Here is a 57,671-nt window from a genome sequence, read left to right on the forward strand (position 1 = left end):
TTACGATCTGCGATCTCAAGAGTTTGGTTAGCATCATTCCACGTAAATGAGATGGTAGAATAGGCTCCGTTCTCGTAGTTATAGTTATCAAATTCATCTTCATACAGGCTAAAACTTCCGTCTGCCCCTTCATAAACACGAATTTCCAGATTGTCCCAGGGCTTTTCTTCGGCATACTGCACTTCAGGACCTATGGGCAAAATGCTTCCGGCTTTTACATACAGCGGAATTGTATTTATAGTTGTTTCTTTTGCGATTTCCTGACCGCCTTCAAACTTTTCGTTCGTCCAGTAATCATACCATGCGCTTCCCTCGGGTAAATACACCGTTGCCGATTTGGTCTCCGTAAAATCAACTATTGGGTATCCTTCGGCTCCTCGTTCTTTGCCTTTATTCCAGCCGGTTTCTTCATCTACTTTTATAATTTTCTCAGGCGTGTATTGTGCTTCGAGTACCGGCGCTACAAGAATCGCATCACCAAACATATACTCCTCTTTAAGATCCCAGGTTTTTTTATCCTGCGGGAAATCCATCACTAGAGCGCGCATAAAACTATCCTGATTGTGGGTGACCTCCCATGAAGTCGTGTAGATATAGGGAAGTAAACTGTAGCGTAATTCGATTGCATTCTGAATGGCATCGTAAATAGCATCGCCTTTTTCGCCAAAATGATAAATCTCGCGCTTCATCTCAGTACCGTGCGAACGCATCATTGGGGTAAACGCCCCGTATTGCATCCAACGCACATATAATTCCTGAAACAATGGATTTACAGAAGCTGTGCCGTCATTCCAAGACTTGTTGTAAGCCCCCGCGAAAAACCCACCAATGTCTGTATTGAAATTGGGATTACCGGTAAGTGTAAAATTCAGACCGGCAGGAATCTGGTTGCGCAAAGACTCCCAGGATGAACCTAAATCGCCCGACCATACATTGGCCCCATAACGTTGTTGTCCGGCAAAACCCGAGCGTGTAAGGATAAACACCCGCTTATCTGACGACTGCTCACGCTGATGATCATAAACACCTCCTACCGTCTCCAGCGGAAAAGCGTTACGCACCTTGCGGAAAGAGCCCAGATAGGTCTCATTGTTGTAATCTTCATCCTTGATATCTAAATGATCAGGCTCGGTAGAATCCATCCACCAACCGTCTATACCTAAAGAAAATAAATTCTTGCTTAAATATTCCCAATAAATATCACGCGCCTCCGGATTGTACGGATCGTAAACCTGTACGCCGGAAGGATAATTCATATCAGGTGGCCAACCTTCTTTACCCGACTGTGGCCAGGTCTGGAAATCCATTAACATATTTTTTTCTTTCAGTTCTTTAAACTGAGGCGTTTCGGGACCAAAAGAGGACCAAATTGAAATGATAAGATGCGCATTAAGCCCGTGAACATCGTCAACAAATTTTTGAGGGTCCGGAAATGCGGGGTTTCCAAAATCCATCGCGTTCCAATGGTAATTATCACCCCAATATTGCCAGTCCTGAATAATTCCATCTAGCGGAACTCCCAATTCCCGATGCTTTTGCACCACCCCTACGGTTTCTTCCTGACTTTTATAGCGCTCCCGGCTTTGCCAAAAACCATAAGTCCAAAGCGGAACCATAGGAACTTCACCGGTAAGATCACGCATTTCTGCAATAACGGCATCAGCATTGTCGCCCGCCATCACATAATAATCAATACCATCACCTACCTGAGAAGAAAAAGAAGTTTCTGCAGTATCATCTTTAAACGTGGTTGGTGAATAATTATCCCAAAAAACGCCATAGCCTTTTGGCGATTGAAAAAAGGTCGAAAAATCCCAGGTATTATTTTGAACCATTTCTACTTCTTGATTGCGTTGAGACATTTTACCATTTTGCAAAATCCCCAGACCGTAAATGGGTTCGTCGGCTTCTAAAGTCCAGCCTTGTTTAACGGTAAATGTTTCGTTCCCATTATCTACAAAAGGTTTAAAAGAACTTGTGCTTTCACTTAGCAAAAGACTTCCGTCCGGTTTAAAAAAACGTATCGAATGGGTTAGCGTATCTAGCTCCACACGCAATTCTGCCGTGGTCAAAGCAAAGCCGTTTTCCATGTCTTGGACTCCAAAAGAAACCTCTTCTGGTTTTTTGATTACGGAAAGACTCTTTTTTTCAAAAGGATGTCCTTCAAGATGTTTCTGAATACGAACTATAGAAGGAGAAACAAATTCAATACGCACATTTGTAGAATCGATTTGCGTTTTTACGCCAGAATTAAATGTTTCATAGGATTGGCGAGCACAGCTCGTAAAGATTAAAAAAGCGCTTAGTGCACCTAAAAAAATAGATTTCATGGGTTACCTGTCTCAAGTTAATTTTAGAAAGCCGTAAAACCGACTGATTTTAAATGTAATTTACACATTTAAAAATTAACTGCAAGAGTTTATGTTGAAATCTAATTATTTACGAAAGTTTAGGCTTTGATTTTGAAGATGGTTAGGGGCCTGTTATTATTGGCTATCAATAAATAGCTTTCGTTGCCTATATTCATCTGCTTCATATGCTTTGCATTGAGGTCATTATAAAAACTGATGTCTTTATACGGCTTCAACCCACCTTTTGAATCTCCCAGCAATACGTAGCCCACGTTTGAATCGTATTTAACCGTTTCTACTTCAGCTTCGTGAATAGCGCCTATTCCAACAACATCCAGGTGACCATCTTTATTTATATCACTAAATGCAAACGACATCGTTGGCCCCAGCTGCGCGACAACCGGCAGGTGTTTAATTCTAAAATCACCATTCCCTAAATTTTCCAAATAAACCGACTCAAATTCGGTAGCTTGTTTGTGATACGAATTAGCAATCTGCTCGCTGCCGTAAATATCAGTTAGTGTAGAATTGGCAAACTCCTTATAGGTTTTGATTTTTTCGCTTACAAAAGAATTCTGCATCGTAGAACATTCTTTACCGCGAACGGGCACCAGACTGCCTTTGTACACCTTACTCAAAATCATATCGTAATTGGCATCTCCGTCAAAATTGTTACCGTAGATATGCAGCGGCTTTTCTGAGGAGGGATGAAACTTATTATTTGCACCCAGGTTTCCTACGAAATAATCCAGATCCCCATCCTGGTCAAAATCAATTTCAGCAATGCTATTCCACCAGCCGAATGTCTCTTTTAACGCTTCTATTTCTGAAGGCTGAAAGCTTCCGTTTTGATTCTCAAAGACCGTAATGGGCATCCACTCCCCTGCTACCAACAAATCGGGATCGCCGTCCCCGTCGTAATCAGACAAAAGCAGGTCATTGATCAATCCCGCTTCAGCAAAATCTGGTGCAACCGTTTTGGTAACATCTACAAATTTTCCACTTTGGTTTTCTAAAATATAAGAGCGTGGAGACAACGGGTATTTACCGGGAACAATTCTTCCTCCTACAATTAAATCCAAATCACCGTCCTGATCGTAATCTAAAGAAACAACCGCTTTAGATCCTGTTAGCATTTTTGGCAAAGCCGAAGAAGCGCTAAAACTTCCCGTACCATCATTCAGATAGAGCCGGTCTTGTAGTTTGCTATCATTTTCCGCAAGCTCATAACCGCTGCTGGCGACATATAAATCCAAATCCCCATCCCCGTCTGCATCAAAAAAATGCGCTCCATTATCTTCATAGGCTTTATCTGACTCAAAAGCGGCTTGTGGAATTTGTTCAAATTTTCCATCCTTTTGCTGAATGAACAACTGAGCTGCCTGGCCGGAACCACCACCCAGAAATACGTCTTCAAGTCCGTCATTATTTACATCTGCCACTTCAAAAGCCGGACCTTGCTGCGATTGTTTTTGCGGTAATAATACCTGCCGTGAAAAATCATTAAAATCATTTTCTTCATGCGCATAGGCCAAACCAAGCTCTCGCGGATCTATACGTTCGAAATGTTCTGGACGTTCATTAGGCGTTTCAACTGAATTTGTGGCTTCAGCCTCAGATAAGCTGAGGATTTGATTGGCCTGAATATTTTCTAAAACCGAAACTTTCCCGGTATTCCAAACCACTTCTATTTTTGAGATTTGCTCTTCTTCTCCTACGCCAAAATTCAAAACCGGGGAAACGGAAGATTGATATCCCCGCGATAAGTAGAGTTCCTGATACTGCTGTGTGCTATCTGTAAACACTTTTACCTTAGAACCTATTGCCAGTGGATTTTTGGCATCGCCCTTGAGCTTAAGACTTATGTAATTTGCGGTGGAATTGTTGCGGTAAATACCAGCCTCATCCTCCAGATTGTTTACTACCAGATCCAGATCACCATCGTTATCTAAATCCCCGTAAGCAACCCCATTTGAATTCACCGCCTGAGTAAAACCCCAGTCCTCGATCACTTTTTTAAAGGAAAGGTCTTTGTTGTTTTTAAAAGCATAATTCTGAAGCTTGTCTGAAGGCATTTCCTTGAGAATGCTGTCAATAGGCATTTGCTCCAGCGAACCCTCGTTGGCATCGAGAAACCTGCCAAAATCCTGATTGGCAATCTCGCGTTTAATTCCGTTTGTGATGAAAATATCTTTAAAGCCATCGCCGTCAAAATCGGCAATGAGTGGCGCCCAGCTCCAGTCGGTTTTTGACACTCCGGAAACCTGAGCGATATCGGTAAAATACCCATTCCCGTTGTTCAAATTAAGAACGTTGGACATATACGGGTAATGGAAGCCGGCCTCAACAATCCACCAGAATCCTTCGGTGTTCATACTGGCCATATTTTGCTTTCCACGCTGATGATCTTCCGCAGACATATCTAAAACCAGTAAATCGGGTAAAAAGTCGTTGTTGATATCGGCAAAATCTGAGCCCATACTGCTGTACGAGATGTGCTTCATTTTGGTATTGAGGTCATTAGCAAACGTCCCGTTTTTATTGTTGATGTACAGCTTATCGGGCGTGATGAAGTCGTTAGCCACAAAAATATCGGGCCAGCCGTCATTATTAAAATCTCCGATAGAAGCACTCAAACTGAATTCTTTGTTGATTAAACCGCTACCCGGAGTTACATCGGTAAAACTTTTGCCGTCATTGCGGTACAGGTGATCTGAAGTTTGCGGGTAAAATTGCTCGTCGTTGACAATGGCATTGAGGTCAACCGAATTTAAAAAGTCATCGCGATGGTTGATCAAATACATATCAAGATCGCCATCCTGATCATAATCCAGAAAATACACCTGAATTGAAAAACCATCGTCAGCCAGGCCCCATTTGGCAGCTTCTTCGGTAAAGGTGCCGTCTTTTTGATTGATATACAGCTTGTTTCGGCGTTCTAAACTGTTATCCAGAGAAGCCGATTTACAGACGTAAATATCCAGCCAGCCATCAGCATTAATATCGATCATCGTGACCCCTGTCGTCCAGCCTTCGGCATCTGCCACACCGGCTGCTTCAGTAATATCGTCAAATTTAAAATCTCCTTTATTCAGGTAAAGCTTATTCGAATTTTGGTTTGAAGTGAAATACACATCTTCCAAACCATCATTATTTACGTCACCTATAGCTACACCGCCTCCATTATACATATCGTAATAATTAAGAATGTTGAAAGCCGCCGTTTCGGTCACGGTATTTTTAAAATGAATCCCGGAGTCTTCATTTGAGATTTCGGTAAAAAGCGTTTCAGCCGTGCTCGTCTTTTTCTGAAAACCCGAGTCATTACAGGAGTACATTGTCCCTGCAAACGCAACCACAACAAAAAAATAAGTCAAGCGCATCATAAAATATTCAATTAATGGGTTTTGTGCGAGTTATAACTCAATTCTAAAAGGTGAAGCCGGTAGACCTTCCTTATTGTATAAATTGGGATTATCAGGGTTGTCGGCCCAGGCATAGCGTAAATATTTTGGTTCGGGGATTTCATCGCTCCAAACGATAACGCGGTCGCCTTCAATTTTTGCATGCGCCCGCACAAATTTACCGTCTTCCCCTGCCAGCGCAAATTCGCTCAGAGGTTCGCCATCATTACTTACCAGACCACTTCCTGTATGTTCAAAATTCAAAATCACTTTACCATCTTCAACGGTAGCGTTTTCATAAATAGGCCCTGAATACACTAAATCTTCATCATAGGCCAACTTCAATCCGGCAAGGGCCATACGCTCCCCCACGTCTTTTTTATTGTCCGGGTGAATGTCATTCCATTCGCCCAAATCAATATTTACCGTCATCGCCGTATTGGAATTCTGTAAAGCTTTAAGTTGCGACTCCCTCAATTCGGCCCAACTGCTTTCTTCCGGTAAATAGGAAACATCCATAAAATTAGGCAACTGTGCATATATAAAAGGTGCTTCGGGCTGCTGCAAAACACTGCGCAAGCCTGAAATTAAAGCCATCATATATTCATCGTAAGCTTGAGGATTACCCGTGTTGCTTTCGCCCTGATACCACAAAATACCTTTGACCGGTAATTGCACATAAGGCGCTATCATCCCGTTGTATAAGGCAGCAGGCTCATTTTGTGGATTAATGCGACGCACCGGTTCTCCCATTAAGTTATTTCGCGAACGAACAAAAGGTTTAAACACCTCACCTACTTTATACTGCCAGTAGCCTTTAAGGTCAACAGTATCCTGCCCGGTAAAAATATAATAGGGTTTATCAGGAACAAAACCTCCCTTGCCATTATAATTGGTGACTTTGATCGTAAACGTATTCTTTCCGGGCTTTAATAAAGTATCCGGCACATCATAGCGGCGTTGCGGGTATTGATAGGTTTTATTCCCCACCAATACGCTATTGATATACACTTCGTCAGCATCTACAATACGCCCCATAAACAGTCGGGCTTTTTTGCCGACCATAGACTTTGGGATTTCTACTTCTCTGCGATACCAGACGACGCCGTTTAGATCCTTAATTCCCTGATCTTCCCAGTAACCCGGAATATTAATTCGTCTCCAGTTTTTAGGTTCAAAATTTACATCATACCAGGGAAGCGCTCCTGTCAAACCCTTATCCCTGATTTCTTTAGGGCCGGAATTAACGGGTTGAAATTGCTTCTGGCGGTTTATAAACGCAGTATCTTTATTTTCTTCAATGATCTCAAGTTTTTCAGGAAAATTGGTATAGCCTTCTTCGGGAATCCAGGCTTCAATGGGAGTACCCCCCACACTGGCATTGATTAACCCAATTGGAATCTGGTATTTCTCATAGATTTTTTTAGCAAAGAAATAAGCTACCGCTGAAAAAGGGCGGACTTCCTCCCCCACAGCTTTTTGCCATTCACCTCCGGTAAGATCTTCCTCAGGACCGGACAAAACAGGAGTGGTAGGAACTTTGAAATGTCTGATGTTGGGATTATTTGCAGTAGCAATTTCTTCCGCGTAGCGCACATCGTGAATATCAAGCTGATGCACCATATTAGACTGGCCGGTACACAACCACACGTCTCCAATTAAAATATCATCAATTTCGAGCTGGTTATTACCCGAAATACGCATTTGAAAAGGTCCGCCTGCTTTCATTTCAGGGAGTTCTATGCTCCATTTTCCATCTTTAGCAGTGGTGGTTTTATACTGCTTTCCTTTAAACGAAAGTGTGATTTTTTCGCCGGGATCTGCCCAGCCCCAAACCGGCACTCTAGCATCCCGCTGCAACACCATCCCGTCACTTATTAAAACAGGTAATTTTACTTCAGCCTGTACCGAAAGACTCAAGCATAAAATAAAAAAGGTGATGCCGGTTATTCTTTTAAACTTCATGTGTTTTTTAGTTTACTGCAAATTCTACTTCAGCCATTTTAGAAGCCCCTAATGTCTCACTGCGTTTCATAGGGCTTGATCCCCCTACATATAGTCTGAATTTACCGGGTTCAATAATTTTAGACCCGTCTTCCTGAACAACCTGAAAACTTTCAGGCTTAATCTCAAATGTAACTTTTTCAGAAGCACCGGGTTCTAGTGTAACACGGCGGGTATTTATAAATTGAGAATTCGGCACGCGTACCGAAGCTTCCAAATCAGAAATATAAACCTGCACCACTTCGTCTGACTTTATTTTTCCGTTATTCTTAACGGTTACCTCGAGACTTACAGACTCTTCTGCAGAAAGTTCTGTCTTATCAAGAGTAGCGTCGCTGTATTCAAATTGGGTATAGCTAAGTCCAAATCCAAACGGATACATCGGCTCTTCATTCATATATTTATACGTGCGGCCTTCCATAGAATAATCATCATAAGCAGGCAACTGATCTAAAGATTTTGGAAACGTAATAGGTAATCTACCGGATGGTGAAACATCGCCAAAAAGTACATCTGCAATTGCAGTACCTCCTTCTTCACCGGGATACCATACATAAAGCACGGCATCTGCCAGTTCCTGAACTTTGGAAAGATCTACCGGACTTCCACCGGTTACAATGGCAATAAGTGGTTTGCGATCTTCGGGGTTTCTATCTGCCATCGCTCTTAGATCTTCCAGATATTGAATTTGATTAGGTGGTAAACCATAGTCTAAACGATCACCCGCAGTATCTGAATCTATAGAGTCACCCTCTTCGCCCTGAAGCGTACTTGAAAGACCCAAAACCACCAGCGTCACATCGCTGTTCGCGGCATTACCGGTCGCATAATTAATGGGATTTCTCGAGTCTTTATTCAACATCGCGCCCTGGCGGTATTGCAACTGACTCGTGGGACTGATTGCTGCGCTGATACCTTCTAAAATGGTAACCATATTAGAGTTTACGCCGTAATAATTGCCTAAAAGCACTTCGGTACTTGTAGCATTAGGTCCGGTAAGAAAATATTTGGGAAGGTCTTTCTTTAGCGGAAGAATTCCGTCATTTTTTAAAAGCACGATGCTTTTTTGAGCAGATTCGCGTGCCAAAGCACGGTGTTCGTCATTATTTACTACATCAAGCGAAAGCGAATCGTATTTGTTGCTTCCTCTTGGGTCTAATAGTCCCAGCTTGAAACGTGTCTTGAGCAAGAGCGCTAACTGCTCATCTATTTCCGCTTCGGTGATCAGGCCCTGCTGAACAGCTTCAGGCAATGCACTATACGTGTCACCACAGTTTAAACTTACTCCGCTTTTTACTGCCATAGCCGCAGCACCGGCTTTAGAAGGCGCGGTACCGTGCCCACCCTGACCTTTTGCTAAATATAAATCTACTAAAGCCGCACAATCGCTCAGAATGTGTCCATCAAAATTCCAATTTTTTCGCAATACCTCATCCAGTAAATACTTATTCGTACAGCAGGGTTCACCATTAGTACTGTTGTAAGCGCACATTACAGCTTCAACATTTTCATTTACCAGCGCTTCAAAAGCCGGTAAATAGGTTTCGTATATATCTTTTAAGCTTGCCGTAGCATTAAATTCATGACGCAATTGTTCAGGGCCGCTGTGTACAGCGAAGTGTTTGGCGCAGGCAGCAGTTTTCAAATGGTCAGGATCATCGCCTTGCAGGCCTTTGACAAAAGCAACTCCTATTAAAGACATTAAATACGGATCTTCACCGTAGGTCTCCTGTCCTCTCCCCCAACGCGGATCTCTAAATATGTTGATATTGGGTGTCCAGAAACTCAGACCATTATATCGATTGTATAATCCTTTTTCACTGGTTGCATTATATAAGGCCCGTGCCTCGTCTGATATTGCATTGGAGATACGATAAGCCAGATCTGCATCAAAGGTGGCTCCTATTCCTATCGCCTGAGGAAAAACCGTAGCTGCAGAAGCCCTTCCAACCCCGTGAAGCGCCTCATTCCAATAATCGTAAGGCGGAATATTTAAACGCTCTATAGCCGGAGTACTATTCATCATCTGAGCTGCTTTTTCTTCAAGAGATAATCTCGAAATCAAATCGGCTACGCGCTCATCTACAGATAAAGAAGTATCATAAAAAGGAAAGTCAGGGTTTGATATTTCCTCCTTTTCAATCGTTTGCGATGACCTGTTTTGATCAGTATTACAAGACAGGATAATCAGACACATAATTAGAAGAGCCGCACGATAGGAAGAAAAATAACTCATAGATATTAAAATTTAAAGTGAAAGAAGGAAATGATGTTTAAAGCATTTACGCAATCGGTTGCAAACTAAAAATAATTTAGCATTTTACCACCATTTTTGAGAACATAATATTATCTAAAGAGAAAATTATCATCTTATCAATTTTAACTAGCACTATTAAATCGTTTAAAAATTTAGCTTCTATAGTGTAGATCAAACACTTTAAATCGTAAAAATTTACCAATCTGAGAACTAGTTCTAATAAATAAAAAGTGGTTAACACCTAATTCTTTATTGAATTTAAGAATAAACAAACTTTATAAAATACTGAAAATCAAAATTTTATTAATTTTATATAAATCCTAAAAAATATTAACACAAAATTTACGCAATCGGTTGTGTGGTACGTGAGATTTATATACATTTGAAAATAATGCATATAGTACTAAAGACAATAACTGTCCTTATTACATTTTATTTTTCTTAATTATTCCAAATTATACTAATAGCGAAATCGATTGAGTTTAAATTAAATGTTAATATTTTCTGAAGTATTGTATACAGAAACATCAATTCAAATTAACTCAAATGACTAATTAATTCAATCAAACTAAGTTTTATGGAAAGCATTTTACTTTTTCAGAAGAAAACGCTCAGGTATCTTGGGCTGTTCTTCTTAAGTGTATTTTTCTGCTCGGGAATTTACGCTCAATCAACAATCACGGGAACTGTGAGTGATGGCAATGGCCCTATACCAGGTGTTAACGTTATCGTAAAAGGTACCAGCAATGGTGCAGTAACCGACTTTGACGGAAATTACAGCTTAAATAATGTGCCAGGAGACGGTATATTAGTTTTTAGCTTTGTAGGCTATGAGGCAAAAGAGGTACCTGTTAACAACAGAACTCAGGTAAATACTGTACTTGAAAATGATCTTCAATCTTTAAGTGAAGTAGTTGTAATCGGTTACGGTACACAGAATAAAGAGTCAGTTACCGGTTCTGTAGTATCACTAGATGGCGATGAGCTTGAAGAAGTACAGGTTGCCAACTTTCAACAGGCCTTACAAGGTCGTGCTCCTGGTGTACAAATTACAACAACCAGCACCAGACCTGGTGCTAATAATGCTTCCATACGTATTCGTGGTGTGCGTTCACTTTCAGGAAGTAATGATCCTTTAATCGTTTTAAACGGTATTCCTTTTTCAGGGGGGCTTAATGACATTAGTATTAATGACATAGCAAGTATTGATATTCTTAAAGATGCTTCTGCTACTGCAATTTACGGTTCAAGAGGAGCAAACGGGGTTGTCTTGATTACGACAAAATCGGGTCAAAAAGGCCAAAAGGCAACGTTTAGCTACAATACATATTATGCCACTAAAGAGGTATTTGCAAAATATCCTATGATGAATGGGCCACAGTTTGTAGCTCTTCGTCAAGCTACCGCATTACAACAAGAAAGCGGGGTCCCGATATATGAAAATTATGGTGCAGATGAAGATCCCAATGTAAATACTGACTGGCAGGGTTTGATTTACGGCACAGGGTTGCAAACCAATCATGACTTTAGTGTTACAGGAGGAACAGAAAATGGAAGCTACAGTTTTGGTGGAGGTTATTTTAAAGAAACTTCAGTATTGCCGGTAGAAAATTTTCAGCGCTATTCGCTAAGAGCACAGATCGATCAGCAGGTAGGTGCTTTCCGCTTTGGTATAAATTCAATTATGAATTGGAATGTTACCAATGCCGCCGGAACCGGAATTTATGGAAACCTTAGTGCTACACCTATTCTTAATCCTTATAATGAAGACGGAAGTCTAAAGCGTGTGGTAAGTATGCCTGCTGATGACTTTTGGGTAACTACACGCAGTACGCTAAAAGGCCTGGGAGAAGGCCGAGTGAATCTTCAGAAAGATTTTGGTACGTACAATAATTTATACGGTGAAGTAAGTATACCAGGAGTTGAAGGATTAAAGTACAGACTCAACATTGGTTTAAACTTACGTACCAGCCGTGACGGTTTCTTTAATGGTCAGGGAGTTGCAAATATTGATCCTTTTGCACCCAATAGTGCAGGAAACAGCAGCAACTTATTTCAAGATTATGTAATTGAAAATTTAGTGACTTACGACCGCACATTTGCAGACAAGCATAAAGTTAATATTGTAGGTCTTTATTCGGTGCAAAATTCAAAATCAGAAAGTTCATTTTTAAATGCCCGAAACATTCCTAATGAGCAATTTTTATTTTACAATCTGGATTCGGCATTGCTTGAAGACATCACAGGTTATGGAAGCGATTATGGCGAAAATGGATTAGAATCAATAATGGGTAGAGCTATTTACCAATATGATAATCGTTATCTACTAACCGCTACGGTACGTGCTGACGGTTCTTCAAGATTAGCCCCCGGAAATAAGTGGGTTACCTATCCTGCGATCTCTTTAGGTTGGAATGTTGCCAACGAAAAATTTATGCAAGATGTAGATTGGGTAAGCCTACTTAAACTTCGTGCAGGTTATGGTGAAACCTCTAATCAGGCAGTTGCAAATTACGCAACGCTCGGTAATCTTGGTGTTCGTAATTATAACTTCGGTGATACTTTTGCTACAGGTTATTTTGTTCAGGATTTGCCAAACGCAAATTTGGGTTGGGAATTTTCTGAAACCTATAACTATGGTATCGACTTCGGCTTATTTAATAACCGCCTCTCGGGTACTGTAGAGTATTACACAACCAAAACTAATGATATTCTGTATCGAGTAGGATTACCCTCAACTTCTGGTGTAGGATCATTCGTAGGGAATATAGGTGCTACCGAAAATAAGGGTCTTGAAGTCGCATTAAATGCTACTATCTTAGATAATCCTGACGGCTTTACATGGGATTTTGGTGTCAACTTGTATACTAATAGAAACGAAATTGTTTCTCTGGCAAGTGGTCAGGACCGAAATGAAGGACAGCTTTGGTTTGTAGGATCCCCCATCAATGTAATTTATGACCATAAAAATATAGGACTTTGGAATGAAGATGATCCTGATTTCCAGTATTTACAGACTTACGAACCAGGTGGTAATGTGGGTATGATTAAAGTAGAATATACCGGAGAATTCAATGAAGATGGCTCACCGGTGCGTCAAATTGATTCTGATGATAGACAAATCATAGATCCAACTCCTGACTTTCAAGGTGGTTTTAATACGCGCTTAGCATATAAAAACTTTGATTTTAATGTGGTAGGGGTTTTTCAAAGTGGTGGTACTTTAATTAGTACACTATATTCTTCTGCTGGATACTTGAATTTACTTACCGGAAGAAGAAATAATATTGATGTGGATTACTGGACCCCAACAAATACTGATGCTAAATATCCTGCACCGGGAGGAATTCAGGATGGTGATGGACCACGATATGGTAGAACTATGGGGTATTTTGATGGCTCATATTTAAAAATACGTGCGATGACACTTGGCTATAATTTTGAGTCTACTCTTGCAGAAAAAGCCGGACTAAGTAGTTTACGACTGTATGCAACCGTTCAAAATCCATTTGTTTTATTTTCTCCCTATCATAAAGAATCTGGAATGGATCCTGAAACAAACTCAGGATCAGATGGTGCTGGTAACGCGCAAAACTCTGCTACAGGTACGGCAGGTTTCATTTCGAGAGGAATTGCGACCATAGGAACCAACGTACCTACTACACGTAACTTCCTTCTAGGGTTGAATGTAAAATTTTAAAAAATTAATTATGAAACGAATACAATTTAAAATTGCCTTCCTGGTTTTTCTTGCTGTTGGGGTAGGTTTTACTTCTTGTTCAGAAGATATTCTTGAGGAAAACCCCAGAAATGTTTTTACACCAGAATTCTTTCAGACAGAAAATGGTGTTGAGGGCGGTATTACCGCTTTATATACGCATTTGCGCTTTTTATATGGTGCGTGGAACTACTATAACTCAACTGAGACAGGAACTGATGAATATACCTATGCGCAAAGTGCAGATGGTAACTTTAAAGATATGGACTTGTCTGGTGTGGGTTCTATAATCTCAAGTTCGGCACCACCGGCAGGCCCATGGTTTAGTTGTTTTGGAGCAATCAATACAGCTAATGGCATTATTGAAAATGCAGAAGCTGTAGGTATTGCAGAGTCTTTAGTGGCCGAGGCCAGATTCTTTCGTGGCTTTGATTATTTTCTATTAGTTCAAACCTATGGTGGTGTTCCTTTAGATTTAGGATCAGGAGAACTGGTATTTAATACTTCTACCTTCCGTGGATCTACTCGTAATACAGTACCAGAAATATATACTAAAGCTATATTTCCTGATTTGGAACTGGCTGTACAAAACCTTCCAGAACAGCCTCGTTTGACTGGTACAGCCACTAAGAATACTGCTCGTTTGTATTTAGCCAAAGCCTATTTAACTTACGCCTGGTGGTTGCAAAATCCTAATAATATTCCAACCTATCCTGATACTCCACGTACAGATCCAGATGGAAAGGATGCTGCCTATTATTTTCAACAAGCGTATAACATAGCGACAACTGCAATTGATAATCCGGGACCATACACTTTACTAGAGTATTTTTACGATGTACATTGGGCTCCTAATGATCGTCATGCAGAAATGATGCTTTACGCCGATCATACACAAGAAAGTGAAATTTATAATGGGGCCAGTTTAGGTTTTGGTATTTCGGGTGATCAGGATAATGCTTCTGTTTGGATGGCAACTTGGAACTATACTGCTATAAGAAGCAGTGATAACGTATCAACCGTTCAGCGTGAAGCTGCGCAGAGCTACGGTCGTCCATGGACACGTATGGCTCCACCGGTAGAAGTATTCAAAAATACGTTTGCAGACAAAGACAACGACTCCAGATACGATGCTACGTTTACAACAAGTTACCGCAACAACAGAGATAAACTATCACCAGCAGATTTTACTGAATATCCTAATGCTAACGATATTCCTGTAGGACCGGGTGAGGCCGTACTTACCTTCCTAGATGAGGATGATCCTGCTGTTGATTATTCCGGAAATAAGGCATCTATTGGTGCCGGTTCCCTTCCCGGAAGATCTGATTTTGTGATCAATCCAGATGGTATAAGTCGTGTTGTATATCCAGGTCTATGGAAATTAGGAACGTATAGAACAGATAATAACGGTGGGTTAGGTTCGCCTAATGCTGGTCTAACCAGACCTTTCCCAATTGCCAAGTACTCTGAATTCTATTTTATCGCTGCTGAAGCGGCTGTAAAAGGTGCAGCACCACAAAGTGGCAAAACTGCTCGTGAATTAATAAATGTTATTCGTGAACGTGCCGGTAAGTGGCGCTTTGATAATGGAGAACAAGAAGAGCGTATTGAAGACAATAGTGCTACACTTGTTAATGAGACACCGGCAGTGATTACCATCGACTATATTCTGGAAGAACGTTCTCGAGAGTATTTTGGTGAAGGCTACCGCTGGTATGATTTAGTTCGTACTCAAACTTGGGATGAAGTGGCAGCTAGCTATAGTATTTCAGGTAATGCATATGGAGACCACACTCCACAGACTTTTAACCGTACAATTGAGCCGTATCATTATCTGAGACCAATTCCTCAAGGTCAGCTTGATGCAATGGACGTTTCTCAGGCAGAAAAAGATGCCTATCAAAACCCAGGCTACTAATTTCAAATTAAGCATTAGAAGTAGTAACTGCCCAAAAGTTTTAAAACTTTTGGGCAGTTTTCTTTATATCGAAAATCAAAACTTTACTAACGAGATATCCATAATTAAACTGGTGATAACCGGGGTCTGTTCCTTTTTCCCTTTAATTTGAGCACAGTTTAATAATACCTGCCACTTCTCTTCTGTTTATAACTGAGCAATTGATGTGGCTTACTCTATTTATTTCATAAACTACTTAAAGTTAAAAAATAAGTAGGATTAAACCATCTGCTTTTTATGCGGAATATCTTCTAGAACCTATATACAATAGTATATAAAGCCAGCTTTTCCTCAAACTGAAAAGGGTTAGGTTCTCTATTTAGATTTTATGCATAAAAAAAGAGGCCATCCAGCCTCTTTTTTATTTAGATCGATACGTTTTATTCCACAGGCTCGATACTGCTACCTGAAGTCGCATATAACCCAACCATAGCTCCGGTAAAACCTCCGGCTACATTGGTTGAGAGAATATCACCACTCACGGTTCCGCCCAGATTTTTATAGGTGTCTCCGTCGATAGCAAAGCTGAATTTATAATCAGCGTTGTCCCCTTCCACTTTTAATGAGATATCGTCATCCAGATCAATTTTTTCACTGGCTACAATGCTTGACTTTCCGCTTTCGGTACGTTGTAAAACGATATAATAGTCTTTGCCTTTTTTGGTTACCCCAAAGGCATAATTAAAACGCTCATTTTGCAAGGCCGTAATTCCTGCAAAATCTTCATCTGATTTTGGTTTGTACGTCAAATCGGTTTTAAAACTGAAGGTCTTATGCATTTGACGTTGAAACAGTGTTGAAGTAGGCTTCAACTCGGTGATTTCAGCTTCAAAAGGATCGATTTCCAGCCCTTTCTTGGTTTGCTTGATAAATGCTTCACGCGGACCTCTCAAACCGATCCAGCGGTAATCCAGTTTATCTCCACTAAAATCTTCCTCGAACGTGAAGTTTCCGTTAGGGAAATAACCCTCCTCACCGGTTTTATTTTCCACACCTTCCGGAAGTTCTAAAGTTGGTTCAATAGGCACCAAACCGTTTTCAAAAACCGGATAGGTTCCAGACCAGTCAACCGGCAAAATAAAGGTTTCCCTTCCGGTATTTACCTGGCCCGCTGAATTGGGACGTACAGCAAGAAAAACACCGTACCATTGACCATTTGGTCCTTCAATAATATCTGCATGACCTGCCCAGTCTACGTTGTTTTCCCGATCTTTTGGGAAATAGCGTTGGGTCAAAATAGGATTGCTTGGTGCAGGAACAAAAGGACCTTTAGGGCTATCGCTCATAAAAATCACCTCACTGTGCCAACCGCCGGTTCCACCTTCGGCACACATCAAATAATACTTACCATCCTTTTTATACAGATGAGGCGCTTCAATCCAAATGGGTTTATCGGCTAAATCAACGCCGCCATTTACTATGATTTTATCGGTTCCTTTTATGATCTGGTCTTTTTCGACATCGTATTCCCAAATTTTAATTACCCGATGTCCCTGATACAATTCTTCTCCTTTATTGGGAGCATCGTTATGCACCACATAGGCTTTGCCATCGTCATCAAAAAAGATCGAAGGATCAATCCCATCAAAATCCATTTTTATGGGCTCGCCCCAATCCTGCATCGGGTCTTTGGTTTTTACAATGATATTCCCTGCTCCACCCGCAAATGCAGTCGTGATCATATAAAAGGTGTCGTTGTTTTTATTGTAGGTAATTCCCGGTGCATACACCCCCTGACTAATCCCGGTATCGTGAACATCAAGTTGTGATACGCGATCTAAAACGTGACCAATTTGTTTCCAGTTCACCAAATCTTTAGAATGGAAAATTGGCACTCCGGGAAACATCGCAAATGACGATGCTACCAAATAGTAATCATCTCCTTTACGAGTTATGGCAGGATCGGGATAGCAACCCTGCAAAATTGGATTGTAAAATTCATTAGACTCCAAGGGATTTTCATTGTAAACGGCATCATTTCCTTCATAAACAACGTTGGAAAATACCGGTACTCCTTTTTTTGGAGGATCCAGCCGCTCTGTCATAAAATCGAAGCTCGAAAAGCTCAGTATTAACGCCAGTGCCGGCGCAAGTAGTAAATTTTGTTTTTTCATTTTAGTTGTTTCTTATTTAATTTAAATGTTTTTTTGAGAATTATCAGCTATTCTATTAACTAGTTCTGAAAGAGCAAAGGCGCAAAGTTGTACAGGTTGTTTCGCCATACCGGCCAGGTATGTCCGCCGGGATATTCAGAATAGGTGTAATCAATACCCATATCGTCAAATTTCTGAAGCATAACTTTACAGTTCTTATACGCGATATCTTCCTCACCTCCCATCGCGATCCAGAATTCCTTCAGGTTTTCATTGATTTGGTCTGCATTTTCGCTCATAAATGCATATTGCTTCCCGGAAATGGAATCATCATTGGCAAACCAACCAGAGCTGAAAACGCCCAAATAATCAAACATATCCGTATTCTGTACACCGGTAAATAGCGTTTGAATTCCGCCCATACTCAGACCGGCCAAAGCACGATTCTCAGCTCCACCTTTTACACGATAGCTTTTTTCTACAAAAGGAATCAAGCCGTCTTTAAGTTCATTGGTAAATAATTGCAGTCCCATCTCGGTAAAGGCCGAAGTCGGCATATTGCCATCGGGCATAACCACAATCATCGGTTTTGCCTTGCCTTCAGCTATCAGATTATCGAGGATCAGATTTGTTTTACCCTGCATCGCCCAGCCGCTTTCGTCTTCACCGCCACCGTGCATAATGTATAAAACGGGATAGTCGGCATTACTGCTATCATATCCGGGTGGCGTGTACATATAAAACTGACGCCAGCTGTTGAGTACCGGCGAATAGTATTGCTTGATGCGTACATCACCGTGTGGCACGTCTTTCAACGCATAATACTCATCGCCTTTAAACGGAACTTCAATTCCGCTGGCCATACGGCCCATTCCATAAAAAGTTTTACTCGCGGGGTCTGCTACAGCAGCACCATCGATTATTACTGAATAGTAATGCAAGCCTTCGGTAAGTGAGTCGGTACGGACTTCCCAAACACCTTCGGTATTTTTATCCATATCGTATTTTTTGGCTAAATCGAGCTGTACGCGTTTTGCATCGGGAACTTTTGACCTAAAAATGGCGCTTCCATCCGGCATCAATTGCGGGTATTTTGCATTCCGCATATTTGTCGAAGCGGGAGTACCCAGCAGGCTATAGGTATTGAAAAGTGATTCGTCTACCGGCTTAAAAATGAGTTTGGCAAACATATAGAGTCCGTTTTTCCAGACTTTAAAATTATGATCACCGGGCTCAATGTAATACACGTGCGGCACATCATTCTCAACCAAATACTCGTGAGTGCGCTCACTAAAACGCAACAAACGGTCTGCATCGCCGCAGGAAATCCACAATAGATTCAGTTTTTCACGGGCTGCTTCAGGGGCCGGAACCAAAACTTCCGGAGCTTTAGTATTGGGAGCTGAAGAGAATCCGCCTACATACGAGAAGGTGTCGAGATTGCCCAGTCCAAAATTAAGCGACTGACCGCCACCCATAGATAAACCGGCAATGGCTCGATGCTCCCGGTCTTTTTTCACTGGATAATTTTTTTCGATATACGGAATCAAATCCTTCAGCAAGTCCTGCTCAAATGTGGCAAAAGCTTCCACCTTATCCGGTGCCATAATATTGCCTACCGCACGGTCGTCTTTCATCGCACGTCCGTTTGGCATCACAACGATCATCGGTTCGGCCTGCCCTTTGGCATATAAATTATCTAAAATCACTTCCGGATGCCCGCCTTTTAACCACTCTAAATGATCGCCACCAATACCGTGCAGTAAATACAGCACCGGGTATTTCTTACCTTTTGTATAACCGGGAGGCGTGTAAACCAGGGCTTTTCGGTTAGTTCCTACCGTTTTTGAAGTGTATTGAATGGTATCCAACTTTCCGTGTTTGATGTCTGTTTGAGGCACATCAAAACCCTTTGGTGCTTCGTTCACCTGTTTGGGATACCCCAAAAGTTCGAGCATTTGCTCACCGTAACGTCTCCCCAGTTTTCTATAGCCTGCAGCCGAAAAATGCAAATGGTCACCAATGGCTTCACAATCTTCGGAAGAAACCACATACGAATTGGGAATCACTTCCGGCAAAGTTCGGATGATGGGGTTCATGCTGGCGCAAGCACCACCTTGTTCCTCACTCACGAGTTCGCCTGCAATAAGCGGAACCTTTTTCGGGTCTAGTTTTAAATCTTTGATCAGGTTGTCATAAACACCCTTCACTTTTTGTGGCCAAAGACTATCGCCGGTATTCGATTCGCCCTGATGTAATAAAATCCCTTTGATCACACCGTCTTTCTGCGCCAGCTTAGCCATCTCAACCAGACGCGCATAGGGATTGCCGTCGTATTCTTTCACCATATTCTTAAGCCAATCTGGTGACGTTTCTACGTATGATTCAAAATTGTCTTTATCAAAAAGTTTAATCTTACAACCGCCCACCGAAACGTTGATCACCCCAACTTTTACTTCCTGCGGAAGATTTTCAATCAGTTCGCGACCAAAATAATCGGTAGGTGTTAAACCGGTTTTACAACGGCATAAAGGCGGTTTTGCGGTGTACCAGTTGCCCTTTTTTCGATCTAAATCCGGGCAATCTACCGCCTGTATTACTTTAAAGCGATCGTTGACCACGGTATCCCGGGCTTCAAAACGGGCGTGCCCTTCCATATTAGACTGGCCAAAAGCCAGGTATACGTGTAAGTTTTCATCCTGGGCTACGCCTGAAGTCATTCCCAGAATGAATAAACCAAATAGTAAGATGTATTTTTTCATAAGTAAATGGTTATCGGTTAGTCTTTAAATAATTGTTGAGCGTACTCATACAAGCACCGTCTCCAGGTATGCCACTCGTGGGCTGTACCGGGGGATTCGTAAAAGCCGTAGTTGATACCCTGCTGGTCTAACATATCCTTAAACGCTCCTACCGATTTTGGAAACGGAGCAGGCTCTTTGGTCCCCAGCCCCAGCCAAAACAGGTTTAATTGATCGTCTACAGCCTTTCCGTCTGCGAAAGCACCGTTTAGAAAGATTTTCACATCTATAGGGTCTGAACTCGGATAGTTTGAAGTCCCGCTAAAGCCCCCGTAGTAAGAAAAGGTACCCAGATTATTCATAAGGATGCGCATAGTTTGATTAGCGCCCATCGAAAGTCCGGCGATGGCACGGTGTTCGCGGTCTGCCAGGGTACGAAATTGCTTATCGGTCATTGGGATGATTTCGTCGAGCATCACCTCTTCAAAAACCGACTCCGGTCTGCCTTCCATTCGGGCATCGGGTTTATAGGCATACCCGTTATCCATCACGATGATCATAGGCTCAGCCTCACCATCAGCGATCAGGTTGTCTAAAATAAGATTAGCGTGGCCCTGAGAAGACCAGCCGGTCTCATCTTCAAAGCTTCCGTGTTGCAGATACAGCACCGGATAGCGTTCATCTGAAGTCATATAGCCCGGTGGCAGGTAGATAAAATTGCGTCTCCATTCCCGTGTGATTTCAGAGAAATACAGGTTCTCAACCACTTTGCCATGGGATACTTTTCGCAAAGCGAAAATAGCATCGTCAGCAGCCGGAATTTCAATCCCACTTCCCCAACGGCCCGCACCATAAAAGTATTGGGTTCCGGGATCTGGGACTGAAGCGCCATCAATATTCAGTTGGTAATAATGAAAACCAACATCCTGAGGTGCGGACTCTCCCGTCCATACGCCTTCTGCATCTTTAGTCATTTCATATTTGACACCGCCGATATCGAGTTTTACCGAAGTGGCTTCGGGAGCTAAAATCTGAGCACGCACCTGCCCTTCTTCATTTACCTGCGGAAAAGCTTTCCCCTGCTGGTTAACAGACGAGGGTTTGTAGCCTTCCTGAGCCTGACATAAACTAAGCCCGGCCAGCAAAACAAACCACCTAATGTGTTGTAGCGTTTTCATAGATATTAATTAAATAAAAGCGGAGCCATCTGATACAGGCTTCTTCTCCAGGTTAAAAATTCGTGAGCAGTACCTTCCGAAACATAAGAAATCGCTTTGATACCGGCATCGTTTAAAGCCTTAGTCGCTTGTTTTACCCGCTCTGGATTTTCTTTACTTCCGGCACTTAGAAATACAAGCTTAAGATCGTCGTGCGCTTTCAAATCTTCGGGGCTGTACGTTCCACCGCTGAGCAAGCCGTAATACTGAAAAAGGTCAGGTTTGTTCATCGTGATCATTCGGGTTTCCATACCGCCCATCGAAAGGCCCGCCATTGCCCGGTTTTCAGGATTGTCAAGCGTTCTGAAATGCGAGTCCACATACGGAATTAATTCTTCGGTAAGTACAGTCTGAAAATGTTTAATATCAAAATCGCGTATGCCGCCCCATTTGATTTCATTGGTCATTCCATAAGTGTTTACGATGATAAATGGCTCAATTTTACCTTCAGCAATCAGGTTGTCCATGATTAAATTGGCCTTTCCCTGATTCATCCAGGCAGTTTCATCCTCGCCCCAGCCGTGTTGCAGATAGAGTACGGGATACTCTTTATCGGTGTCGGTATGATAACCCGGTGGGGTGTATACAAAAGCACGACGCGAAGTATCGGTGCTGGGTGACGGAAACAAAATCTGTTGCACCGTACCATGTGGTACGTTTTTCAAGGCGTAAAATTCTTCATCGTGCGCAGGAATCTCGATTCCGCTTTCCCAGCGTACCGAACCGTAGTAATTTTTAGCTCCGGGATCGTTAAAAGTTCCGCCGTCAACAGTGAGGTGGTAATAGTGAAAACCTTCATCCATTGGACCTTCGGTGGTACCCGTCCAGAAGCCTTCTTCATTTTTAGTGAGTTTGGTGCCGCCACGGCCTCCCAAACCTAAACTTACTGAAACGCTATCGGCAGCCGGAGCTTTAATTTTAAAGCGCACATAACCCTGCGAATTGACCATCGGGTATTCCTGACCGGGTTGATTCAGTGTAGAAGGTTTAAAATCCTGCTTTATATCTTCTTGTCCAAAAGACCATAAGAAATTTAAGCACAAAAAAAGTACTGCTAGTTTTTTCATAATTGTGGTTGTTTAAGGTTGATGGTAACTATTTTTAAGTCGGCCTCATGAGAGCTGTTGCCGTAAAATATATTGTACGCGCCGGGCTCAGCGGCCATTTCAAGTTTGTCTTCACTGTAAAACTGAAAGGATTCCGGGGCGATTTCGATACTCACTTGCTGCTGCTCGCCGGGCTTTAATTCTACACGTTTAAATTGCTTCAGTGTTTTTACAGGTCCGTCTGCATCATCTACTTTTCTCAGGTATACCTGAAGGATTTCAGTCCCGCTTCGATCTCCCGTATTGCTTATCGGAACGGTAAATTGTAAAGGCTGACCCTGTGCGATTTCCTGTTTAGGAACAATTGCATCACCAATTTTAAAAGTGGTATAACTTAAGCCAAACCCAAACTTGAACAATGGCTCTTCTTTCATATATCTGTAGGTACGACCATTCATCCCGTAATCTTCAAAATCGGCAAGTTGGGTGGTATCGCGGTAAAACGTAATGGGCAATTTCCCCGAAGGATTGTAATCGCCAAAAAGCACATCGGCCACGGCCTGCCCGCCAGATTCCCCACCGTACCAGGATTGCAGGATGGCATCGCAGGTTTTAGTCTCAGGAACCAGCCCAATTGCAGAACCCGAATTGTTTACAAAAAGGACGGTTTTCCCGGCATCTTTAAGGGCTTTCAGGCAATTGCGTTGCACTGCGGGAAGTTCAATATCGGTACGATCTCCACCTTTAAATCCAGGATAATTTACCGGCATCTCCTCCCCTTCCAGTAAAGTTGAGAGTCCGCCTACAAAAATCACGGTATCGATTCCTGCTAATTTTTTAATCAGGTTGGTAAAATCTACCGGAATTTCTTTCCCGAAATTAAACTCCAGATTGGCTTCCCAGTTGTTCAATTGGGCGTATTTGATTTCAATAGTGTAGATTTTTCCTTTTTCAAATTTATAGGGAAGCGTTGAGGGCAGCGTTCTCCAATTGTTGGTTTGTCTGAGCGATTTGCCGTTTACAAACAATTCAAAATGACCGGTAGCACCAAATTTAAAAGCCAGTTCTTCATCTTTATCAGCGGTATATTCCGTTACGTAACTCGCGGAAAAACCTTCCAGCTTTACCCCGGAAGCAAACTCGTGTTGCCCTGCTGTGGTCAACTTAAACGGATTGTTTATATAGGTTTCGGCAATGACCGGCCCGCTATAGTCTGGTGTATTCCAGTAATTCGCTTTGAAGCCTTTTTTACCATCAATCCCAATTTTTGAAAAGTAACTTTCGGTTACTTTATCTTCCACCAAATCACAAGCCTGATCGTACACGATACGCTCCTCGCCTACCTTCGATTTAATACCGTCAAGAATGGTAATGGTGCGCACGGGCGTTCCGTTATAATTTCCCCAAAGCATAGGCTCATCATCAGCGTTAGGGCCCAGCACCGCGATTTTTTCAATAGATTTTTTAAGCGGAAGCACCTTGTTCTTATTTTGAAGCAGGGTCATCGACTTTCTCGCCATCTCCAGCGCGAGTTGCCGGTGTTCTTCATTGTTGATTACTGAAGCCGGAATCTGCGCCCACGGCACAATCGCATCCGGGTCCATTTCACCCAATTCAAAACGACCTTTCAAGACCCGCTTTACGCGAATATCAATTTCTTCTTCCTGCACTAAACCGCGTTTTACGGCTTCGGGCAGGAGCTTGTAATTGTGGTTATTCCACTGGCATTCGACGTCAGTACCGGCCAATACGCCTTTCGCTGCTGCGTGAACCGCATCAGACGACACTCCATGCGAGGTAAAAAAGTCCTGAATGGCCCCACAATCGGAAACCACCAAATGTTCAAAACCCCATTGATCTCGCAAAATTTGCTGCAACAGGCGGTCGCTACCGCAGCAAGGTTCGTCATCCAAACGCTGATAGGCACACATCACCTGACGTACATCGGCATCCTGTACCAAAGCCTTAAAAGCCGGCAGGTAGGTTTCCCACAAATCCCGCTGTGAAATGTTATTCAGGTTGAGTTCGTGACGGCTCCACTCGGGACCCGAATGAACGGCGTAGTGCTTGGCGCAGGCCAGTAATTTTCTGAATTTGGCATCTTCGGGGCCTTGAAGTCCTCTAACCACCTGCACGCCCATTCGAGATGTCAGGTACGGATCTTCACCGTAGGTTTCCTGGCCACGTCCCCAGCGTGGATCGCGGAAGATATTCACATTGGGCGTCCACACCGAAAGACTCATAAAGCGTTTGTTTTCTTCGCCATTGCGCATCGCCTGATGGTATTTGGCACGAACCTCATCTGAAGTCGCATCAAAAATTTTAAAGACCAGTTCGTCATCAAAAGACGCTGCCATCCCCACGGGTTCAGGGAAAACGGTCACATCGTTAGTATTGGCAAAACCGTGCAGGGCTTCGCTCCACCAGTTAAATTTCTTGATGCCTAAACGCGGAATAGCTTCGGAAACATCGCACATCAAAGTTGCTTTTTCTTCCAAAGTAAGCCTGCTTACTAAATCGGCTGCGCGTTCTTCAGGCGAAAGTGCAGGATTTTGATACGGATAGTCCTGGGCATAGATGCCCAAACTAAACAACAAACTGACTACAAGTATTTTATACCTATTCATTTTAATCACTATTTATCATTTTTCAGAACGCAGGAGTCGTATGCTGTACACCGCTCCGGCTGTGTTGTATGGTAACGCCTGAAACTTCACGCGTATCTGTTTTTTACCTTTAACCAGTTCATTGGGAATTTCATAAACCATGTCCTTAAACAGAGATTGTTCCCAGCGTTTGGTGTTGTCTTCAGTAACCAATTTTTGATCATCGATATAAATGTCAAACTTGCGGCCGCCCCATTCTGCTCCCCAATACCGAACCAGCAGGCTAAGATCGGTTTGAGAATTTGTTGCAAATTCATAACTGAAATAACCATCAGCAGGAGCTTCCCTAAAGAAATCTTCATTGGCATTACCCCTTCTGGATTTTTCTTCCTGCATATTATGATCGGTTTCGGGCTGTTGTTCTCCGGTAGCCACATAGTCAAGGGTACGGTTTTCGATTTCGATTTTTCGCTTTTCTAGAGCAGCTAAAGAATCAGTATAACTAGTGTAACCTTCAGGCGTGAGCGAAAGCCAATACGTCATATACCGCGCATCGTGAATGTTGGCAAAAGGCTCTAATTCCAAATTTTTGTCGCTGTTCAAAACTTTGGTATCTAAAGTAAAATGCAAGGGTTTGTTAGCAATCGGCTCTAATTGATTTACCAGGGCCGAAAGCTTTTCGGTTATGAGAATAGGAGCCTGATCTACGGGAAGAAATTTCCCCGAAGGATACTGTCCCCAGCGGCCATCTCCGGCAATAAGTCCGTTTAAATCCTGAGTTCCCGTTTTAGCACCCAGCAAGATTGGACCGTGCATAAAAGCCTGATATTCGGGTACGTTGGGCATTGCCACGGTAGTATTTTCCATTGGAAATTGTACAACAACCACGTCCCCTTTTTTCCAATTCCGGCTGAGTGTCACGTAAGAACCTTTGTCTACATTCACCTCAACCGATTTTCCATTTACGGTAATGCTAAAACCATCTGCTTTAGCCCAGGAAGGGTAACGCAGGTTCAGGTCAAAAGCGGCATTACCTTTTGTAATTTTAAGGCGGGTTTGTTCTTCTTCCGGAAAATTAGTGGTTTGCTTTAGGCTTACGCTTTTTTCGCTCCAGTTTACTTCGGAAGCCACAAAAAGATTTACATACAGGGCATTTTCGCTATGCGTATAAATAAACTGATTGTATTTGCCGTGGTTTTCCATCCCGGTGCCCACGCAGCACCACATCGCCTCATTAGGAGCCGAGTACACGCGATAGTGCCTGGGTCGTGTTGACGTAAAATACACGTAACCGCCGTGCTCAGGGTGTTGGGAAGATCTGATGTGATTAAAAAGCGTGCGCTCGTAAAACTCAGCATACCTGGCCTGCGGATTTATACGGAATAAATCTTCGGTCAACTTGAGCATATTGTAGGAGTTGCAGGTTTCTGGCCCGTCAATCACATTTACATAATCTATGCTCGAAGCTTTACTGGGAAAATGCTCCCTACGGCTGTTTCCGCCAAATGCAAGGCTTCTGTTTTCAACTACCGTTTTCCAAAAAAATTGACTGGCATCCTCATATTTTTCGGCGTTTGCTAATTCCGCGATGCGTGAAAAACCTACAAATTTGGGAATCTGGGTATTGGCGTGCATATTGTTTAAAATATCGTTACCCTCAGCAAGTGGGTTGAGCAATCTTTTATGCGAAAAACGCTTCGCTGCTTCCAGATATTTGGGATCACCGCTTATTTGGTAGGCATCTGCAAAAATTTCATTCATTCCACCATGTTCTACATCCAGCATTTCTTCCATCTTCGCTGCATCAAGATCTGCCGTGATCGCCATTCCCCAATCGCAATACTTCAGAAAAAGCCTTTTAGCACGCTCATCATCTGCATACAACCAGGCATCACGCAAACCCGCATACATTTTATGAATATTATACCAGGGCGCCCAGGACTGTTTGTACGCTGATAAATCCCCTTTTTTGAGAGTTGACCAAACCTTTTCGCTATTGGGCATTCCGCCTAAATAGCCAACACCCCAGGACGGATTGTTGACAGCGTTTGCCTGTTGAATGGTGTCAAGCTGGGCTATCATATAATCCATTCGCTTTTTACACGCTTCATTGCCGGTTGCGGCGTAATTCATGGCCATTGCAGAGAGGTAATGCCCTCCCACGTGAGCGTCAAGTCCTGCCCAGTTTGCATATGGATCTGATATAGGTTCCAGACCGGCCTCAATGCGGTAAGGCGCCAGCAATCGGTCAACATCGTATTGCAACAACACCTCAATATTCAAATCCCGACCTTTCTGTAACGGACCTTCCAATAAGGTCACCTCATCCAGATCAAATGTATTCTTATAGAGTTTGCTTTGCGCAAAACTTGATGCACCGGTGCAAAACAGTACCAAACAAAGCACTGTTTTAAAAAGATTTAATGTATTTCCCTGAATAGGATTCATCGCTGTTTTAGTTCTTTGGCGTTAACGTATAGGTTTGTCCGGGTTCTGTTTGAAATTCATATTCAAAAACCGGTTTGAGATCGGGCGTTGTTGATTCTTCCATATTAGCAATCAAAGGTGCTTTGGGATTCGGAGTTTGGAAAAACCCGGTTTGGGCTGCATTTTTAGATTCTATCAAACCTTCACCTTGAAGCGGCTGGTAGGAGCGAACGCGGCAAACACCTCCTAATGCTGATGTGATTTCTATTGTTTTGGCTTTATTCGCCTCCAACTCCAGGTTTACCTCAAAACCACCACGGGCTTTCAGACCGGTAATGGAACCTGTTTCCCAGGCATCGGGTAAGGCCGGCAAGATGTGAATGGCACCATCGTGACTTTGCATGAGCATTTCTGCAATCCCAGCGGTACAACCAAAATTCCCGTCAATTTGAAACGGCGGGTGTGCATCAAACAGATTGGGATAGGTACCTCCTTTTTGTTTTCCATCGGGCTGAATAGACGGCGTAAGTTGATCCTGAATGAGTTTATACGCGTGATTACCGTCTAATAAACGTGCCCAAAGATTTACCTTCCAACCCATAGACCAACCGGTTGATTCATCGCCCCGAGCCACCAGAGATGTTTTTGCGGCCTCAAAAAGCTGCGGCGTGCGATACGGCGAAATCTGATTGGATGGGTACAACCCATATAAATGCGAAACATGGCGGTGGTTGTCTTTTGGGTTATCCCAATCGTATATCCACTCCTGCAACTGCCCCCATTTCCCTATTTGCATCGGAGGTAAACGCTGAAGACTGGCTTCAATCTGACTTAAAAGCACGCTTTCTTTATTCAAAATTTTTGCAGCCCGAAGGGTTTTAGTAAACACATCAAAAACCAACTGGTTGTCCATCGTGGCTCCAGCCGTGACCGATTCCGGATGATCGCTATAGGGTGCGTTTTCGGGAGAAATGGAGGGCGCAATTACCAACCAACCGTGCTCAGGTTCCTCAACTAAAAAATCCTGTAAAAAGCGTGCAGAACCTTCAAGTATGGAATACACCGAATCTAAAAACCGGGTATCGCCGGTATATTCGTATTTATCAAACAAATGCTGCGAAAGCCAGGCACCGCCCATAGGCCACATTCCCCAGAAAGCGCCATCAACCGGCCCGGTAATACGCCAAATGTCGGTATTGTGATGGGCAACCCAGCCTGAAGTTCCATACATTTCTTTTGCTGTTTCCTGTCCGGTTTCTGAAAGTTCGCGGATCATTTGAATCAAGGGCTCGTGCAGTTCAGAAAGATTGGTACTTTCTGAAGGCCAGTAATTCATCTCGGTATTGATATTTATGGTGTATTTACTGTCCCAAACCGGTTTTAGATCATTGGCCCAAATCCCCTGTAAATTGGCGGGCTGCCCGCCAGGACGTGAAGATGAAATCAACAAATACCGCCCAAACTGAAAATATAAAGGCACCAGCGCCAGATCATTTCCATCTTTAAAATTGGCTACGCGTTCATCGGTAGTAGGCCTATTTGGCTTTGCCTCACCCAGCTTAAACTGAACCCGATTGAAATAGTTTTGGTAGTCTTTAATGTGTGCGGCTTTCAAATCGCTATAGCTTTTTTGAGCTGCCGATTCTAAAAAAGCCACCGCTTTAGCATTGGCATCGCCCCCGATATCGTTATAGCTTTTAAAATTGGTAGCCATAGAGATGTACAGGGTGACGGATTCTGCATCAGAAATCTCCAATTTGTTTTCGCTTTGCGAAAGGCTTCCACCGCTGGTTTTTGCTTTTACCTGAGCTTCAAACTTTACGGCACCTTCAATGCCCTCGTGGTCGCTGCCCGAACCCTCTAAATGCAAAATGTTTTCGGCATCCACTAAAGAAGTTGCACCTTCCTCACTGCTCAACGAAGCGGTGAAATTGAGGGCTCCGGCTTTGCTTGCTGAAAGTTGAATCACAACTATCTGATCGGGAAACGAGGAAAATACTTCCATTTTATAATCCGCACCGTCGCGGGACCAGCTAGTGGTCGCTACCGCAGTTTCCAGATCAAGCGTTCTGGAATATTCTGTAACCGCACCGGTATTTTTGAAATCAAGATGCAGTTTGCCCAAGGTCTGATAAGGCATTCCGCTTTTACCGCTAAAGAATTTTTGGTTGACCAAATCCTGAGCTTCGGCGTATTTACCGTCAAAAATCAGCTGACGTACCTCAGGCAATACTTCTTTAGCATGTGGATTGTCATTGCGATAAGGCTGGCCCGCCCAAAGGGTATTTTCATTTAACTCAATGGTCTCGTGATCGGGATCGCCATAGACCATAGCTCCCAAACGACCATTACCCACCGGAAGCGCCTCAACCCAAAGTTTTGCAGGCTCATCGTAGCGCAAACTCATATCGGGTTGTTGGGCATACGCCGAAATACCCAGAAGAATCAGTATGAATGTACTTTTTATGCTCATCGTTTTTAACATCATTTAGTTTTCTGAAAACATCCAGTAATCAAAAAACAGAATTTTAGTTGCCGCTTTTCCTTTGAATACGAAATAGAGATCGTGCACGCCAGTCACCTTTTCAATCTCCTGAGAAACCAAAGCCCAGCGGTCGTCTCCTCCTGTCATTGGTACTTTAAAAGAGGTTACAAGTGGCCCGTCTTTGCTATCCAGGTGAACCTCCATACTCACATCGCTGTTGTGAGTAGTTCCCACTCGAGCTGTAAAACGAGTGGCACCCTCTTTTCTAAAATCAACATCGCGTACTTTGCTGTATGCATCATTTTTCATAGCCGTCACAAAAACACCTACAGTTTCATTTTCGTGTGCCTTAAGTCCTTCAGACCAGGCGATGGTCTCTGCTTCGTTTTTTAAAAACGGATTCAAGACCTGTAGACTTTTGGTAATTCCTTCGGTCATTTGAAGCTCCGGAATATTTCCGTTTTTATCAAATTTCAGCTCTTCAACAGCTACCGAACGTGTAAAGCCACTTCCGCCGGGAAGTGCAGCGTTGTGATAAAACAGGTAGGTTTTCCCTTTGTAATCAATCACTCCCGGATGATTTGTAAATGCACCTCCCTGTCTGGGCATCACTTTGCCCTGATAGGTGTACGGTCCGGTAATATTTTTGCTGGTGGAATAGCCCAAGTGTTCGGGTAGTGGGCCTGCGGCGAAAATAAGGTAGTACAATCCATCACGTTTATACACCCAGGGACCTTCTTCGTAAGTCGTAGGACGGCGCTCGTTAGGTTCGCCTTCCCGTTTGCCAAAGGCTTCGATTGTGTTGGGTATTTGCTGAATCTCACCCTCAACCGTAATCATATCTTCATTCAACTTCACGTAATAGCACACGGGATTTCCCCAAAACAAATACGCCTGCCCGTCATCGTCTATAAAAACGGTGGGGTCAATATCAGCCTGCCGTTCCTGAATAAGAGGTTTCCCTAAAGGGTCTACAAACGGGCCATACGGACTATCGGCTACGGCAACTCCGATCCCGTTTTTACCATTTCGGTCTGTGATGGGCACATACATGTAGAATTTACCGTCACGCTCTGTAGTGAATGGAGCCCAGGCGTTGCGCTGTGCCCAGTCAAAATCTTTATGACTCAACACCGTACCATGATCGGTCCAGTTGACCATATCATCAGTAGTATACAGGCGCCAGTCATCCATCGTAAACCAGGTGGATTCGTCCTCATCGTGCGAGGTATAGAGGTAGACTTTCCCGTTATACACCATCGGCGCAGGATCTGCAGTATAATTGGTTTGTATGATGGGGTTTTGGGCGAATGTAATACCAATCGCCATCAGATTAAAGACTATGTAAAATGTACTTTTCTTCATGTTCTATTCATTTACAAGTGTAAATCCGCCCCCGGGCTGTACGGTTAATGCCAACTTTCCATTTTTTGGAACCTTTATCGTTTTGGTGAAGGTTTCCGAATTTTTGTCATCATTGATGAGCGTGACGATTTTGCCTGCTAAAAAAGGAAGATTCAAATCCAGCTTTTTAGGTTGAGCTTCGGCATTGATGCCCGCTACATACCAGGTATCTGCATGACGTCTTGCCAGTACCGAAAACTTGCCGGGATAACCATCAATAAACTGGGTTTCATCCCAGCTGGTTGGTAGTTTTTTTAGAAAATTCAGTTCAAACTGCGGCGCGTCATCCAGATTATTTGGGGTAAGCGCGAGGAACTGCAACGGATTTTGGAACAAAACTCCTGTAGCCAATTGAAACGCGTCAGTTGTCAGGCGTTTTTGTCCGGATTCATTTCCTCTATTCAAATAATCATTGAGTACTACTCCACCAAACTCCATACTCGCCACGGCATTTCTGATAAACGGGTGCATTGAAGCGTTATAGGCCTCTTTTTTACGCACATCCTCCACAAAAACCAACATTTCTGAAGCTACCACAGCCTCACTCCCCACAAAATTGGGATACATACGTTCCCAACCGCGCGGTAGGGTGGTTCCGTGAAATACGATCATCAATCCGTAATCATTCGCGTCTGAAAGAATATCTTCATACAAACGCATGGTTTCCTGCTTATCTCCGCCAAAAAAGTCAACTTTAAGTCCTTTAACTCCGGCTTCTTTAAGCCACTTCATTTCTTGTTTACGCTCAATCGAGGTATTCATTTTATTAAGCGGAGTCTGAAAAGCATCGTTGACAATTCCGTTTGAGTTGTACCAAAGAAACACACCAACATCTTTAGAAGCCGCGTAATCAATGAGTTCTTTCATCTTCTCATAACCTATACGCTCGTCCCACCAGGCATCAATAAGGATGTATTTAAAATCCATCGCTGCTGCCAGGTCGATGTATGCTTTCTGGTCATCATAATTCATACTGGCATCCTGCCAGATGATCCAGCTCCAGCTGCCTTTACCATATTCATAATCCTGTGAAGGCTCGTAAAGCGGTTCAACCACATCCCAGGGAATGGTCGTTTCTACAATAGGTTTTAGGCTTTTGCCAACCGTGATGGTACGCCAGGGAGTAACTCCTGGCAAACCCATTTGCGCGCCACTACTGCCAAAGCCATTATTTTCCTTTTCGTTAGGGTACTCTACGTAAAAAGTCCCGTCTTTATAGGAACTAAGATGCGAAGCCGGATACAGGCTACGTACACCGGTTTCAGAAAGCAGTACCCAGAATTCATTGTTCACTTTAAACAATCCCGGAAACACATAACCTCCGGGAGCTGTTTGTTCGGTTATGGGTTGATCTGCCTGGTAGGCCGACTCATAACTGGGTGCGGTACGTGCAAAACCAGTCATCGGCCGCATCACATTTGATAAAAAAGCGGTGGTTTCCTCGGGAAAACTAAAACCGGTATGCTCCTGCTCTACCACAATAGCGCGGGTATCTCCCCATTTTGAAATTTCGTACCGGAATGCGATATCGTTATCGCTTACCTGAAATAAAACAGAAAACTTGCGATCTTTAGAATCCTTTACCGTGTAGCGAAGTGTGTTGGCTTTATAAGTAACTTGAGACTGTTTTATTTTGTCTTGAGTGTAGGTTTTAGAAACTCTATCTTTTTTAGCTTCCACAAAAACCAAATTTTCTACAAAGTCGCCTTCATTGGTAACAAAGCCTAAAGGCGCTTTCTCAATCACAATAATTTCTTCATAACTCACCGAATAAACCGGCTTACCATCAATCAATTCTACATTAAGTTGAAGTTTAGTATCAGGCCCGTTGATTTGCTCTTTTTGAGAAAAAAGGCTCATACTAATGCATATAAAAAAGATGGAGAGTGTGTTTTTCATGAATTTTAAACTTGGTTTATGAAACTTAGACCGTAAATTTAGCAAATGGTTTAAAAGACTATAAGTCTATAATGCGTAAATTACGAAAAGTGTCGGGATTACATTTATGAAGTTGTTTTAAAATTTTATTTATAATAATTTTTATCAAATATTGATACTTAGGCAATGATTACCATAATTATTCAAAAATAATTGGATGAAAAATAAGATTTAGTGAAAATAATTTTGCAGTTGTAGCACTCTTAAAGTACTAAGAATAGTGACTTAACTTGATAGAAAATATTTAAGTCTGACTACTTTAAGTCAGTTAGTCTAACTTATAGTATTAAAAAACATTTCAAAAATATTTTAATATAGATAAGCTTACCATAATTATGATATTTAATCGCTTCATTATTATATTCTTCTTGTTTTGGACAGCGGCTTTTACAGCCTTGTTAGCACAGGAATTAGAGGAGAAACTCAAATTTACCGAGGTAAAAAACCTACCGGTTCAGCGTGCAGTGACTGCATTTGCTCAGGACACCAACGGCTTTCTATGGTTTTCTACTTATGGTGCTGGTTTGTATAAGTTTGACGGAAGCACTTTTACTGCATATAAAGAGAGTTGGAAAGACGAGCAATCACTAAGTAGCTCATTGGTTCATGCAATTTTCACAGATTCTACTGGAAACATCTGGTTGGGTACTGAAAAAGGATTAAACCGATATCGACCTGAAACTAATGATTTTGAAAACATAACTCTTAAAAGTTCAGATACAGAAAAGCCGTTTGCCATTCATTGTATTGAGAGTCTCGATGAAAATACACTCATCGTAGGCTCTCATAATAACGGAGTTTATCAGGTAGACATACTTACAGGAAAGATTACATCAATCCCTTTTAAAACTCCTATTAATAATGACTGGCTACGTATTAATAGCATTGAGATTGCCCAATCTAATATCTATCTCGGAACCTCTCTCGGACTTTTTCATTACAATGAGCAGACTGGGCAAATTGATCGCAGTGAATTCATTTTAAACAAAAAAAAATCCCGTATATCCTATCACATTAGCAAGTTATGTAAAGATTCTGATGATAATCTTTGGATCGGTACCTATAGCCACGGAATATTTAGGCTTGATTTAAATGAAAAAGTTTACAATTACCGGGAGTTGCCAATCACAAACAAACGTATTCTTTCCATAGTTGAAATGGATCGGGGTAAAATTCTAGTAGGTACTGAAAACGACGGACTTTTTATTCTCAACCAAGAAGGCGAACTAATAGACAATTATACGCAAAGTAAATTTGGAGATAATCTCATACAATCTAACTCGATCTGGAGCCTTTTTGTAGATAAAGATCAGCGTGTTTGGATAGGCTATTACAGTGATGGCATCAGTTTTTATGACCCTGATTTTGATCGATTTAAAGATATTGAAAGCATTCCTTATAAAAAGGAGTCTTTACAAGATGGCTCAGTTACCGGTATTCTTGAAGATGAGGATTCTAGGTTATGGATTAGTATGGATGGTGGCGGAATTGATGTTTTAGACAAGAAATCACAACACTTCACCCATTTAATTGATCCTAATAATCCTATTGCTAAAGGGTTGTCTACAGGCGACATACAGACCCTGTTTTTTGACAGTAATAAAAATCTATGGGCGGGCTCTTGGAATGCAGGGATCTTTTTCCTTAAAAGGGGAAGCTCCACATTTAAAAATTACACAAATGAAGATGGTTTGGCTTCCAGAAGTACTATCTGCTTTGCCGAAGACTCTCAGGGAACGATCTACATAGGTACCTTTAATGCCGGGCTGCAAACTTTTGACCCAAAAACCTCTAAATTCACTAGGCTTAACAGTGAAGTGTTTAGCAATGCTGGTATTGCAAATTGCGATGTGCGTAAAATATTAATAGATAAGAATGACCTGCTCTGGGTAGGTACCACAAAGGGGTTATTTACTGTAAAAAAAGAGGCTAACGGTTACAAAGTAGAATCAAAAAATAATGCAATGTATGCTGCCAAACAGAGTAATGATTTACAGTATTATATTTTATCGTTATACATGGACGCTCATGAAAATGTATGGATCGGAACAGATGGCGGAGGGTTATTTAAGTATGACGTCAAGTCAAACTCTTATAAATGGTTTCAGGATCAAATAGAAAAACAAACAATCGCATCTATAATAAGTGATTCACAAGGTATGATCTGGTTAGCAGGAAATAACGGGATTTCAAAATTTAACCCGGAAAATAATGAAATCATAAATTACACCGCAAATGATGGACTTCTTGCAAATGATTTTCACAACAATTCGGTATTAAAAAGCAGCAAGGATATACTGTATTTTGGAAGTTATAACGGAATTAATTTTTTTAACCCTACTGTTTTAAACATAAATCTTCAGCAGCCCGCTCTCTATTTTTCTGAGTTGCGCCTTTTTAATGAAAAAGTAGGTCCAAAAACCGAAGACTCTCCTTTAAACGAGGTCTTATTTTCTACAGATAAACTTACTCTTAAACCTGATCAATCTGTATTTACCATTGATTATGCTTCTATAGATTTTACAAGACCCTCAGATAATAGCTATGCCTATATTCTAGAAGGCTTTGATAACTCTTGGAATTATGTAGGTAATACTAAAAGTGCTACGTATACAAATATCCCTGCTGGTAGTTACACCTTTAAAGTTAAAGCAGCAAATAACGATGGCTTATGGACTCAAGACCCTATCGCCTTAGCGATTACTATACTTCACCCCTGGTATAAACAGACTTGGGCAATAACGCTTTATATTGTAATCATTATTATTTTGGCCTATTTCGCCTATACATTTACTCAAAATAGAATCGCCGAAAAACGCTTGATTCAATATGAACGTGACAAACGCCAGCAGGAAGAGGAATTAAATAACAGAAAGCTTCAGTTTTTTACGAATATCTCTCACGAGTTTCGCACTCCTTTAACGCTTATTAAAAATCCCATAGAAGATATAATCACCAGTAAAACTTATACATTTCCGAAGGAAATAGCTGCAAAGCACAAGAGTATTTTTCGCAATACAGAACGCTTAATTCGTTTGATTAATGAGCTGATGGATTTTAGAAAACTTCAGTTTAAAAAAACCGTTATAAAGGTTGAAAAAATTACCATTACTTCCTTCTGCGAAAACATTGTTGCTCATTTTAAAGAAGAAGCCTATCAACGTAATATTGCCCTCGAGGTAACTTCTGAAGAAGACAACGATCTGGGCGTTTATGCTGACCCGGGCATGTTAGAAAAAATAATTTTTAATTTACTTTCAAACGCATTTAAAGCAACACCCGATAATGGTTTGGTCTCTGTATCTCTCAAACGCACCGAAGAGCCTATAATTTTACCTGAAATTTCTCTTGAAAGTCCCGTTGAAGCTCTTGAGATTCAAGTTGAAGACACTGGTTTTGGAATTCCCAAAAAAGAAATTGAGAAAGTTTTTGATCCTTTTTATCAGGTTGAAGGAATGAATAAACAGTATTACGGGGGTACCGGTATAGGTCTTGAAGTAGTACGTAGTTTTCTAATCATGAATAAAGGTAAGATTGAGGTGAGTAGTAAAGTAAATCAAGGAACAACCTTTAAAATCTATCTGGCACTTGGCAAAGAACATTTTGATAGTTCTGAACTATTAAGTACATCTGAACTTATCCCTGAACAGGAAATAGAAGATTCTATGATCGAATTACCACAGGATAGTGTGACAAAAGACCCTGTTGAAAATGAGCACGAAAAGACTAATACCCTCCTGATCATTGAAGATAACTTTGAACTACGCACGTATTTAAAAGAGCAATTGAAAGATTATTATAAAGTTGTTGAGGCCATAAATGGAGAAGAAGGTCTCGAACAGGCACTAAAAATTATTCCAGATGTTATTCTTACCGATGTTCTGATGCCCCAAATGGATGGTGTTGAATTTTGCAGAAGACTTAAAAGAGATATTAAGACCAGTCACATTCCTGTGCTTATGCTTACCGCAAAAGCACAAACAGACGATTGGATTGCCGGACTTGATGCAGGTGCTGATGCGTATATCAACAAGCCTTTTAATATTAAAATTGTACGCTCTCAACTCAAACAACTTATTGAAAATAGACAAAAACTGTTTACAAAATATTTTAGTGAATTGAGTACTGCCGATTTAAAGGCAAACAGTACATCTATAGACAAAAAATTTATTGCTAAAGTGATCAATTATATCTACAAAAACATTGATGATCCTAAGCTAAATGTAGAGAACCTCGCTAATGAACTGTATTTAAGCCGAAGCCAGTTATATCGTAAAATCAAGGCACTAACCGGCCAGACTGCAAACGAGTTTATTCGTAAAATTCGGTTAGAAAAAGCCAAAGAATTATTGGAAAACGGCGAAGAATCGGTCAGCGAGATTGGCTACAGAGTAGGCTTCTCGACTCCGTCCTATTTCACAAGATGCTTCAAATCTGAATTTGGAAAACTGCCGACAGAGGTAAAATAGTTTTAATCTGACAAACCTTTTCTAAAATCATAATACGCTGGTTTTGGCTCTAATTTAGAATTGTAAATCGTGGGCCAGTCCTTTAAACCAAAAAATGGATTAATCCAGGTATCGCGGTCTGTAAAATCCCAAAAGGTGATCCCAAATTGCTGGTCAGTAGGTATCTCTTCCCGGTATATTTTTGCCACAGCTTCGTATTTCTGTCCCTGTTGTTCTAACATTTCAGGAGTGACTCTGCTGTATAACTGCTCTCCTCCTCCACGGGTATCGTCATGTCTGTTGAAAATGATATCCAGCTCAGAAAAATGAATTTTCAGACCTGTCGCTGCCATTTTCCGCACACTCTCGCGTACTAGACTATCAGGAATATCCATACGTAAATGCATCTGCACACCAAGGCCTGTGATCGGTACATTATCAGCTTTAAGTTCTTCTATCATTTTAAGAACCCCGTTTAATTTGGCTGTATCACGCTCCAGATTAAAATCGTTGTAAAACAAGTCTGCTTCAGGGTCTGCCTCGTGGGCATATCTAAACGCCTGAGCAATGTATTCTTTACCCAATCCATTATACCAAAGGGTTTCTCTGTATTCCCCTCCCTGAGTATCAAAACCTTCGTTAACCACATCCCAGGCAGCTACTTTTCCTTTATAACGGCCTACATAATCCTGAATATAGCTTTTTAGAAAATCACCCAACCAGAGGCTGTCTTCAACTCCTTTTTGAAAAACCCATCTGGGCGTACCCGAATGCCAAACTAACGTATGACCAAAAAGTCGTAAGTTGTTCTTTTGGCTAAAATCAACCAGACTATCGGCTTTATTCCATTTATATATGCCCTCTTTGGGATTAATGGCATACATCTTCATATCTGAAGTGGCAGTAATACTGTTGAAGTTTTCCAGTATTATGGATTCTAGCATGCTATCCTGCAACACCTGTTTGATTTCCACAGCTCCACCAACGGGAAATGAACTATACTCTTTAAGTCCTTTTTCTTCTGTTGGTTCTGAGACGCATCCCGTAAAAAGGGTTAAACATAAAATCATTAATGCGGAGTAAGCAGGTGCTGTATTTTGCATGTTTCTTTTGGTATTTATTGAGTTGATTGTCCTGTGTGGTAGTTATAAAAATCCCAAACCTGATGCGCCACATCACGACCAAGTTCGAGGCCGGCAATATTATCTGCCTGAATGTGATAGCCACCCATAACCCGTGAGATTCCGGCCATTTCTGCCGCCTGAGTAAAAGTGGGGAAATCAAGCACAATAGGTTCTCCCAATGCCTGAGGCTCGGTTAGAGCACCGGGAACCAATTCTACCTGTACGTCGAGATAATCACTGCCTGTCCATAACTTTAAAAGTTCGGCACAAGCACCACTTATGGTACTGTGACCCGAAGTATAACTGGGAAACGGAGGGCAAAGAAAAGCTGATGGTGAGTACGGACGCCAGTCTTCACCTTTGATGGTTCCCGTGCCACGTCCGGGGCCTTTCCAGCCTTTAATCTCTTTATCTTTGAAATAATGATGTACCAACGCAAAAGGTCTCGCTGAATCGTAAAACATCTTAGAATCCCAGGAAGCGATAAAGGCATCCATCGCTGTTACCTGGTTTGCAAAAAACATTTTTACATCTTCATCAAGCGTGTGATTATCGCGCTTAGAAACCTGCTGAGCAAATTTAAGCCAATGCCCTGCTTGCTGTACAGACTGCGGCCCATCCCGCATAAATTCTACAAGCGCCCGTTCTTCATTTGTAAGGTTAGCTTGCAATTCAACCACCTCTTCCACTTCTTTTTGAAGTTGTTCTGAACCCACTTTAGGTGGTGGTCCCGGTCTAAACTGATCTGCTGTTTTGAGTGCGATAGGTTCAACCAGCTGCCAATACGGTGTCAAACACGAAGGCGCAAATTTTTCGCCGGTTTCGCGGGTAAAATATTTGGGTTGCCAGCGGTCGTAATCGTTCAGCTGGTCTACAGTATTTACAGGCTGGTAATTGGTGTAATCCTGATACGGCTTTGAAAAGCCTTCAACTTCCCCATATTGATTAGCCCCGTCATTATACCGGGCTTTAATGGTTGCCTGTGCCGCCAGATTACCTATTCCTGCAGGTGTGGTAGGATCTAGAGAGTCGTCATTGGGATCATACCCCAGGTGAAGCATAAATTTCTTAAACTGAAGGCTGTCATAAGGATAATATTCCCGCAACGTATGATAAGCTGCATAACTAATCGCTTTCTCCTTATTTGCAGTCGTTTGCTGAGCAGCAGGAAATTTATCGTAAGCTTTCATATAAACCGGAATTGCCGCATCATCAAAAGCCGACCACGCGTCAAAAACCGCTACAAAAACCAATGCAAGAAATCTCGAAGTAACCGTAGGTCTTGGAGCAATACGATCGGTATCGTTTGCTGTACCTAAAATGGCCATTTCAGACCATTGGTACGCTACGTTTTGACCTTTTAAGGCTTCAAGACGATCTTCTACTTTCATCACAGGCACGTACTCCTGTGCATAATAAGGAACGCTGTAAATAAGAAATAGGAAAATTAGAAATCCCTTTTTGCAATCGAAAATATTCATAATAAAATCTTAAAAAATAGCATATAAAGAAACAAATTATTTAGTGTGAATCAAACACATTTTCATTTTTTTGAGACATCAATTCAGCTTTAAAGCCTGCATATAATCTGAGTTCTTTGCAGCTAAAATATACGTCTCATCCCCGAGTTGATACTTCTTGAGATTCTTTACATCACCCGGTATAAAAAGGCCGCTTTCTGCAGGACGCAGTGCTGTAAAATTACCTTTACCATCTCCTGCAAGAAAAACTCCCCGTGAAGCATCATTACGCGGCGTTTCAATCTCAGACTGGTATAAGTTTCCGGCTAATACAGCATCCAGATTTCCGTCATTATTAAAATCTTTTACCACAATGCCCGTTACGCTAGAAAGTTGTGCCGCTCTGGGTAATTGATGTATCACCATCTTTCCATTTTTATTTTCCAAATAAATACTGGCAAAAGATTTTACCTGGTAATGCAGCGAACTGTTCAATATTTTTTCGGAATAAACCTCATCAAGTGTTGCTTCAGAAAAACTGGCATAATCTTTAAACTTTTTCTTTATCCCCGGAATTTGCTGAGATGAGCACTGTCTGCCACGTAGCGGGTATTGTTTCCCGTCGTTATAATAGCCCAATACGATATCCTCGTTTTCATTGTTGTCAAAATCGCCTGCGTAGATATCAAAAGGCTCTTCTTCTGAAGCCTTGTACTTATAATTCAAGCCATTATTACCCAGTATGTAATCTGTATCCCCATCCCCATCAAAATCGCCGGAAGCTATACTCCACCACCAACCGGTAGTGTCCTCAGCAAGCAATTCATTTGTGACCTCGACGAAACCGTTTGTGGTATTTTCAAAAAAGCGAATGGGCATCCACTCCCCTACGATCACAATATCGGCTCTGCCATCCTGATTGAAATCTGAAACCGAAGCAGCGGTTGCCATACCTAAATCTGTAAATGCTTCCGGTTGCATCTCATTGTCAATCTCAAATTGGGGATTGCCGGTGGTACCCATATTTTTTAAAAGAAATGACGACGCAGGTTCCGGATATTTACCCGGAGTTTGTCTGCCCAAAACCAAAAGATCCTGCTTTCCGTCCCCATCAAAATCTTCGGCATACACTTTAGAAGCACTTGACTGTAGTTTGGGCAAAGCATCAGCAACCGCTTTAAAATTTCCCTTATGATCATTGAGATAAAGCCTGTCGTTCAACAGTTGTGGTTTTTTCGCAAATTCGTAACCCCCGCTTACCACATAAAGATCCTGAAACCCGTCACCATCTGCATCAAAAAACAAGGCGTCCACATCCTCGTATCCCTTATCGCTTTGGAACACATTTAAATCAACCCTATTAATTCCGTTTGTGGTTTGAATGAAAAACGCGGCTTCCTCATCTTTAGTACCACCTACATAATAATCTTCGAGTCCGTCATTATTCACATCTCCAACTGCTAATGCAGGGCCAAACTCTGACATTTTGTGTGGGAGCAATACCTGATCTTTAAAATCATCGTAGGTGTTCTCTACGTGTTTAAATTTTGGGAATGCCGTGGAGTCAGCTTGTGTAAAGAATGTTTCTTCCTGAGGCGGATTGATGGTGTTCTCAGGCATTGCGGCATTATTTTCCTCAAAAATCAATTCCTGATTAACTTTTGTATTTTTTAGTTTATGCTCTTTTCCATTATTCCATACTACGCGAACCTCATCAATGCTTTCTGTATTATTGAGTCCGAAATACAATACCGCAGCAACAGAAGATTGAAAACCTCTTGTCAACGTGAGCTCCTGCATCTGGATCGTATCACCCGTAGTGACATACACCCTATTGCCCACGCCCATCGTATTTGCGCTGCTTCCTTTAAATTTTACTCTTAAAAAATTAGACCGTTCTGATGCCTTGTTTTCAAAGATGGAAGCCGGGTCGTCAATATTATTGGTCACCAATTCCAAATCCCCATCATTATCTAAATCTGCGTAAGTGCCTCCATTTGAAAAGCCTTTAAAGCTTACATTCCAGTATTTATTGGCTTTCTCGAAGTGATAATCGCCTTTGTTCTGAAACATAAAATTATCCAGTTTCTCTTCGGGAATGTTTTGGCTCCAAAACAACAAACTGTCCTGAGCAATCCCTCCTTTTTCTTCGATACGGTTGAAGTAATCATTATCGTTTATCTCGCGACGGGTACCATTTGAAATAAATAAATCTTTGAGTCCGTCGTTGTCAAAATCGGCAAATAAAGGTCCCCAGCTCCAGTCTGTAGAAGAAGTACCTGTTATGCGTGAGATGTTTGAAAAATCAGGTATACCTTCGGAGTTAAAAACCCCATTATTCAGTTGCATACAATTGTGCATGTATTGATAATGAAATCCCGCATCGACCACACTCCAAAACAAATCGGCATTCATACTCGCCATATTTGCTTTTTTGCGGCGGTTGATTTTGGCGTCCATATCTGCTTGAAAGAAATCGAGCAAGCCGTCGTTATTGAAATCAGCAATATCAACACCCATACCGTAAAAGGCTGTTTGAGCGGTTGCCTCTTTAATCACTTCTTTAAAGCTTCCGTCCCCATTGTTGATATACATAAGATCGGGCGAATTAAAGTCGCTGGAAACATAAATATCGGGCCAGGAATCGTTGTTTAAATCCCCAATGGTTGCGCTTAGCGAAAGATTATAGGATCGTAAACCGGCCTTATCAGTTACATCAACAAAACCGTCACCGGTGTTTTCATAGAGGTGATCTGTCTGAAGATCTGTAGGATCCCGCATATACTGCTTGTAAACCCAGGTAGGTGAACTGAACTTGGTAGGCGGATAATTAGCCTGATACATATCTAAATCCCCGTCCTTGTCGTAGTCAAAAAAAGTAGCCTGAATGCTATGCCCGGCATCAGCAAGACCATATTCTGAAGCTTTTTCGGTAAACGTATTGTCTCCATTATTTATAAACAACTGATTGATATGCGGCTCAAACTTGCCACTTACCGAGCAATAGATGTCCAGATAACCATCGCCATTAACATCTGCCATTGTAACTCCCGTGTACCAGCGCTCATCGCCTCCTACCCCTGCAGGCAAGGTAATGTCTTCAAATTGAAGATCACCCTTGTTGAGATACAATTTATTCTGAACCTGATTTCCGGTAAAATAAAGATCTATAAGACCATCATTATTGATATCACCTGCAGCAACCCCGCCACCCATATAAATATAGTTGTAAGTGAAATAATTGAGGGAGTCATTTTCGGTCAAAGTATTTGTAAAAGAAATACCCCTACCATCTGCATTAAGGCTTTCAAAAATTTTGAAATCATTTTCAGACTCAGCTGTTTGTTTCTCTACAGTCTCTGCACAGGAACTCAGAAAATGCACAACAAGACCAATGGCTAAAATCTTTGAAAAAATCGGTATCCTAAAAGTCATACGTGTAAGGGTTAAGGAAAATTAAAAGCGCTCTAAAAAAGGAAGCAACACTATAAAAATAGTGTTGCTTCAAAGGAAAACCAATTCAAATTAATATCCTGAGTTCTGATCTGCCTGAGTAATCGATTCATTAGAACTAATCTCACGATCTGGTATAGGCCACAATTCATGTTTGCCTTGTTGAAATCCAGTACCTGCTAACTCTGTATTAGAAATACCCCATCGCACAATATCATTGAAGCGCACCTGTTCCCCTGCTAATTCTACTTTACGCTCATGAACTATAGCGTCAAATACCTGTGTTTGCGAAAGGTTGTCTTGTATATCGTCAAGTCCAGCTCTATCTCTAACGCGATTTATTAAATCAATCGCTTCAGGAGTTCTGCTTGTTTCATTAGCAGCTTCAGCTTTCATCAATAGAACATCAGCATAACGTATAACTTTAAAGTTTATACTTGACTCTTGTTCTTCTGCATTTCTACGATAATAGTTCTGGTATTTTCTCCAACCCGCCGGGCGTATTCCTGCCGTAGTAGAAAGGTCACTTTCTTCAATAACGCCCCCACCATTACCGTCAGCGTAGGTGTCACCTACAAAATAAAAGTTTTCAGCAGAACGGATATCACCTTCCTCATACTCATCTAATAAGTCTTGTGAAGGATATACGTTAAACCAGTCTAAAACGCCATAATCCTGACCTCTAAAAGTAGACTCGTTAAAACCTTCGCCATTAACGTTAGAATCCCATTTTGTACTGGTACCTAAAGCTCTGTCAAATTCTATTTCAAATAGCGACTCAATACCGTGCTCCGTTTCTTCTTTAAAATTGTCAAAGTAACTCTGTTCAAGATCATAACCAGTTATAGCATCAAAAGCATCGTAGGCTTCGGCGTACTGCTCTTGATATAATAAAGCTTTACCTAAATAAGCCAATGCAGCACCCTTAGTAGCTCTACCAGTCACTTCCTGATCACGTAAAAAAAGATTATCTGCAGCAAAGCGAAAATCATCAATAATTAAATCGTAAACCTGATCTTCTGTCGAGCGTGGCAAACCTATCGTACTTTCAGATTCATCTCTAAGACTTTCATAGAGTGGCACCCCTCCAAAGCGAGTTACTAATAGAAAGTAATAATGCCCTCTTAAAAAACGTGCTTCAGCGATGTATTTATTTTTTATATCTTGTGCTAATTCAGACTCTTGAATTGCGTTAATTCTGTCAATATTAGAAATAACAAAATTCGCTTTATTTATTCCCCTAAAACAGCTATTCCAGTATTCAGCAATTTCATTATTACTCGAATCAAAAGTGAAATTATTATAGGTTACTTTATTAGCTTCCTGTTGAGGGTTTGGACTATTATCCTGACCCATGTTATCATACATATAGAATAATAATCGACCATAAAGCGCATTTACCTGATTTTGCGCATAAGATGCATTTACAGCAGACTTTATCTGCTCTTCATTAGCAAAATAGGTCTCCGGAATCAACGCGTTTGGATTTACAAGTTCAAGATCACTATTGTCGCAAGATTGTGTTACCACAAATATCAATGCAAACAAAGAGAAAATTTTATAGTTTTTCATAATGTTTTTTTAAAATGATAATTCAAGTCCTAATAAAAAAGATACCGGTTGTGGATAATCTCCACGATCTAGACCGACTTCACCAGCTCTACTCACAACTTCGGGATCTAATCCCGAGTAATTGGTCAACGTTATGAGGTTTTGACCGCTCACATATACTCTTAATCGTTGTATAAAATCAATTACTTCTTCATCAAAAGTGTATCCAATACTTAAATTTTTAAGTCTTGCATATGAACCATCTTCCACAAAACGGTCTGAAACTCCAACATTTTGCGTCGCACCAGCGTATCGAGGAATTGTGTTTGAAGGATTCGTTGGAGTCCAACGATCTAACACTTCAACACCTGCATTAAATAAGCGCGTCATACCCTGTAGGTCATAGATATTCGTATTGTAAATATCATTACCCGCAACACCATTAATAAATAAATTGAAATCAAAATTCTTATAACGCGCATCGAAATTTAACCCATAGGTCAAATCCGGATACGGATTACCTATTATCTGTCTATCTGCAGAATTAATAGTACCGTCACCATTAGTATCAACAAAGCGTATATCACCTGGTGCTATACCTTCTGGATCAGGGTTGGATGTAAACACCTCATTTATTTCAGCCTGATCTTGATAAATACCATCTGTTACTAAACCGTAAAAGTGAAACAAAGATTCTCCCGGTTGGGCTCTAACAATCTGCTGACCTTCAAATCCATCACCAAAGAACTGTTCTGAATTTCCTCCTAAATTGAGAACTTCATTAGTACTTGTACCAATATTCACATTAGCAGACCAGGTAAAATCACCGTCATAATCATTATAACCCAAAGCTAATTCTACACCTCTAGTTTCTACAGAACCTGCATTTCTAAATTGTGTATCGCTACTATACCCCAGTGATGGAACCAACAAAACAGGTACTAATAAATCATCACTTTTATTCTTATAATATTCTACTGAAGCAGTAAACTGATTGTTAAATGCTGCAAAATCGACACCTAAATTTAGGATACTTGTTTCCTCCCACTTTAAATCGGGATTTGGCAAACCATTAGGAGTAGTACCAATTGCTGCAGCATCATCAATTGGATAAACAAATGGACTAAACAATGTAGGTGCGTATGCATAATCGTCAATTCGATCATTACCTACAATACCATAACTTGCTCTTAGTTTTAAAGTATTAAAATTACTGTTGTCTAAAAAGTTTTCCTTTGCAATATTCCAACCTGCAGAAACTGAGGGGAAGTTACCCCAACGGTTATTAGCTCCAAATCGAGAAGAAGCATCTCGTCTAAACGATGCTGAAATAATATACTTATCATCATAATCATAATTTACACGTGCTAAGTAGCTAAAGCGATTGTTTTCAAAAGTAGAACTACTGGCAGCTTGTTGCTCATTACCTAATTCTTTAATGTCACTCGATATCGTGTTACGCGCTTCTGCTGAGAAATTTTCGGTTTTACTATTATAGTCCTCGATTAGTGCTAAAGCTTCAAAGTTATGTACATCATTAAATGTCTTTTTATAACTCAAACTGTTATCAAAAGTAATTGCCTGCCCACGTGAATTTCCTCTAAATGCAAATGCAAAGTTTTGGAAATGTGTCGTTCCGGATATATCATCATCATTAAATGCAGGAGTGAATTGATTAGTCAACCCATTAAAGAAATCTAGACCCACCTGAGAGCGAAAACTTAAACCATCTAATAGTTCATACTCAGCGTATACATTACCAATTACAGAAATATTTTTTGTCTCAAAATCACTTATCGTTTGAACACGAACCGGATTTTCTGCATCCTGACCATCTGCTGCACTGTTAGGTCCCTGAAAGCCTCCTAAATTGTTATCGTTGTAAATATTAAGATAAGGCGCAACTTTAATAGCATGTTCTATTAATGAACGACCACCACTCTCTAAAATCGGTTTTGTTCTTCCAAATGCCACAGACATAGTTTCTCCCATTTTAAAGTTACCCAATGTAAAGTTTGAAGTAGCTCTAAATGAAAAACGCTCAAAACCAGAATTGATTATTGCTCCTTCCTGATCCTGATAACTTGCTGAAAATCTATAGGTACCGTTTTCATTACCACCAGAGTATGCCGCATTGTAGTTCTGAATTACCCCAGATTGAAAAATAGCATCCTGAAAGTCAGTATAATTATTTAAGAAATCATCAGGTCTATTAATATTAACACCAACATCAGATGCGAATTGTAAATATTGATCTGTGTTTAATATATCATAACGCTTGTGAATGGTTTGAAAACCGCTATAAGCATTAAAAGTAAGTGTACCTCTACCCTGCTTTCCTTTTTTGGTAGTTACCAAAACAACTCCGTTAGATCCTAATGACCCATAAAGTGCAGTTGTAGATGCATCTTTCAAAATGGATACAGATTCAATATCTGATGGACTTATTCCTGATAAATTACCCACAATAACACCATCAATTACATACAATGGATCGTTATTTCCGAAGGTACCTAAACCTCTAATTCTGACGTTAGGTGTTGTCCCGGGTGCTCCGGCATTAGTAACGGTAACACCAGGAGCTCTACCTTGTAGAGCTTGCTCTGCATTAGTAACCGGTAATGCATCAATAGATTCAGAGTCTACAGTAGAAATAGCCCCGGTAACTTTAGTTCTACTTTGTGAACCATAAGCCACAACTACTACATCCTCTAATGCTTCTGCAGATTCTTCTAGCGTAATGTCAAAAGTTGTTTGAGAGCCAACATTTAACTCTTGCTCTACAAAACCTACATAGGTAATGAGTAATTTATCACTATTTGCAACTCCATCGATTGAGAACATACCGTCAAAATCTGTTGAAGCCCCCTTGTTAGTACCTATTACGGCTACAGATGCTCCTGGAAGTGGCATTCCTGTAGGATCTTTTACAGTACCTGTAATAGTTTTAGTCTGCGCAAAAAGTTCTGCCCCTGTAAGCAGAAATGCAAACGCAAGAATTGCAAGTTTAATTTTAGTCATATTGGTGAAATTTGATTTTGATTTTGTTAAATATTTTAATTCATCACTACTGTTACATCGATTGCGTGAAAATTATTTTAATCAATCAATGCTTCACAAAAGTATTTCCAGTACCTCGATAGCACTAGAACAAATGATGCAACCTCTTTAAATTTTGTTGCATTAAAGCCTAATAAAGCCCTAAAAATCAATCTTAAGGGAACAAAACAACATTTAGTAGTGTTTTTAAAACATTTAAATAATGATCTTTTATATTTTAGCCATCTTTATTGTTGTATTATAAATTACTCATCTCTAATAATCCATGATTCATAATAAAGTAGGTGTTCTCATTTTTGTTCTTCTCATTATACTATTTACTACAGGTTGCAAAAATTCTAATAATAATGAGCAGACCTATGCTCACACTAATGCTTTAATAAATGAAACCAGCCCCTATCTTTTAAAACATGCTCACAACCCCGTTGACTGGCAACCCTGGAGTGAAACTGCTTTTGAAGAAGCCAAAACTCAAAATAAATTGGTTCTTATAAGTATTGGATATTCATCATGTCATTGGTGTACCGTTATGGAAGAAGAATCTTTTTCAAACGATACTGTAGCAAAATTGATGAATGCTAACTTTATAAATATAAAAGTAGATCGTGAAGAACGTCCTGATGTAGATCAGGTCTATATGACTGCATTACAGCTAATGACCGGCTCAGGAGGCTGGCCTCTCAACATGATTCTTTTACCTAACGGTGAACCCCTCTATGGTGGAACTTACCATACTAAAGAAGAATGGTTACACACCTTAAAAAACATAGATAGCCTTTATAATGATAATCCTGAGCGGGCGCTTGAGTATGCGGGTGAGGTAACCAATCGTATTAAAGAGCTTAATAACTATTCCACAACACATGAAACTTCTGGAGTGGTATTAAGAGACTCTATAAAAAAACAAGTACTAGACTGGCAAGAGAACTGGGATTTTAAATATGGAGGTAATACAGGTAGTCAAAAGTTTATGCTTCCACCTTCCTTAAATTTTTTAATGGATTTTGCTATTCTTAATAATGATCAAAAAACGTTGAACTACCTTGAGACAACACTTGATAATATTGCGTTAAGAGGAGTTTACGATCATCTGGACGGAGGCTTTTTTAGATACAGTACCGATAAACGCTGGCAGATACCCCACTACGAGAAAATGCTGTATGATAATGCCCAGCTTGTGAGCCTTTATGCAAAAGCGTATAAAATTTACAAGAAGCCGGTATATAAATCCCGAATAGTAGAGACTATTACATTTTTAAATAGAGATATGAAAAATGCTGCAGGAGTTTATCAAGCTGCTCTTGATGCAGACCTCGATGGCGAGGAAGGAGCTTATTATACCTTTTCAGGTGAAGAGCTTTCCGAAGCAATTAAAACTGAAAGAACACTTTTTGATTCTTACTATAATATTAAAGATCAAAAACAGGGTGCTAACGATGAATATCATTTATTTAAAAATCAAACTGATTCCTTATTTGCCTTGGTAAATCAAATTTCTTCAGACAAGCTAGAAGACCTAAAAAAGAACTGGAATAAAAATTTACAGGAATTACGCGTAAAAAGACCATTTCCCGTTAGAGATGATAAAATCATTGTTTCGTGGAATGCGTTAACTATAGAGGCTTTAGGCGATGCCTTTGTTGCTACAGGTAATCAAACGTATTTGAATCAAGCTGAAGCAACCTATGCCGAGTTGTGGAAAAATTCATGGAAAAATCAGTCGCTTATTCATTCCTATAAGCCAAATAGTAAAACGGTACAGGGCTTTCTGGATGATTATGCTTTTCTGGCTTCGGCTTCCTTAAAGCTGTATAGTATAACAGGAACTGAAAAATACCTAAACAATGCAAAACAATTGACTACAAAAACTATAACTGATTTTAAAGTTGAAGATTCGCCGCTTTTTAAATACAATAGTCAGGATAATCTCATCTCACCTATTATCACTACTAACGACGGGGTTATGCCTTCTGCAAATGCAGTACTGGCAAAAAATCTGTTTCTTATTTCAAACATTACTTATGAGGATAACTTAATGCATAAAGCTAAAGCCATGATTTTAAGCATGTCAAGTAATATCGCTACCTCACCTTCGTCTTTTGCACAATGGCAAGAGCTTCAACTTAATCTCACATATCCCTTTTATGATGTAGCAATAGCAGGTTCCTCAGGAGGTCAAATTGCTAAAGATTTACAAGGGTTTAACTTACCTAATACGTTAATTTTGTTTACTAACAAAGAGAGCTCAATTCCTGTATTTGAAGGTCGCTGGATTGCAGATAAAACTTATATCTATATCTGTGAACAACGCTCTTGTAAATTCCCTGTTCAAACTGCTTCAGAAGCGCTTAAATTGATCACTTATTAGTAATACGCCTTATCAGCTATAGTATATATTTAAAATTCAATTCAAAATTGAAAAGATGTTGATCATTTAACCCATAGTTAAAACGGAAAAATCCATCATCATAGCCTAACTATAACTGGCTATTCCGTATTTCAACACAATCGATAGCGTTACTGATTAAAACTTATCTTGTAAGTCGAAAACGTTATATTTGCAATTCAAATCTTACGGATGAAAAAAAAGAAAACCCTTACCATTCATGATTTAGCACGTGAATTAAATTATTCTGCAAGTACAATTAGCCGGGCTCTTAAAAATCATAAAAGCATAAGTAAAAAGACTACTCAACTAATTCAAAAAGCCGCTAAAGAGCAAGGTTATCGTCCTAATTCTATTGCAGCCAGCCTTCGTAAAAACAAAAGCAAAACTATAGGTGTTCTTGTTCCTAAGATAAGCAGGCCTTTTGGTTCTAACCTAATCAGTGGTATAGAAACCGAAGCACGAAAAAAAGGGTTTAATGTTATCATCTCACAATCTAATGATAGTATAACAAACGAAATTGCAAATTCTAAAGCCTTATTTGACAGCCGTGTGGGCGGGATCATCGCATCACTGAGTATGGAGACCCAAAACACTGATCATTTTAATCAGTTTGTTGATCAGGATATCCCGGTTGTATTTGTAGACCGTGTTCCTAAAGATTTCCCTAGTTATCACGTAATAATCGATAATTACACTGCTGCTTATCGGGCAACAGAACATCTCATTGAGCAAGGTTGCAAACGCATTGCTCATTTTGCAGGTTCTCAGCATATAAACGTTTATAGTGAACGCAGAAGGGGTTATGTAGATGCGCTCAAGAAATATAATCTTCCTGTAGATGAAGAACTCATTATTTATATGAATTCCTTAAGTTTTGAAGAAGGACAGCAATATACCGAAGTGCTTTATAATTTAGCTTCACCACCCGATGGAATTTTCTCTTCAAACGATACTGCAGCTGTAAGCGCTATCATTTATTTAAAAAAATCAGGATATAAAATTCCTGAAGATGTTGCAATTATTGGCTTTAATGATGACCCTATTTCTTCAATTGTAGAGCCACCTTTATCTACTGTTTACCATCCGGCTCAAAAAATGGGAGAGCTATCAACCCGTCGAATTTTAGAACATTCAGTAAATGAAGGCACTGAAATAGCAAAAGAAATTTCAGTAATGGATACGCATTTAATTTTAAGAGCATCAAGTTTACGTAAAAGTACACACATTGATTAGCTTGTAAAAAAGTAGATTTCTATCCTAAAACACGACTTTTTACGCAACCGATTGCGTTATTTTTATTAAATTCACTTTCATATATTTTAAACTTATGAAAAAACTAATACTAGGACTGTTAGTATTTGTATCTTCTTATGGTATTGCACAAGACGGATACAAGCTTTGGCTTCAATATAAAACCGTCGATAACGCTAAAATCCGCGAGCACTATTCAGAATTAAATGAAACCATAAGTCTCGACACCAACTCTTCAATAGCTAAAGTCATACAAAAAGAACTCAAACTGGCAATGCAAGGTATGCTTTCGCAGAACCCCCGGTTCTCAGAGGAGAATCCTACTTTGATTATTAAAAAAATAGCGGATCTTCCTAAAGATTTAAAACCCAAACAGAATCTTATCGATTCTATTAATGATGAAGGCTTTAACATACAAACTATTACCAGTAAATCAACCCCTAAAATTCTAATTACTGCAAAGACAGATCAAGGTTTATTGTACGGTGTTTTCACCTATTTAAAACAGCTCCAACTGCATAAGGATCTAACCGAACTTTCAATTACAGATTCACCTAAAATAAAAAAACGCCTGCTCAATCATTGGGATAACCTTGACCGCACCATCGAGCGTGGTTACGCGGGTTTCTCTATCTGGGACTGGCACTTGCTACCTAATCTTATCAAAGAAGAATATATAGATTATGCACGGGCAAATGCTTCGATAGGAATTAATGGTACCGTTCTCAATAATGTAAATGCTAGCGCCTATATTCTACAGGAAGATTATCTGGAAAAAGTACAAGCTTTGGCTGATACTTTTAGACCTTACGGCATTCAGGTTTACCTAACTGCACGTTTTTCGGCACCTATCGAAATTGGAGGTTTAGAAACTGCAGATCCACTCAATAAAGAAGTGCGTCAATGGTGGAATAATAAAGCAGATGAGATTTATAAATTAATTCCCGACTTCGGAGGATTTCTGGTAAAAGCGAATTCTGAAGGGCAACCGGGACCTAATAATTACGGGCGTTCTCATGTTGACGGAGCAAATATGCTAGCCGAAGCTCTGGCTCCACATAATGGCATTGTTATGTGGCGTGCTTTTGTTTATTCAGACGAGAAGCCAGATGATCGTGCCAAGCAAGCCTATACCGAGTTTGTCCCTTTTGACGGAACCTTTAAAGACAATGTACTGGTTCAGGTTAAAAACGGGGCAATAGACTTTCAGCCAAGAGAGCCTTTTCATCCGCTTTTTGGCGCTATGCCAGAAACACCTTTGATGATGGAATTTCAAATCACTCAGGAATATTTGGGTGGTATGTCTCATCTGGTGTTTTTACCTAAAATATTTGAAGAGACTTTACAGGAAGATACATTTTCACAAGGCAAGGGAAGTACTGTTGCAAAAGTGGTAGATGGCTCTTTGACAGACACCCAACTAACCGGTATTGCAGGAGTCTCAAATATAGGTAATGCGCGTAACTGGACCGGTCATCCCTTTGCGCAAGCCAACTGGTATGGCTTTGGGAGACTTGCCTGGAACCCCAAACTTAAAGCAGAAACCATTGCTCAAGAATGGTTAGGAATGACCTTTTCTACAGATCCTGCATTCGTAAAACCTATGACTTCCCTCCTGCTCGATTCACGGGAAGCGGTGGTTGATTATATGACCCCCTTGGGATTGCATCATATGATGGCAGAAGGGCATCATCAGGGACCTGGTCCCTGGGTTAAAGATTTGGGACGTGAAGACTGGACATCTGTTTACTATCACAAAGCAGATAGTCTGGGCATTGGATTTGACCGTACCGCTACAGGCAGTGATGCCTTATCACAATATGCGCCGGAAATCGAAAAAGCCTATTCAAAAATCGAAACAACTCCAGAAAAATACCTGCTTTGGTTTCACCATGTTCCCTGGAACTATGAATTGAAAAATGGAAAAAACCTGTGGTACAATCTTGCGAGACACTATCAGGATGGGGTTGAAGAAGTTGAAAAAATGATCAGCACCTGGGAGCAAATGAAGCCTTATGTTGATGAAAAAGCATACCGTAAAACGGAAATGCTGTTAAGCATTCAGCTTAAAGAATCGCAATGGTGGCGGGCTTCCTGCCTGTTGTATTTTCAGCAGTTTTCAAAAATGGAAATGCCTGATTTTATTCCTGAGGCGCCGCACACACTTAATTATTATGAATCAATACGGGATCCTTATGCTCCCGGTATAAAACCTTCGTGGGATTAATATGAAACAAAAAATAGCAATCGTTACCGGTGGAAATGCCGGTTTAGGTTTTGCAACCGCAAAAAAACTTTGTGACGAAAACATCATTACCTATATCATAGGTCGTAATCCTGAAAAAACCGAAAAAGCTCGCGAAGAATTAGGGCCAAATGCTCGGTCCTATATTCTCGATCTTAGTGAACTTGACAAAATTCCTCAAGCGATAGCGCATATTACAGATGAATCCGGTGGTATAGATATACTGGTGAATAATGCGGGAGTCAATATGAAAAAAGATTTTCTGGAAGTTGAAGATGATGAGTTTCAACGTATTATTCACACAAATCTGACCAGTGTTTTTGTAATAAGCCGCGAGGTTACTAAAGTGATGAAAAAGCAAAACTCAGGTAGCATCATCAACATCAGCTCGATGGCTGCGCAGTACGGAATCCCCAAAGTAGTAGCCTATACAGCCAGTAAATCAGCTATTGAAGGAATGACTCGTTCTATGGCGGTTGACTTGGCTCAATATGGCATACGTGTAAACTGTGTAGCGCCCGGTTTTATCAAAACTAATATGTCTAGTAAAGCATTAGATAGCGATCCCGAACGCAAAAATAAAGTGTTAGGCAGAACGCCTATGGCTAAGCTGGGAGAGCCTTCAGATATTGGCGATACGGTTTTCTACTACGCTTCAGATTTATCAAAATTTACAACCGGTACCGTACTTTGTGTTGACGGTGGAAACTCAATAGGATTTTAAATGAAAACTTCAATTATCAAAACAATGCGCTGGTATGGAGAGCGCGATGTATTAAGTTTAGAAGATTTACGTCAAGCCGGTATTTCCGGAATTGTTACGGCGCTACACCACATTTCTGTTGGGGATATCTGGACCCCAGAAGAAATAGAAAAGACCAGAACAAAAATTGAACAAGCCGGGATGAACTGGGAAGTGGTTGAAAGCCTTCCAGTGCATGAAAATATTAAAAAGCGAACTGGAAACTTTGAGGAGCTTATCGAAAACTATAAGGTAAGTCTTAAAAATTTGGCCGATCAAGGTATTTACACTATCACTTATAATTTTATGCCCATCTTAGATTGGGTGCGTACTGATCACCGCTTTAAAAACGAAACAGGAGCCGAAATTTTAAAATACGACCCGGTAAAATTCCGTGCTTTTGATCTTTTTATTCTTAAAAGATCCGGAGCCGAAGCAGATTATAAGGAGTACCAAATTGACGAAGCCAAACAGAAATTCGAAAGCTTTTCTAAGGAAGATATTCAGGTTTTGAAAAAAAGTGTGATGCTAGGACTTCCCGGAAGCACCGAAGATTTTACTACAGAAGATTTACTCGCCCAGCTGGAAGAGTATAAACATATTGATGAAGATAAACTTCGGGAACACTTAGTCTTGTTTTTAAAAGCGGTCACTCCAACCGCTGAAGCTGTAGGCTCAAAACTGGCGATTCATCCAGATGATCCGCCATTTTCAGTATTGGGACTTCCACGTATTGTGAGTAAGGCAACCGATCTGGATTTTATCTTTTCAAATATTGAATCTACCGCCTGCGGATTGTGCTATTGCACGGGATCATTAGGTGCAAATCCTGCTAACCAACTCGTTGACATTTTTGAAAAATACAAAGACCGTGTACACTTTTTACACTTGAGAAATGTGCGAAAGTTTGAAGACGGCACCTTCTTTGAATCAGATCATCTGGATGGTGATGTTCCTATGAAACAGGTACTGCAACACATTATAAACTATACGGCAGCAACTGGAAAAAAAATACCGGTGCGACCCGATCACGGTTACCTGCACGCTTTAGAAAAAGACAAACCCTACTACGTAGGTTACTCGTTCATTGGCAGGCTTAAAGGTCTCGCAGAACTTACCGGTCTTGAATTGGGTTTACAGCCTTCCTAAAGTTTTATAAAAACACAATAAATGTACTTATGTTCATTCAATCTATCTCAATAAAATCGTCCTTATTTTTCTTCGCAATCGTTTTAATTTGTTGCAATATAGATTTAGTTGCTCAGAATATTTCGGTTTCTCAAACTACAGAAGCGGGTGCATTTAAGCTTGTTGATGGTACTTCTGCCGCACAGTTAGTAATTGATACCGAAGATTACGAAGGCGTTCATATTGCGGTTAAAAATTTACAAAAAGACATTGAACGGGTAAGTTCCCAAAAACCAAAGTTTTCAAAAACAATCGATGGAAGTGGCGCGGTAATCATTGGGACTCTCGGAAAAAGTAAGTATCTGGATAATTTAATAGCATCTGGAAAACTCAACCTGGATTCCATCAAAAATAAATGGGAAGCCTTCACGATTCAACAGGTTGATGGCAATCTGGTAATAGCCGGTAGCGACAAACGCGGCACCATTTATGGGGTTTATACACTTTCAGAAAAAATAGGAGTTTCCCCCTGGTATTGGTGGGCAGACGTTCCTGTAAAAAAATCAAAAGTACTTTACATTACGTCAAAATCGTTTACTGATCTGGGACCTAAAGTACAGTATCGCGGTATTTTCATCAACGACGAAGCCCCGGCACTTTCAGGATGGGTTGGAGAAAATTTTGGCTCGTTTAACCACGAATTTTATGAGCATGTTTTTGAACTCATTTTGCGATTGAAGGGTAACTACCTTTGGCCTGCGATGTGGGGACGTGCTTTTTATGATGACGATCCACAAAATCCCATTGAAGCCGATAAATATGGTGTGGTCATTGGGACTTCACACCACGAACCCTTAATGCGCGCACATGCAGAATGGGATAAGTATGGAGCAGGAAATTGGAATTACACTACCAACTCCGAAAACCTTCGCGATTTTTGGAAAAAAGGAATAGAGCGTATGGGTACTAACGAAAGTATTGTCACTGTAGGTATGCGCGGCGATGGTGACGAACCCATGACAGAAGTGACGGCGATAGAATTACTTGAAGGTATTGTAAAAGATCAACGAAAAATTATTGAAGCTGTTACCCAAAAACCTGCTAATGAAACACCACAAATCTGGGCGTTGTATAAAGAGGTTCAGGATTATTATGATCAGGGTATGCGC

27 protein-coding genes (2 of these 27 running past the window's edge) are annotated in these 57,671 nt (G+C 40.9%); 9 read left to right on the forward strand and 18 right to left on the reverse strand.

The genetic code is table 11. From position 1 onward, the window contains the following. From DSM03_RS15395 to DSM03_RS15410, 4 genes are all read right to left on the reverse strand, one after another. A protein-coding gene (locus DSM03_RS15395) for a glycoside hydrolase family 31 protein (RefSeq protein ID WP_128762644.1) crosses the window boundary here: on the reverse strand, positions 1-2,330 show its 5' portion. It extends 124 nt beyond the left edge of the window; only the first 2,330 of its 2,454 coding nucleotides appear in the window; its start codon is at positions 2,328-2,330; its stop codon lies off the left edge, out of view. A gap of 119 nt (positions 2,331-2,449) precedes the next feature. Continuing rightward, positions 2,450-5,737: a VCBS repeat-containing protein gene (locus DSM03_RS15400; protein WP_128763302.1), complete on the reverse strand. Its 3,288-nt coding sequence runs from the start codon at positions 5,735-5,737 to the stop codon at positions 2,450-2,452. Between the two features lie 30 nt (positions 5,738-5,767). Next, positions 5,768-7,720: a sialate O-acetylesterase gene (locus tag DSM03_RS15405; protein ID WP_128762646.1), complete on the reverse strand. Its 1,953-nt coding sequence runs from the start codon at positions 7,718-7,720 to the stop codon at positions 5,768-5,770. A gap of 7 nt (positions 7,721-7,727) precedes the next feature. Further along, a complete protein-coding gene (locus tag DSM03_RS15410; RefSeq protein ID WP_236638933.1) occupies positions 7,728-9,995 on the reverse strand; it encodes a glycoside hydrolase family 3 C-terminal domain-containing protein in 2,268 nt (755 codons plus the stop codon). A 598-nt stretch (positions 9,996-10,593) separates the two neighbouring features. On the opposite strand from DSM03_RS15410, the gene DSM03_RS15415 reads away from it, so the two are divergent. After that, the gene (locus tag DSM03_RS15415; RefSeq protein ID WP_128762647.1) at positions 10,594-13,716 is read left to right on the forward strand and encodes a SusC/RagA family TonB-linked outer membrane protein; all 3,123 of its coding nucleotides are present in this window, start codon (positions 10,594-10,596) and stop codon (positions 13,714-13,716) included. A 10-nt stretch (positions 13,717-13,726) separates the two neighbouring features. Beyond that, complete coding sequence (locus tag DSM03_RS15420; RefSeq protein WP_128762648.1) at positions 13,727-15,655, forward strand: RagB/SusD family nutrient uptake outer membrane protein; 1,929 nt, start codon at positions 13,727-13,729, stop codon at positions 15,653-15,655. Positions 15,656-16,074: 419 nt separating this feature from the next. On the opposite strand, the gene DSM03_RS15425 is transcribed toward DSM03_RS15420, so the two are convergent. Genes DSM03_RS15425 through DSM03_RS15465 form a run of 9 tightly spaced genes read right to left on the reverse strand, consistent with a single transcriptional unit; the run spans position 16,075 to position 33,612 of the window. Further along, the gene (locus DSM03_RS15425; RefSeq protein ID WP_128762649.1) at positions 16,075-17,808 is read right to left on the reverse strand and encodes a glycoside hydrolase family 43 protein; all 1,734 of its coding nucleotides are present in this window, start codon (positions 17,806-17,808) and stop codon (positions 16,075-16,077) included. 59 nt (positions 17,809-17,867) lie between these two features. After that, a complete protein-coding gene (locus DSM03_RS15430; protein ID WP_128762650.1) occupies positions 17,868-20,549 on the reverse strand; it encodes an alpha/beta hydrolase-fold protein in 2,682 nt (893 codons plus the stop codon). A 17-nt stretch (positions 20,550-20,566) separates the two neighbouring features. Next, on the reverse strand, positions 20,567-21,706 hold the full coding sequence (locus tag DSM03_RS15435; protein ID WP_128762651.1) for an alpha/beta hydrolase-fold protein: 1,140 nt from the start codon (positions 21,704-21,706) through the stop codon (positions 20,567-20,569). Positions 21,707-21,711: 5 nt separating this feature from the next. Next, entirely contained in the window at positions 21,712-22,812 is a 1,101-nt protein-coding gene (locus DSM03_RS15440) for an alpha/beta hydrolase-fold protein (RefSeq protein WP_128762652.1), read from the reverse strand. Beyond that, positions 22,809-25,418, reverse strand: coding sequence for a xylan 1,4-beta-xylosidase (gene xyl3A / locus DSM03_RS15445; protein WP_128762653.1), 2,610 nt, complete (start codon positions 25,416-25,418; stop codon positions 22,809-22,811). The genes DSM03_RS15440 and xyl3A overlap by 4 nt, the downstream gene beginning before the upstream one ends. A 15-nt stretch (positions 25,419-25,433) precedes the next feature. Continuing rightward, positions 25,434-27,845 (reverse strand): glycoside hydrolase family 127 protein, encoded by a 2,412-nt coding sequence (locus DSM03_RS15450; protein ID WP_128762654.1) that lies wholly within the window; start codon positions 27,843-27,845, stop codon positions 25,434-25,436. A 7-nt stretch (positions 27,846-27,852) separates the two neighbouring features. Continuing rightward, positions 27,853-30,297, reverse strand: coding sequence for a glycoside hydrolase family 95 protein (locus tag DSM03_RS15455; RefSeq protein WP_128763303.1), 2,445 nt, complete (start codon positions 30,295-30,297; stop codon positions 27,853-27,855). A 15-nt stretch (positions 30,298-30,312) separates the two neighbouring features. After that, positions 30,313-31,674, reverse strand: coding sequence for a glycoside hydrolase family 43 protein (locus tag DSM03_RS15460; RefSeq protein ID WP_128762656.1), 1,362 nt, complete (start codon positions 31,672-31,674; stop codon positions 30,313-30,315). 3 nt (positions 31,675-31,677) lie between these two features. Beyond that, positions 31,678-33,612, reverse strand: coding sequence for a glycoside hydrolase family 97 protein (locus tag DSM03_RS15465; protein ID WP_128762657.1), 1,935 nt, complete (start codon positions 33,610-33,612; stop codon positions 31,678-31,680). 374 nt (positions 33,613-33,986) lie between these two features. Here DSM03_RS15465 and DSM03_RS15470 point away from each other — a divergent pair, with 374 nt between their 5' ends. Continuing rightward, positions 33,987-38,120, forward strand: a complete 4,134-nt coding sequence (locus DSM03_RS15470) for a hybrid sensor histidine kinase/response regulator transcription factor (protein WP_128762658.1) — start codon at positions 33,987-33,989, stop codon at positions 38,118-38,120. Between the two features lie 2 nt (positions 38,121-38,122). On the opposite strand, the gene DSM03_RS15475 is transcribed toward DSM03_RS15470, so the two are convergent. From DSM03_RS15475 to DSM03_RS15495, 5 genes are all read right to left on the reverse strand, one after another. Beyond that, the gene (locus tag DSM03_RS15475) at positions 38,123-39,202 is read right to left on the reverse strand and encodes an endo-1,4-beta-xylanase (protein ID WP_201740452.1); all 1,080 of its coding nucleotides are present in this window, start codon (positions 39,200-39,202) and stop codon (positions 38,123-38,125) included. A 14-nt stretch (positions 39,203-39,216) separates the two neighbouring features. Continuing rightward, positions 39,217-40,704 (reverse strand): vanadium-dependent haloperoxidase, encoded by a 1,488-nt coding sequence (locus tag DSM03_RS15480; RefSeq protein WP_236638934.1) that lies wholly within the window; start codon positions 40,702-40,704, stop codon positions 39,217-39,219. Positions 40,705-40,782: 78 nt separating this feature from the next. Beyond that, positions 40,783-44,118 (reverse strand): VCBS repeat-containing protein, encoded by a 3,336-nt coding sequence (locus DSM03_RS15485; protein WP_128763304.1) that lies wholly within the window; start codon positions 44,116-44,118, stop codon positions 40,783-40,785. Between the two features lie 90 nt (positions 44,119-44,208). Further along, positions 44,209-45,708, reverse strand: coding sequence for a RagB/SusD family nutrient uptake outer membrane protein (locus DSM03_RS15490; RefSeq protein ID WP_128762660.1), 1,500 nt, complete (start codon positions 45,706-45,708; stop codon positions 44,209-44,211). 9 nt (positions 45,709-45,717) lie between these two features. After that, positions 45,718-48,708, reverse strand: a complete 2,991-nt coding sequence (locus DSM03_RS15495) for a SusC/RagA family TonB-linked outer membrane protein (RefSeq protein ID WP_128762661.1) — start codon at positions 48,706-48,708, stop codon at positions 45,718-45,720. A 304-nt stretch (positions 48,709-49,012) separates the two neighbouring features. Here DSM03_RS15495 and DSM03_RS15500 point away from each other — a divergent pair, with 304 nt between their 5' ends. From DSM03_RS15500 to DSM03_RS15525, 6 genes are all read left to right on the forward strand, one after another. Then, positions 49,013-51,115, forward strand: a complete 2,103-nt coding sequence (locus DSM03_RS15500) for a thioredoxin domain-containing protein (RefSeq protein WP_128762662.1) — start codon at positions 49,013-49,015, stop codon at positions 51,113-51,115. A 210-nt stretch (positions 51,116-51,325) separates the two neighbouring features. Continuing rightward, positions 51,326-52,369, forward strand: a complete 1,044-nt coding sequence (locus DSM03_RS15505) for a LacI family DNA-binding transcriptional regulator (protein ID WP_128762663.1) — start codon at positions 51,326-51,328, stop codon at positions 52,367-52,369. Positions 52,370-52,463: 94 nt separating this feature from the next. Then, the gene (locus tag DSM03_RS15510; RefSeq protein WP_128762664.1) at positions 52,464-54,614 is read left to right on the forward strand and encodes an alpha-glucuronidase family glycosyl hydrolase; all 2,151 of its coding nucleotides are present in this window, start codon (positions 52,464-52,466) and stop codon (positions 54,612-54,614) included. Position 54,615: 1 nt separating this feature from the next. Beyond that, positions 54,616-55,356, forward strand: a complete 741-nt coding sequence (locus tag DSM03_RS15515; RefSeq protein WP_128762665.1) for an SDR family NAD(P)-dependent oxidoreductase — start codon at positions 54,616-54,618, stop codon at positions 55,354-55,356. Beyond that, a complete protein-coding gene (gene uxuA / locus DSM03_RS15520; RefSeq protein WP_128762666.1) occupies positions 55,357-56,523 on the forward strand; it encodes a mannonate dehydratase in 1,167 nt (388 codons plus the stop codon). A gap of 29 nt (positions 56,524-56,552) precedes the next feature. Beyond that, positions 56,553-57,671 carry the beginning of a glycosyl hydrolase 115 family protein gene (locus DSM03_RS15525; protein ID WP_236638935.1) on the forward strand. 1,689 nt of this gene lie beyond the right edge of the window, so the window shows 1,119 of its 2,808 coding nt (coding positions 1-1,119); the start codon lies at positions 56,553-56,555; the stop codon falls past the right edge of the window.

This window comes from Leeuwenhoekiella aestuarii (assembly GCF_004104055.1).
Taxonomy (GTDB): domain Bacteria; phylum Bacteroidota; class Bacteroidia; order Flavobacteriales; family Flavobacteriaceae; genus Leeuwenhoekiella; species Leeuwenhoekiella aestuarii.

Bases quoted from the DNA above. Each gene is read 5' to 3' on its own strand.
- DSM03_RS15415 (WP_128762647.1), top strand. From the start codon at position 10,594: ATGGAAAGCATTTTACTTTTTCAGAAGAAAACGCTCAGGTATCTTGGG.
- xyl3A (WP_128762653.1), bottom strand. From the start codon at position 25,418: ATGAATAGGTATAAAATACTTGTAGTCAGTTTGTTGTTTAGTTTGGGC.
- DSM03_RS15460 (WP_128762656.1), bottom strand. From the start codon at position 31,674: ATGAAGAAAAGTACATTTTACATAGTCTTTAATCTGATGGCGATTGGT.
- DSM03_RS15480 (WP_236638934.1), bottom strand. From the start codon at position 40,704: ATGAATATTTTCGATTGCAAAAAGGGATTTCTAATTTTCCTATTTCTT.
- DSM03_RS15510 (WP_128762664.1), top strand. From the start codon at position 52,464: ATGAAAAAACTAATACTAGGACTGTTAGTATTTGTATCTTCTTATGGT.
- DSM03_RS15455 (WP_128763303.1), bottom strand. From the start codon at position 30,297: ATGAGCATAAAAAGTACATTCATACTGATTCTTCTGGGTATTTCGGCG.
- DSM03_RS15430 (WP_128762650.1), bottom strand. From the start codon at position 20,549: ATGAAAAAATACATCTTACTATTTGGTTTATTCATTCTGGGAATGACT.
- uxuA (WP_128762666.1), top strand. From the start codon at position 55,357: ATGAAAACTTCAATTATCAAAACAATGCGCTGGTATGGAGAGCGCGAT.
- DSM03_RS15465 (WP_128762657.1), bottom strand. From the start codon at position 33,612: ATGAAAAACACACTCTCCATCTTTTTTATATGCATTAGTATGAGCCTT.
- DSM03_RS15400 (WP_128763302.1), bottom strand. From the start codon at position 5,737: ATGATGCGCTTGACTTATTTTTTTGTTGTGGTTGCGTTTGCAGGGACA.
- DSM03_RS15505 (WP_128762663.1), top strand. From the start codon at position 51,326: ATGAAAAAAAAGAAAACCCTTACCATTCATGATTTAGCACGTGAATTA.
- DSM03_RS15490 (WP_128762660.1), bottom strand. From the start codon at position 45,708: ATGAAAAACTATAAAATTTTCTCTTTGTTTGCATTGATATTTGTGGTA.
- DSM03_RS15485 (WP_128763304.1), bottom strand. From the start codon at position 44,118: ATGACTTTTAGGATACCGATTTTTTCAAAGATTTTAGCCATTGGTCTT.
- DSM03_RS15500 (WP_128762662.1), top strand. From the start codon at position 49,013: ATGATTCATAATAAAGTAGGTGTTCTCATTTTTGTTCTTCTCATTATA.
- DSM03_RS15495 (WP_128762661.1), bottom strand. From the start codon at position 48,708: ATGACTAAAATTAAACTTGCAATTCTTGCGTTTGCATTTCTGCTTACA.
- DSM03_RS15470 (WP_128762658.1), top strand. From the start codon at position 33,987: ATGATATTTAATCGCTTCATTATTATATTCTTCTTGTTTTGGACAGCG.
- DSM03_RS15440 (WP_128762652.1), bottom strand. From the start codon at position 22,812: ATGAAAAAACTAGCAGTACTTTTTTTGTGCTTAAATTTCTTATGGTCT.
- DSM03_RS15475 (WP_201740452.1), bottom strand. From the start codon at position 39,202: ATGCAAAATACAGCACCTGCTTACTCCGCATTAATGATTTTATGTTTA.
- DSM03_RS15410 (WP_236638933.1), bottom strand. From the start codon at position 9,995: ATGAGTTATTTTTCTTCCTATCGTGCGGCTCTTCTAATTATGTGTCTG.
- DSM03_RS15435 (WP_128762651.1), bottom strand. From the start codon at position 21,706: ATGAAAACGCTACAACACATTAGGTGGTTTGTTTTGCTGGCCGGGCTT.
- DSM03_RS15405 (WP_128762646.1), bottom strand. From the start codon at position 7,720: ATGAAGTTTAAAAGAATAACCGGCATCACCTTTTTTATTTTATGCTTG.
- DSM03_RS15420 (WP_128762648.1), top strand. From the start codon at position 13,727: ATGAAACGAATACAATTTAAAATTGCCTTCCTGGTTTTTCTTGCTGTT.
- DSM03_RS15425 (WP_128762649.1), bottom strand. From the start codon at position 17,808: ATGAAAAAACAAAATTTACTACTTGCGCCGGCACTGGCGTTAATACTG.
- DSM03_RS15450 (WP_128762654.1), bottom strand. From the start codon at position 27,845: ATGAATCCTATTCAGGGAAATACATTAAATCTTTTTAAAACAGTGCTT.
- DSM03_RS15515 (WP_128762665.1), top strand. From the start codon at position 54,616: ATGAAACAAAAAATAGCAATCGTTACCGGTGGAAATGCCGGTTTAGGT.